We start from the raw sequence: 57,671 nt of genomic DNA on the forward strand, positions 1-57,671 counted from the left end.
ATCCAGGTATGTTGGTAGTGCAAAGGGTAAGGGCTAATGTAGATGCTTGCTCGAAGTTTTCTTAGGTGATATTTTTGCTTGTAATTGTATATTCACATTACACAAGTCAAATTCTATCAAATCAAAATTACACCTTGTAACTATTAGCTATTTTCAGCAAAATTCCGTAAGCGCATCAGTTGACGCCTCATTTGAGGCGAGGCTTTAAACTCAGAAACCTCCTGCGCCTTCACAGACGCTTGTAGTGTCTCCAAAAAGTCATCAGAACCCTCAGTTAGTGCGTCTAGTAGCACCTGTAAAAGTTGTTCGCGATCGCCCAATAGACTTTTTTCCTCAATCAAACGGAATTTGAGATGAATTTCGCACTCATAAACACCCACTTCGAGATTATTTATTTGGCGCGGTAATGCTTTGGAGTTCATAGTCTTGAAGATTCCTTTACTTGGTGTTCATGTAGTTGAGGTGCTAAAGATTCAGAAAAAAATTCTTTATATTTCTTGCGAATACAAAGAGGTGTTTCAATTAAGATTTTTTCCTCATCCATCAAATTTACATTCCATTTTTCACTCTCCTATTGTGTGCCATCTAGATTTTTACTGTCTAATTTCTAATGATCCTGTGCTAGTTATGGCATATGTGAGTCATAAACTATTATTCAGTTTTTAAGATTCCATACAATAAAGTTTCTGTAAGAACTTTCCAAACCTTGTTAAAAGTTTTTACATCAACTTTATCTAAACGTCAATAACCGTTTTTCTTTTTACGGTATACTAAGTATTATTACTTAAGTAAAAATGCTAGGTTTTGTTTTCGATTAAAGCTAGGTAACATAGTGGACAATTTAAGTTAAATTACTAAATGTTCGCTTTTTTATCCGTGAGCTTAAAAGGAGTTAATCAGTAAAATTATGAACTGTAAAAATTTTGTTCTGGAGTATCACACAGACTAAACCAGGATATTTTAGCCCAGAATTTTACAAAAAAGTACAGCAAGTTTTAAATATTACTAGCTATACTGAAAAAATATTGAAATTTCAGGTTTGAGCATCCGTCTCAATCATCTCATCAACTCCCACAAAACATCAATTTGATTTTTTGACTCTTGCTCATAATATTGCTTGAGCAATTCTTTTTCCGCTTCAGTGACCTGATAAGTGATCAATTTTTCAGGTCTTGCTACAATATAATACCGCTATTTGGGGTATTTTAAGGCATGGATATAAGATTAAGAAACTGATTTTAACGCTTAATGACTAAGAAATAACTGATGTGGAAAATCAGAGTTAGTACAAGTAAAAATTAACGATTCTCAGTACCAAAAAGCTAAAGTTAATACAAAAACATCCCGCTTTTTGAAGTTGCACCTTTTTTTGTCTGCTTCTCACTGTTCTGCTGACAAATTTCCTGCAAGGTTAGGAAAATGTTAGAGTATAATTATTCTAATGTGTGTGGTGTGACAAAATCAAACCGCATCTGCTCGCTCGGCTCTAGCCACAGAATCCGCTTCAAACCCTAGAATTTTAGTAGTAGCAGTAACCTACCGAGACAGTATGCTGGTTAAAGCTCACAAAATATCTTCCACAGGGAACTAAAGCTGCGCTAAAAGCTCGTAAGTTGAGAGAATGAAGCTCAGGCACAGCAGTTAAAATGATTGCAGTGTAATTAACCAAAATCTTACACATTTTTATGGATAACCCGATGCTGCTCAAGTCCACAACCCGTCATATTCGCATTTTTGCGGCGGAAATGGACAAGGATGAACTAGTTCCTAGTAATCATGTATTGACGTTAGATATTGACCCAGACAACGAATTCAACTGGAATGAAGATACTCTGCAAAAAGTTTATCGCAAGTTTGATGAACTGGTAGAGGCTTCTAGTGGTGTAGATCTCACAGATTATAACTTACGCCGAATTGGGTCAGACCTAGAGCATTATCTGCGATCGCTCCTACAAAAAGGCGAAATTAGCTACAATCTCTCTAGCCGTGTGACTAACTACAGCATGGGATTACCCCAAGTTGCAGCCAACGCAAATCAATAAGGTTATGAGTTATTGGTGAGTTATAAATTTTGTAACTCACCAATAAATAATGTTAAATAAATTGCCAATCGCTGATCGGTTCGACAAATATGGAAAATGACGCGGCAACGCTCTACTGCCCAAATGAATATTGTCAAGCTGTTAACCCCCTGACCTACAAGTTTTGCCAGAGATGTTCCACACCTTTACCTAAGCGTTACCTCCGGGCAGTGGGAGATAGTTTGAACTTGGGTATTCCTGGAGAAATTTTAGCCGATCGCTATTTAGTTATTAGTCAATCAATAATTTTTGATCTCAAGCCTGGTTTATTACCCCAAATACCTGAATTAGATAATTTACAGCAGATTCAAGCTTATCTCAAGCTAATTCCTTACCGCTTACACATCCCGCAAATATATGGGATGCTCTCTATTAACGAGGGGCAATCTCTATTACTCCTAGAACAACCACCCCTATTAGCTGATAGTACAGCCTCTCAAATCAATCTGTGCAGCAAGTTAACAACGGCTTGGGGTGATGCCTCATCAATACGGCAAATGAATTGGCTATGGCAGTTAGCTCATTTGTGGCAACCCCTTTTGACCGAAGGAGTAGCCTCTAGCTTATTAGACCCCAATTTATTACGAGTTGAAGGGTCTTTAGTGAGGTTACTAGAATTACATTTTGATTCACAAACAGCACCAACATTATCGCAATTAGGAGAATTTTGGCAACAACTGCTCAAAGAAGCCAAGCCAGCCATAGCTGAATTTGTCAAGCAAATTAGCAATTCTCTCATTCACGGCGAAATTAACACATCTGAGCTATTAATTAAAGTTTTAGATCAAGGATTGGCAGGATTAGGGCAAACCTCATCGGGACGGAATTCACCCACCCAAACCACCATTAAAATCGTCACGCGAACAGACACAGGCCCTAGTCGTCAACGGAACGAAGATGCTTGTTACCCTTCTAGTGGTGTAGTTGTGAGTAAGCCGCCTCAACAAACTGCCTTAGCTATCGTCTGTGATGGTATTGGTGGGCATGAAGGCGGCAACATAGCATCAAGTTTAGCCATTGAAACCATTCAGCAGCAGGTCAAAGAACTAACTTCTGTTCCTTATGAAAACATAGATCCCTTACTGCTGTTAAATGATTTGGAACAGGCTGTAGCGCTTGTTAATGATAAAATCAGTCAACGCAATGATACTGAACATCGCCAAGGAAGACAACGGATGGGAACGACCTTGGTAATGGCCTTACCCATTGCCTACGAAATGTACATTACCCATATCGGTGATAGTCGTGCCTACTGGATTACACGCCACGGTTGTTATCAAGTTACCCTGGATGATGATGTGGCTTCCCGCGAGGTACGTTTAGGTTATGCTATTTATCGTGAAGCATTACAACATAGTGGTTCTGGTTCTTTAGTTCAAGCTTTAGGGATGAGTAAAAGCGCCTCATTGCATCCAACATCCCAAAGGTTTATCATTGATGAAGATGCAGTCTTTCTCCTCACATCCGATGGATTAAGTGATTTTGACCGAGTGGAAGAGTATTGGGAAACAGAAATTTTACCAATTATTTCTGGTGATACAAATATAGAAAATGCTGCCCAGCGACTGATAGAAATCGCTAATACAAAAAATGGACATGATAATGTCACGATCGCTTTAGTACATTCTCAAGTCAAATACTCCGAACCAGAGGTGGCTCTCAAAGCAGATATTGTTACTACTATTTCAGCCAGCAAAACGGTAGATTTGACACCAAAAACAACAAACAGCACAATTTTAGGCAATTCCCATCAGCAAACTCAGGTAATTCCCGAAACTAAGCCGGTGCGTGCTTCTCAACTACCACTCCAATTACTAATTCTTTTAGGGGTACTTTTAGCAGCAGGTTCATTGGGATATTGGCTCAAAATCCAACGGCAGCTACCTTCTAGAATTACAGATCCCCTAATTCCATTTGCTAGTCCACAACCAACAATAACTGAAACACCTACACCAGAAACCTTGGAGAAACAGGAAGATTTTTCGCCCGCACCAGTTGGTCAACCGCCCGCGCCTTAGTGCTTGGAGGTAGCAGGAAAGAAAGCTTTTATGATTAGATATAGAAGGCTTTTTAACTGGATAGATATTTCCGCCACACTGCATTAGTGATTATCATCACCGTCATGGGATATGATAATGCAGGTAATAAACAAAATCAAAAATTCACTAGGTACAAATTTCTTCCTGCTGGACAAAAAAGTTTATTGTCAATTATTTGTTCTTAGAGTTTAGTTTCCACAAATCCATGTCCTGCCTGAATCTGGCGATCGCCCGTCTGGTAAATACTGGCACTGATAACTTCGCTATTTGGGTGGTTAAGGCTCCCTATCCCAGTGGTTATGTTTTGCGTGACTGTGTTTTCGCTACTGAACTTAGTCAAATTTGGCAAGAATGGCAACAAATGTTTGCTGGTCATAGCCCCATAGATATTGGTTCATTATCGACATCTCCAGGAGTAAATACATTACCAATTAATTCGAGTTCACCCCTGGTTGGTCAAACAACAAGTCCTTACAGTAGTCGTTTGATGCAATATTTGGGCATAAGTTTATGGAGTTGGGTATTCGATGGGGCAATTCTAGGTAGTTTAGAACGTAGTCGCGGGATGGCTATGGGTCAAAATAAACGTTTGCGCTTTCGCTTAGAAATTCGTGACCCTGATCTCATTGCTCTACCTTGGGAAATTATGCAGCGCGAACCCGGACAGTCAGCAATATCTCTTTCCCAAGATATTTTATTTAGTCGCACTACCAGTGAAGTTGAACCCTTACCAAATTTGCGAGCTGATCCAGCTTTAAATGTCTTATTGGTTTTAGGACATGATGACAATCTAGAATTGGAAAAAGAAGCTGCTATTCTGGAGAAAATATTGTCAGAATGTAGTCCATCTGGTAAAAATTCTGTATCAGCCTGTATGGTGAAGACACTCTTGCAACCCACTCCACAACAGTTAATTCAAGAGTTGGAAACCAAAGCTTATAATGTGTTTTTTTTCGCTGGCCACGGTCTGCCTGCTCCAGATGGTGGTTTATTATTTTTGGGGACAGATATGACCCTAAATGGTATAGAATTAGCCCAAGTACTAACCCGCACAGGTGTAAAACTTGGGGTGTTTAATGCTTGCTGGGGAGCGCAACCAGCGACAATTAATCAACAAGCGATACCAGCTAGTAGTTTAGCAGAAGTACTCATCCGTCATGGTGTACCTGCGGTCCTGGCAATGCGGGATGAAATTGCAGACCAAGAAAGTCACAGTTTTATTCAAGCTTTTGCAGAAGCATTGCGATCGCGGAAACCAATTGATGAGGCAGTAGCCGCAGCTAGGCAAGAACTGTTAACAATCTATAAGTTCAATCAACCTGCTTGGACATTACCAGTTCTCTACCTACATCCAGATTTTCATGGTGATCTGATTAAAGGTATTGATGAAGGAGTTACAGAATTACCCGATACCGCTATTTCTGGACTAGGTTCTCCAATACCCACAGCTTCTTTGCGATCGCTCTCCCCAGAAGGTAAAACTTGGTTACTGCGTTCTGGTGTCACTCGTATTGGTCGCACAAAGGACAATGATATTATCATTCCCGAACTCTATGTTTCTAAACGCCATGCCGAAATCTTATGCCGAAGTATTTTCACTGGGACTAAATCAGTTCAAACTTACTATCTGCAAGATTTCTCTACCTATGGTACAACTTGGTGTTTAGGTCAAAATGGTTGGCAACAAATTCTCCGCGAGGAAGTGCCTCTAAGATCGGGAATGCATTTAAAGTTTGGTAGCGCTAAAGCTGAAACATGGGAGTTTCTGATTGAAGAACCCTAAGGGAGAAATAACCACCGACAAATTTTTGGACTTTAACAATTTACTCTGAACACAAGACAAGTCTAATTATTTTTTGCGGAAATCTGATCCTTCCAGTTGTAGCTGTCAACAAGGCTAATTAATTATGAGGTGAAACATGATTAATAAAATTAACGGTTTACATACTTGTCACGATTTAAAATCTTCAGTAGATCTAGAGTTATTAGAAATACTACTACAACCTGAAGATGCTGCTTATCCCTGGAATCCCGATGATCAGGAATCAGAAGCGTATTTTAACAAACTAGAGCAGCAGCTTGGGTGGCAGGATTTACTAGAAGAAGACCTGGCTACACAAACGCAAGATTTTTATCACAATCTCGATGCAATTTGGTCTCAAGTTTATCATTCTAAAACTGATCATGATGAACAGCCAGCTAAAGGTCTACAAGCATCCTTGCATAGTGCTTTTGCTGCCTCTGTTCCTTCCAGTTGGCTAAATGCGATCGCTCAAAAAGCAGCGGAGATTATTAGTTTAGAACAATCAGCTAGTGAAAAACTAGTAGAATGTGTTCAAGCTTTACTACCAACTTGGGGAACAGATGATCTATTAGTTTTAGCCCGTCCTTTTGCATACTCTATGCGAAGTAGCGAACAACAACATTTGACATCTGTAATCAATAATATTGAAAATCGAGAGTGGACTAGTTTATCAGAAATAGAACAGGCCAAAGTTAGTTTAGCGATCGCAGACTATGCTCTCAAACAACTTTCTAGCTGAAAAACCTAATTTTAATTTTATGCCCTCATTCACGGGCTGATATTGAATTAGGATGGTAATTACCTTTTAATTTTTTGTGGCGCTGTGCTTCTGTGTCTCAAATTCACTTGCTGAATTTTAGTTTTTTAGCCATAACTGCGTCAGCATAAACCACATATAGACTAATTAGGAAAATTAAACCATCTATCCTTAGACATAAAAAATCTAGGGAATAGGTGATAGGTGATAGGAGGCAGGAAGCAGAAGAAAGATATTACTCCCTAGTCCCTAGTCCCTAGTCCCCAGTCCCTGATAAGTATTTTATTTGGGTTCGAGAAAGCGAGTAGCGAAATTTTGCGATCGCGTTGGTGATAAAACCCGTGCTTTGAGAATTGCCGCCATCAAAAAAGCGTAAGATAAAACACCCACAATCACCAACAGCAAGGCATTAATAGAACCCGTAGCATTCCACAAAGCATGAAGTGCAGAGGCACTCAAATAACCAACCGAGAGAATCTGCCAACCCATCATCGGCTTGAGGACAGCTAACCCGATAAAATACCCCAAATAACCGCTGTAAGCCATGTGTCCAGCTACAGAGCCTAAAATGCGTGGAATCAGCAACTGTAAACCTACCAGCTGACCAGCACCCACCCCTGCTTGTTGAGTGACATTTTGCGTAATTACAGGTACATATTGACCAAGAGTTTCTAGCAAAGTAAAACCCACAGCCGAAGCAGTTCCCAGCAAAATACCATCTAGAGGTTCCCAGACCCCTATCCGTTCTCGCCAAGGTGATGGCAAGGAATTACCGATAAAATATGCACCTAATACTGGTAATGCCTTGAGAAATTCTTCCATCAAACCAGCGCCAAAAAACATCCGCACCAGTAATTCTGTGAAGGTAATCGAGTCTTGAGACGAGGGTAAACTACCAGGAAGAATAACGCGAAAGACAAAGATAAAAAAATCTAATAAAGGACTGAGCAAAATCAGTGCTGTACTCAATGCCATAGCGATGAGTACCCACCAAGGCTTAGGTTTACCACATAGTTGATAAACAAAGTAGTAAGCAGCAGAGGCGATATACGACCCGACAATCACTTGATTTGCTTGGGGATTGCCGACAGTCCCAAACATCAACACAACAAAGATAACTGTTAATATTCCCGGTACAAGGTAAGCTTTGCGAGTTAGATCTTTACCAGTGGAAATAATGGGAAACAGTTGTGTGAAGCTTACCGAATCGTGCTGTGATTGCCGTTGCCGATTATTTCCCGATGCAATTACTGTCCCTTGGTTAGCTGTCATTAGTGTTACTTGAGGGACGAATTCATACTCAAAAATGAATTGCGGCCCATCAGCACCCAGAGAAATGCGATCGCCTTGGTGCAATTCCTGAGAACCTTGCAACCGTTGTCCATTTAAAAAAGTGCCATTAGCGCTATTTAAATCGCAAATTACCCAACTGAATCTGCTATCTGGAGATAAAGATAAGGGACGAACCACTGCATGACGACGAGATACCATCCGGTACATCATGGCATCCAAGACAACTTGGCAGCTGGGGTCGCGTCCAATGACCATCTCTTGACTAGGAAGCAGCGAGTAGCGAGATTCTGAACCAGAAGCTACGACCTTACTAGACACTAGCCGCAGAAATGCATTATGTCTTGCGTTTTTGCCTGTCATCGAGTTAGTGAGTGTGTCTAAACAAATTCTATGGCTTACGCCACGCTATCAAATGTATTGGTAGTAGACTTAACTTTAGCCATATTAACAGCAGCACCATTGATAAATACACTATAGCCTCACCAACCGTTGCTTTGCTCCAATTAAAAATACAAAATGCCGAATTTAAACCCCAGAAACCAACAAATGTCGATTCACGGTTATTTTATAACTAAAAACTGACCACTAAGCACTGACTAAATCAGATTAAATTCTGTCATGGCTCTGGAAAAGTTTCTGTTTTCATGTCCTGAACGGCTAAGTTTAATCAGAGCAAAACGTTGTAAGGGTGTTAACCCCAACCACTGTTGTAAGGTGATAGTAATGCCTATTTCTTGTGCTTTATCCTGAATACTAAGTGGTACAGTTGTAGCATCTATCCAAGGGGGAAGAGGGTCAATTGGTAATCGGGTAGCTGGTATACCTGTATGGTCTAAAACAAATTTTTGTAGATACTCTTGATAAAACTGAATTTCGGTTTCTGTGGCACAGGGTAATTGAACTAAAGTAGCACGTTCTGATAAAGTCATTTGATTCCAATCAGACAATTTGAGTTTGATACCACAGGTATCTAACTTGTAACGTACCAGCATCGGTATACAACGGAGAGCATCAACAAAATCTGCTTCAAATTCAAAAAAATCGGTTTTCATATAAACTTTAAAATTTCCGATATCATCTAGGAATGAACTAATTTCTATGATTAGGTCTACTAGAACGAATTATGAAATAACTAATTGAAAGGGCAAGTACAGCAGTTCCTAAGCCAATAATATCAATTCCTGAGACCTTTTCTAAGTCTAAAATAATAATTTTTCGGGCGACAGCAATCAAAGAAGTCACAATTACTAATTCTACGTGCAAGACGTGTTTTTGTATATAAGCTGTGATATTTTCTAAAATTTCCAAGGCAATTAAAACATTTAAAAATAAACCAAATACCTTAAATAAAATGGTATTAAAGTTACCATAAGTTACATTGAATAACTCTTTAAACAGAAAGAAACTCAAATCTCCAATAGCGGCAAAAATTACCACCATCATCAAAATAGAGAGAATCTTAGAAACCACCACCACGATGTTTTCAATGAGGTACATGAAGTTATCATCGCAGGTCAAAGATTTAATTTGCTTAAATAATTTCTTCATTAGGTAGTGTCCCATGCTTCAATCAACAGTTAGAAATCCTCATGAAGGCAATTGCCTTTTTGGTAATAGGACTTAAGCCGATTTAACTGCCTAAAGTCAAGAAAAAACAAGCACTCAGGTGTTTATTTCTCCAAGTCAAGAATCAAAAAAAATAATCGTAACTATAAATTATTGACTCTAGTACCAATCAGTTGATGAGGAATTCACTTAGAAGCTTACCATTGTGAAGACTGAAGTTGATAATTTTGAACAGTATTTTCTACAGGAATTGGGACTAGCTGCACAGCACAAGCTTTTAATTCTGGTTGCAGAGAATCAGGACAAGATTCTGAATGGGTGAGATTGTTTGCTTCAGCATCATCAGCCCATAGCTTACCCCAGTGCATGGGGATAAAGACAGTACCAGGAGAAATAGCTTTTGTAACTTTAGCGGGAAACTTAGTTTTACCACGACGCGATCGCACTTCTAACCACTGATGATCAATAATTCCCAGCGTCGCAGCATCACGGGGATGAATCTCAATAAACGGTTCCGGGTGCATTTGGCGAATTTTCTCAATTCTACCCGTCCGCGTTTGTGTATGCCAATGTCCGTAAAGTCGTCCTGTAGTTAATATAAAAGGATAATTAGGATCAGGTGGTTCAGCAAGTCCTTTTGAGTAGTATGCCCCAAATCTAGCGCGTCCATCAGGAGTATGAAAGAGTAAATCTGTATAAAGACGTTTTGTGTTCTGAGTTTCGACTTGAGAATCATTTACTTCTTCCAGTTCAAAACTCATAACTCCTGTGTCTGAATCAATAAATATTGGTTTTGCTTTCTTTTCTGGGTGAGGCCATTGAGTGGGTCCATGTGCTTCTAATTCTTGATGACTCAAACCAGACATATCACAAGGACGCTGACGAGTTAATTGTACAAACTCAGCATAAACTTCCGCAGAATTATTAAAAGCAAACTTATCCTCAAAACCCAAACGTCGTCCCACTTCTGCAAAAATTTCCCAATCTGGTTTTGCTTCCCTTGGTGGTTCACGAAAAGCTGAACACAACGTCACTCTTCTTTCAGAATTAGTCATAATCCCAGTTTTTTCACCCCACTGTGCCGCCGGTAATAAAACATGAGCATAAGCCGATGTTTCTGTAGGGTAATAAGCATCTTGATAGATAGTAAAAGGCGATTTTAACAACGCTTTTTTAGTGCGTTCTAAATCTGGCATACTCACAGCAGGATTAGTTGCAGCTATCCACAATAAACCCACATTTCCAGATTCCAACCCAGTAATCATATCCCAAGCAGTTAAACCAGAAATAGGTGAAATTTTACCCCTTTCTAAACCCCAAAAATCCTCAACTTCTGCCCGATGTTTGTCATTTTTTACCAACCGATAGCCCGGCAACAAATGTGCCAAACCTCCCGCTTCTCTTCCTCCCATTGCGTTAGGTTGACCAGTCAAAGAAAAGGGACCAGCGCCAGGCTTACCGATTTGTCCCGTCATCAAATGTAAATTAATAATAGTTCTAACTTTAGCTGTACCTTCTGACGATTGATTGACACCCATCGACCATAAAGAAAGTACAGATTTGGATTTCCCCCAATATTTAGCAGCAGTTTCTAAATCTTCAATATTAATACCACATTGACGTGCTACCACATCAGGAGAATAGTGACTAATTACTTCTGCATAAGCTGGAAAATTGCTAGTACAATCATCCATAAAAGCTGTATCTATATAATTCCACTTCATTAATAAATGTGCGATACCATTTAATAGATCAATATCCGTTCCGGGACGAATAGCTAAATGTAAATCTGCGGCTTCTGCGGTGGGAGTGCGACGTGGATCAACAACTACCATTTTGACGTGACGATTTTTCTTATGATATTTTGCCAATCTATTAAAAACAATCGGGTGACATTCTGCTGTATTCGTCCCAATTAAAAAAGCACAATCAGTTAATTCCAAATCATCATAGCAACAAGGAGGCCCATCAGCACCAAAACTTTGAATGTACCCAGATACCGCACTAGACATACACAACCGGGAATTAGCATCGAAATTATTAGTACCTAAACAACCTTTGAGTAATTTTTGAGCAATATAATAATCTTCAGTTTGAAATTGTCCAGAACCATACATACAGATAGAATCTGTTTCATTCTGTAAGCGTAATGTTTGAATCCGTTTGGTAATAAGATTGAAAGCTTCGTCCCAACTAACACGGCGAAATTCTTGATCTAAAGAATTGCGCATCATTGGATAATGCAATCTATTTTTATTTAATGATTCTGTAATAGTTGCACCTTTGACACATACCATTCCTTGACTAGAAGGATGTGATTTATCACCTCTAACTCGCCAAGTTGGAGTTCCTTCACTATCTCGATTTGTAGCTTTTCCATGTTGGGCTGGTGGGGAAACTTCTAAACCACAACCAACACCGCAATAAGGACAAAGTGTTTTTGTGAATTCATTCATAATTTTAGTATTTTTTATTGCACGCAGAGACGCAGAGGCGCGGAGAGAATGAGGAGGATTTTTGATGTAGGAATATGTTTTCTTTCTATTCTTACCTTTGCGCCTCTGCGCCTCTGCGTGAGACAATTATTCTTCTGTGATTAAAATCGGTTGATGGTTAATTATTTCTGCTTCGCTTTCATTATCAGATGCAAATGAATCTTTTGGTTCTTTGAGGAAGAATGCACACATAAAGGCGCAAATCATTGCCGCTACACCCATTGTAGTAAATAGGGTTGATGGGTCGGTTAAGCTATAAATTGTGAGATAAACTACGCCACCAAAGTTGCCGTAAGCGCCGACGTTTCCTGCTATTTGTCCAGTTGCTTCTTTTTTAATTAATGGGACTATTCCGTAAGTTGCACCACAACCAGCTTGAGCAAAGTAAGCAGCGAACATTGTCACTGCAATTGCTAGGGGGATAGGCCAATCTTTGTTAATAAAATGTGCCATTAAATAACCAACAGCAATCCCCAATGAAACAATTGTCATTGTCCATTTACGAGAACCTAATTTATCAGAAATTAAACCACCACTAGGACGAGAAACTAGGTTTAAGAAGGGATAGGTTGCAGCAATCATTCCGGCTACTACGTGTTCTAAACCAAAGGTTTTTTCAAAGAAGGAAGGTAGCATGGAAACGACCGCAAGTTCTGAACCAAAGTTGGTAATATAGGTGAATTCTAGTAATGCTACTTGACCGAATTGATAGCGTTGATTTGCAGGGTAAGTTTTTTGCCCAGTTAGTAATTCTTGATTAACTTGATATGCTTGGTAAGTTTGGTAAGCGAATAATCCTGCTAATGCCAACCAAGCTATATACATTTGGCTGGTGGTGAAGAAGTGAATATTTTTTTGTTCTAAGCGCCAAGCTAATAAACCTAATGCAAAAATCAACCCGAAGTTAGAAACAATCAGCGCCCAAAAGCTTTTGATTGATGTTACTTCTAAAGAGCCATTTTTCTTGGGCTTTTTATAAACTTTACCAATGGGTGTATCTTGAACACTGTTGTAGTAAAATACGCCATAAATTGCGGTAACAATTCCTGTTAATGCGATTGTTAATCTCCAGTTAGAACCACTACCACCTAAAAAGCTAGTTGCAATTGCAATTGTTGGTAAAGCAAATTCTGCTCCAAATGCGCCAAAGTTACCCCAACCGCCATAAATACCTTGAGCAATTCCCATTTCTTTGGGAGGAAACCATTCGGCTACCATGCGGATACCAACAACAAATCCAGAACCGACTATTCCCATTAATAAGCGACTGATAACTAGTTGGTTAAAGTCTTGGGCTAATGCTGTTGCTAAACAGGGAACAACAGCAAACATCAATAACAGGGAATAGGTAATTCTGGGACCAAATTTATCCAGCAACATCCCAATAATAATTCGGGCTGGAATTGTTAAGGCTAAATTACAGATGCCTAATGTTTTAATTTGTTCAGGTAATAAATTTAATTCTTTCCCAATTGTGGTAGCGAAGGGGGCAAAGTTGAACCAACAAACAAAGGTTAAGAAAAATGCAAACCATGTTTGATGTAATATGCGATAGCGACCTTTTAATGAAAATAATCCTTTTAGCATTTGCTTCCCTTACAACGTAATTAAATCTCTGAAAAATTGGATATGAAAATCCACAGACAATTATGAAATTGCCGAAATTAATGATTTATCAAACGCAGATAAACGCGGATGATTTGATGTCTAGTTTTTGAGGTTAAACAATTGCTGGTTCTCGCAATTTTGCACCAAATTTGGTAATTAGTATTTCTCTCAATATGGGTTGTAAGTCTTCACAGGGAATACTTTTTTGCACACAAGTTCCTAAATGTGCGTCTTTTCCAACTGTTCCACCCATGTAAATGTCTACACCTTCGGACATTTTGCCATTTTTACGGACTTTTGTTCCCATTAAGCCAATATCTGCTACTTGGGGTTGTCCACAGGAGTTAGGGCATCCTGTCCAATGAATTCGCACGGGACGTGATAAGATTAGTTCAGATTCCAAAACCTTAATCATTGCTAAGGCGCGGTTTTTGGTTTCTATTAATGCAAAGTTGCAAAATTGTGCGCCGGTGCATGATACTAGCGATCGCATTAATAAACCAGGATTAACTGCAAATCTCTCTAATATCGGTTCTGTAAAAAATGTTGTTAAACCAGAATCGGGAATATTGGGAATAATGATATTCTGTTCGACTGTAAAGCGAATTTCTCCACTGCCATAAACTTCGGCTAATCGGGCAATTTCAAACATATCATCAGCATACAATCGCCCAACGGGAATATTTAAACCTGCGTAGTTAAATCCAGGTTGTTTTTGTTGATATATCCCTACGTGATCACGTTTTTCCCAGTCAATTTCATCTTTAGCTGCTGCGGGTAATAATGATTTACAAAAGCGCTTTTCTACTTCAGCGCGGAATTTTTCTATACCCCATTCATCAAGTAGCCACATTAAACGGGCTTTTTGTCTATTTGCGCGTAAGCCATGATTTCGGAAAATCTCAACAATGACTTTGCATAGTGATACAACCTCTGCGGGAGATACCCAAACATTTAGAGGAATAGCTGCTTCACAACGTTTTGCAGAAAATAAGCCGCCGACAAGGACGTTAAAACCAAATATTGGTAATTGATCTTGATTTTTTGAAAAAGCGGGAATAAAGGCTAAATCGTTAATTTCTGCGTGAACTGAATTATCTCTTCCGCCAGTAATCGCAATATTAAATTTACGGGGAAGATTGCTAAATTCTGGATTACCTTCACCGTTGTTAGTGAGCATATCTTGAATTTGCTGCACTAATTCTCTGGTATCATAAAACTCATCCGCATCCAAACCCGCGACGGGATCACCTGTAATATTGCGGACGTTATCCATCCCGGATTGAATGGTGGTTAAGCCAACTTTGTGAAATTTATTAAAGATATCTGGGATATCTTCAATATTGATCCCGCGTAATTGTATATTCTGTCTGGTGGTAATATCAGCGCTGCCATTTTCACCGTAACGCTGTACCACTTCTGCTAAAGCAGACATCTGATTGCTGGTGAGAATACCGTTAGGTAAACGCATTCGCATCATGAATTTACCGGGAGTCACTGGGCGGAAGAATACACCTAACCATTTTAGGCGATGGTTGAGGTCGTTTTCGTCCATTGCTTCCCAACCAATGTGGGCAAAATTTTCTATTTCGTCTTTAACTGCAAGTCCGTCTTTTTCGGCTTTGAATTTCTCAAATTTATTGAGTTTTTCGGTGGTAGTTGCTGTTTCTGTCATGGGCTGTTTTCTGGGGAACAGGATTGGATTAACTGTGTATCCGTGTTCTTATCGGTTCTGTACTTGCCACTTTGGGGAAATAACTGATAGTAGTTTCCTGGTTGGTGGTGTAACAGTTGCGATGTTGTTACGTTAGGGTGATTTTTCATCACAATTCGTATAGTAGGTTACGAAATTTGAGTGATTATGCAGAAAACGGATATAGCAATTGCTTTTTTTGGATAATACAAACAACATAAGGCATTAAAAAGAAATGCCCAATGTCATTCTGTTCACGTTCACGTAGTGTGCCGTAGGCATAGTGTGGCGTATGACTCCTAGGTCGTCACGCAAGCTATAGCCATACGCAACAAAGTGTAGTGAAGAATCCTCCGAGATGCTAGAGCCTCCGTCTCCCGTAAGGGATGCGTTTTGCTTTGCTACACTCAGCATGACAAAACAGGATCATTTATTTTGTGGCTTACTCTAAAGATGCTTCTTGGTTAAAAATGGGTCATTATCACCTCGACCATTTATTGTTTTTTTTGCGATTAAGAAAAATTCGCAGATTACGCACAAGTTAGAAGCAGTGAAATTTCAAGGTGTGCCAATTTATATTAGTTGCATTACTTGTTTTGAAATCAAAAGAGGTTTACTTGCTGTTAATTCCCCTAAGCAAACAGAAATTTTTAATAAAATTGAACAAGATTACCAAATTATTTTTCTAGATGATTTAGCGATTTTAGAAAAAGTGGCAGAAATTCATGCAAATCTCAGATTAAGAGGATTACCAATCCAAACAGAAGATATTTTAATTGCTGCAACTGCTATTATTAAAGGTTTTATTCTGGTTTCTAATGATAGTGATTTATTGAGAGTTGAAGAATTAAGTTTAGAGAACTGGTTACAGGAATAATGACAGTACCAAAGTTTAGAAGTAATAATATATATTAGTGGAAAATCAGATATTAATTACAACAACTATGAAACGTCGTGAGTTTATCAATTGGGTGGGTTTAGGTTTTTTAGCTAGTTCTTTACCTGTAGCACTTGCTGCTTGTTCTCCTGAAACGACCACTACAGCATCTTCCACATCTGATGCAGCTACTCAGAAATGGGAAAATGTGGGTACTGTGGCAGAATTAGACAAGAAGGGACAATTATTAGTATCAGATTCACCAGTGGGTGCAGTTTTAGTAGTGGGTACATCTAAAGCTGCCCAAAGTTTGATTGCTGTTAACCCTACCTGCACTCACAAAGGTTGTACAGTCGCATGGAAAACAGAGAAAAATCAATTTGTTTGTCCTTGTCATGATGCAGAATTTGCCCGTGATGGCAAAGTGCAGGAAGGCCCAGCCGAAAAACCACTAAAAACTTACCTAGCTAAGATTGAAAGCGGTTCTGTCTTTGTAAAAACAGCTTAATACAGCAGATCGCAGGTAAATAAAACACAAAATTTAAATCAAAAAATGGCTACTACCACGCTGTGCTATCAAGCATTAAGTCTGGTTTTACTCTTGGAGGGGTTTAGCAATGCTAAACCCAGATTTCTCAATTCTGTTCTTTAACTGCCGATTGATTTTAAAATTGGTATCAAAATCTACTAAACTGAGGAAGTGAAAGCCTCAAATGTAATCCAGGCTACTAAAAATGCGTTTAGAGCAGTTGCAAGCTTTTTTGGCGATCGCACAAACAGGCAGTTTTCAACAAGCAGCAAAAAAGTGTGGTGTGACTCAATCGACTGTCAGCAGACAAATTCAAGCACTAGAAGCAGATTTAGGTGTAGAACTATTTCATAGAACAACTCACGCTAAACTGACGCTAGGGGGTGAACGATTGTTACCTCGTGTCCGCAAAATTTGCCAAGAGTGGGAAACTGCAACGGCAGAATTAGCGGATTTAGTCGCGGGAAAACAGCCAGAATTATGTATTGCGGCTATTCATTCGGTGTGTGCATCTTATTTACCACCAGTTCTGCAAAAATTTTGCCATAATTATCCAGATGTACAGTTGCGTGTAACATCATTAGGAAGCGATCGCTCTCTCAAAGTTCTCAAAGACGGCCTGGTAGATTTGGCAATTGTCATGCATAATCGCTTTCTCATCACTGGTAGAGAAATGGCGGTAGAAGTACTATATGAAGAGCCAATTGAAGTTTTAACCGCAGCTAATCATCCCCTAGCCAAGTATGAATCTATCCCTTGGTCAGATTTAATTCAATATCCACAAGTGGTATTTAAAGATGGATATGGGATGCAACGTCTGATCCAAGATAGATTTGAGCGACTGGAAGCTACACTTATCGCGGCTTTGGAGGTAAACACTTTAGATGCTTTTCGCGGTGTAGTTCGTCAAGGAGAACTCATTGCTTTATTACCTCAGTCTGCATTAATGGAAGCAAAATGTGATCCTAGTCTGGCAGTTCGTCCTCTAGCCTGCAATACTAATTTAGCTGATAATTCGAGTTTGACCCGTCGGGTTGTGATGGTAACAACTCACGACCGTCTCCAGATTCCTCCTATTCAGCATTTTTGGCAATTAGTTAAGGATAATATTCCTCCGCAATTTGACCAAAAATTTTCGGCTTCATAAGAATATGGATTAAATGAACCGCGTTCGCGAAGCGTCTCGAAGAGAAGGCGCGAAGGGCGCGAAGGAAGAAGAAAAAGAAAAAGAAGAAGGAAGAGGTAATTTTCCTAATAGGGACTTCCAAATAAAAAATGCACAAAAATTTCTTGTGGTGCGGGCAAGATATGCCCGCAAATTATCAAGGACGGGCAGGATGCCCATCCCACAAGATTGAATAATTTATTTTCTGGTGTTCCCATAACTAATAACTAATGAGCAATATATTTAGAGAGTTATTAAAAAAAGTAGGTAGCGGAAGTCATACGTCTGAGAGTTTAACTCGTGCGGAAGCTGTTGCTGCTATGAAAATGATGTTGTTGGGTGAGGCAAAACCGGCGCAAATAGGCGCATTTTTGATTGCTCATCGCATTAAACGTCCCACTGGGGAAGAGTTAGCAGGGATGTTGGATGCTTATGATCAGTTGGGTCCAAAGTTGCAACCAATTGATGCTGCACGTCCGGTGATGGTTTTAGGTATACCCTATGATGGCAGAACTCGGACTGCACCAATTAATATTATTACGGCTTTGTTATTAGCTGCTGCTGGACAACCAGTGGTAATGCATGGGGGCGATCGCTTTCCGACAAAATATGGTTTACCTTTAATAGAGATATGGCAAGGTTTAGGAGTCGATTGGACTACTTTATCACTGGCTCAAACTCAGCAGGTTTTTGAGCAAACAGGAATTGGTTTTGTTTACACACCACAGCATTTTCCCCTCACTCAAAAGCTTTGGGAATATCGTGATCAACTTGGTAAGCGTCCTCCATTAGCGACTATGGAGTTAATTTGGTGTCCTTACGCTGGGGATGCTCATATTATTGCTGGGTTTGTTCATCCCCCTACAGAGGCTATGTTTCAGGTGGCTTTGGGGTTACGAGGGACAAGAAAATATACTTTTGTCAAAGGTTTGGAAGGTAGTTGTGACTTACCGCGCGATCGCACTGCTATTATCGGTTTATCTTCAACTAACTCACAAGAGTTAGAACGGTTACAACTCGCACCCCGTGATTATGGTTTTACTACCAAAAATGTCCCTCTTGGTACTACGGAGGAATTAATAACCGATTTTCAAGCTGTTTTGGCTGGTAAACCAGGTGAACTAATGCAAACTGCTTTATGGAATGGCGGTTTTTATCTTTGGTTGAGTGGTATTTGTCCAGATATGACTTCTGGTATTGCTAAGGCAGAGGAGTTATTTATTAGTGGTGCTGTAGCTAATCAACTTCTCCTACTGCCATTGTCTAATCAAAAAGTTTAATAATGGTCTAAAAGCTATTAGAAATCACATATTCAATGCTATTTGGCGGAATTTTGGCAAAGGCTTCTAATGGGTTTTGGATACCCTTGGCACTCAATCCCCTGAGTTTGTCGCTTGTAATTGTTGCACCTGTTCAAACGTTAAACCAGTTACTTTTGCCACAAATTCAATAGACATACCCTCTTTGAGCATATTGACAGCAACAAGCTGAACAGCTTCTTCTCGACCTTCTTCTCGACCTTCTTTCCGACCTTCTTCTCGACCTTCTTCTCGACCTTCTTCTACCAATAATTGATAAGTTACTGACTCACGCATAATATCTCTCCGCAGCAAACGCTGAATCACTTCTTTTTCTAATACTAACCCAGCTAAAATAAATGCAGATGCAGCCAGGTTACTTTGCATCTGTTTGTCAGGGATTTTATCTATGGCGGTTGCCACTTCCTGCAAAGTGTTGACTTTATTACCAGTATTGCTTAAAACTGCAAAAGGCAATAAACCGGGAGTTTGTAAGAATGTTTCTGTCGGTTGTTCCCATAAGCGAATTACTTGGAAACGATGGAACGTTTCTTCTAAAGTAAATGTAGTTTGCTGAACGAGTTCTGAATCAGTCTTTTGCAAGTAAACCACTACTTGACGCATTTGCTTGGTAGGAAAGCGACGATATACCCGCAAACGGTAATCTGTCATGCGAAAAGGAATGTTCTTGTCTGGTTGAGTCTGAAACTCAATATGCACGACCATTTCTTCTGATTGTCTAAGAATAAGAGCATCAGCGCGAATTGGTTCTAAGGATAGTTCTTTTGGACTTAATTCAGTTAGGATTATGGGTTCACCTAACAACCAAGTAGCGAAATCGCTAGAAAAGTTTTCTACAAGAAATTTACACAGATTGTCAAACATTAAACAACTTTATCAGAAATTTTGATACATAAGCAAGATTGCCATCTTCTGTAGCGATCAACTCTGCATTTACCTACACGTTTTCAATCCCTAATAGGGAGTAATAGAAATTGCAATAAGCAGAGTATTTAAGTGCCATCAGACAGCTAAAGCATGTTTCAATCCCTAATAGGGAGTAATAGAAATTGCAATACTGCAACTATTATAATATTAAATATCTGTAATCTATTAAGTTTCAATCCCTAATAGGGAGTAATAGAAATTGCAATTTCCTGATGAATATGGCCCGATGAGAATGTCGGTTTCAATCCCTAATAGGGAGTAATAGAAATTGCAATGACCAAGCCTACGACTTACTCAAGTCTTACGCAGCAGTTTCAATCCCTAATAGGGAGTAATAGAAATTGCAATCCCCGTTCCCCGTTCCCCGTTCTTTGCCTGCTCAGTTTCAATCCCTAATAGGGAGTAATAGAAATTGCAATGTCACTCCTACCAATAAAAGCCATGCTTACCAGAGTTTCAATCCCTAATAGGGAGTAATAGAAATTGCAATTTCCCCTTGACGCTGTTAGGAATCTTGAGAAAGTTTCAATCCCTAATAGGGAGTAATAGAAATTGCAATTCTTATCTTGTAAATGATGTTTTTTATGGGGTATTTGTTTCAATCCCTAATAGGGAGTAATAGAAATTGCAATCTGCCACACTTCCACCCCCAACCACTTCTATTGAAGGTTTCAATCCCTAATAGGGAGTAATAGAAATTGCAATCCCACAAAGGCAACGGTTAAAGCGTGGTTTTATAAAAATGTTTCAATCCCTAATAGGGAGTAATAGAAATTGCAATTTAGCTGATGATGTGACGATAGCCGAGAACACCAAAGAGTTTCAATCCCTAATAGGGAGTAATAGAAATTGCAATGCCAATCCTTCCATTCAGGAGGAGGGTTACCAGGGTTTCAATCCCTAATAGGGAGTAATAGAAATTGCAATCACGTACTCAAGACCTTCTTAAGCTTTGGTTTAAGGTTTCAATCCCTAATAGGGAGTAATAGAAATTGCAATTAGCTAATTTTGGAGGTCAAGGTACTCTTGCCGGAGTTTCAATCCCTAATAGGGAGTAATAGAAATTGCAATTCAAATTAGCCCTTATTAAGCCACCTACAGTATTTGTTTCAATCCCTAATAGGGAGTAATAGAAATTGCAATGCAAGAAGAAATTAAAAGCTAATTTAAGCGGCAATAAATTGTTTCAATCCCTAATAGGGAGTAATAGAAATTGCAATGTAATTAGGGATGCCGGGAAATGGGAAAGCAGCGAGTTTCAATCCCTAATAGGGAGTAATAGAAATTGCAATCATCAGTTAATTGTTTGAGACTAACCGCAATTATTGTTTCAATCCCTAATAGGGAGTAATAGAAATTGCAATATTGCGCCAAGACCGCTACACCCTGAGGAGAACTAAGGGGTTTCAATCCCTAATAGGGAGTAATAGAAATTGCAATATCCTCTAACCCATCTGATAACTCATCATCAAGGGGTTTCAATCCCTAATAGGGAGTAATAGAAATTGCAATCAAGCATCAGTTGAGGAATCAAAGCGATCGCAATCCATGTTTCAATCCCTAATAGGGAGTAATAGAAATTGCAATAGCATGAGTATTTGTAGAATCGGCTCTATTGCAAAGTTTCAATCCCTAATAGGGAGTAATAGAAATTGCAATCTTTTAAAAAAAGAAATACAATCAGCAAAGGAATATTTGCGTTTCAATCCCTAATAGGGAGTAATAGAAATTGCAATTGGTATCTGGGCGCATCATGAATATTCTGATAATGATGTTTCAATCCCTAATAGGGAGTAATAGAAATTGCAATGAGAAAAATAATGGAACATCCCAGGTTGGGAGCAGTTTCAATCCCTAATAGGGAGTAATAGAAATTGCAATCATTGCAGATATCTAAAAAGGTATCTGCTTTTTTATGCGTTTCAATCCCTAATAGGGAGTAATAGAAATTGCAATCAATACCTGCTAAAGCCACAGGCGCCAATGCGTTGTTTCAATCCCTAATAGGGAGTAATAGAAATTGCAATATCCGCAAAGATTCTAGTCAAAGATATTCATACAAGTTTCAATCCCTAATAGGGAGTAATAGAAATTGCAATGTCGTCTTTAAGGAAAAACAGGAGGAAGATTATGAGTTTCAATCCCTAATAGGGAGTAATAGAAATTGCAATTATTGTTAAATACTTCCGTCCATCTGCAACTTATGGTTTCAATCCCTAATAGGGAGTAATAGAAATTGCAATCCTTTAGTCAGTTCTCTCCTTTGTTCCAAGGAAAGAGGTGTTTCAATCCCTAATAGGGAGTAATAGAAATTGCAATAATTATGAAAGTCATTAATATCAACCGCAAGAAGCATGTTTCAATCCCTAATAGGGAGTAATAGAAATTGCAATAGCGGGAGGCTGAAAGCCTTTACATATATAGTTTTCAAGGTGCGGTTGCGCGGACAAAATCATCATAGTCCATTTCAGAAAATGTGTCAAGAGTGAAAATAGCTGAAACCCTTGCTGTGTAAGGTGCGCGGGTGGGTGAATCAAAAAAATCCATCAAAGCCTTGTATAGATGTGAATTCAGACATTTTTTGAGAACCCAGATTTTTTACACCCACCCCCTCGCGCATTAAGCGAAGAAAATCGTCGTATCCAGGGGTTGTTCACCACCGATTCGTTCCACCTTACCAAAACAGCAAGCACAAAGGAAATAAAAGCGAATGCTATCAGTATCCGGTTTAATTAGCTTATTGAGGCGCGATCGCAGTTTAGCATACTGGGTATCAGTTAACTGACATTCAAAAATACTATACTGCACCCATTGTCCATAAGACTTGAGAATATTATGGATTTTAGTCCGCCGTTTATCCTCAGAAATATCGTAAGAAACAACAACATTCATCAACTTATTCCCTGTTCCCTATTCCCTTCTTCCTTACTTCAAAACCAAAGGAGGATACTTATCAGTTTCACCCATTAAGTATTTAGCAAGTAATCTAGCTTGCCATTCAAAAGCTTCTCTATAAGTACATTTACGACCCATCACTGGATGCTTAAACTCCGATTGCTTTTTCTTTTCGTACTGTGTTAAAAAGATTTTGCGTCCTTCAGGAGTGAGAGAAACAGCACCGCTTAAAGGTTCAGAGATAAAATCGGCTGGTGTTAATAATTGCTTATTGAAAATAGATAAAACCACCGCGTCTACCACCAAAGGCCGAAACTCCTCCATTAAATCTAGAGGTAAAGAAGGTTTATTATAGCGATCGCAATGCAAGTATCCTAAATATGGATCAAAACCCACAATATTCACAGCACCTTGCACATCATGACGCAACAAAGAATAACCAAAACTCAATAAAGAGTTTACTGGATCAGTAGGTGGACGACGCACACGCTTAGTAAAAGTAAAATCCGGGTTACGAATCAACTGATTAAAACAACCAAAATAAGCAGCACTTCCCGCACCTTCCAACCCACGCAAAGACTTAATATTATGAGTTGAATCAATCGGAGAAATAGTTTGTTCAATGCGAGTAATATATTTAGACAAATCAACATCAGATTCCCGTTGACAACGCATCAAAACTTGACGGTAATTTTTCAACTTACCCCTAATAAAACCTTGCACAACATGAACAGATTGAAGAGACTCACCCGCAGCTTGCCATTGAGCCTTACGAACGAAAATATTCCCAGTCATCTCCGGTTCTAAACGTCCCAAATAATGACCCCTTTCATCAATAAAAGAAAGCGGAATATGACGACTCATTAACTCAAAAACAACAGCCGGCGAAACAGTCGCACGTCCCAACACAACCACATCTTTTAAATGAATAAACGGAATATCTTGAAGAACCTTCTTCTCAAACTTCACATGAATTCGTTCATCAACCTTACCAACAAAAGAATCATTTTGTGTAACGTAAAGAGTCCCCATAATTAATCCTCAACTTGTATTTATTTCTCGTTCCCAGACTCCGGCTGGGAATGCACTCAAGAGGCTCTGCCTCGCTTAAAAACTAATCAATTTGCCTCTTTATATCGCCCAACCTTCTCAACAGCCTGAGGCAAACATCGAGAATAAAGACTACAACCATCACAGCGTTTTGTTTTCACAGGTTTTGGCATAGCACCCGTAAACAACAACATTTGCACAGCTTCAATAGTTGCGATCGTACTAGCTCGTAATTCCGGCGTAATTTCTACTAATTTTCTTTGATGAGTTTGAGCATAATAGACATAACCAGAATTGATATTTTTACCCGTCATTTCCTCCAAACACAAAGCTTGAGCGCAAACTTGTAACTCATCATTATCCCATTCTCCCTTCTGTCCGCGTTTATATTCAATTGGGTAAAATTCACCATTTTCAAACTCAATTAAATCAGACTTACCAATAAGTTGATATTGATCAGACTTCAAATAAATTGCCCGTATCTGCCAAGTCTCATCACGATTTACTTCGCCCACAGTATGAACTCTTTCATGTAAACTTGTGCCTTCAATAGTGTATTGATTATCAATAAACTCACCAGCACAATGAATCCGCCAACAACGATGAGGACAATAGGAATATTGATTTAAAGATGCAATATTCACATAATCATCAGAGTTTAAATTTTGAACCAGCATAGAGTATTAAGGATGAGATTCTCAAAACAATAAAAAAAGAGTTATCTATAGGTTGGGTTAAGCGACAGCGCAACCCAACAAAAGAATTGATTGATAATGTGATGATGTTGGGTTTCCTCGCGTCAACCCAACCTACAATTTTCTTCTCACCATTCCCATACCCATAGTTGTTTTACGTCCTATGCCCGCATACAAAGCAAAATTAGCCAAAGCGTTAACTTGCTTAATTCCTATAGTTTCCACATTGCCAAGAATGCGATAACTAATTTCACCTAAACAACCAATAAACTTATTTTCATAATTGCTAATAACTTCAGTATTGATATTAAAAGCACTAGGATAAATGGCTTCCAGAGGAATATTATTTAACTCAATCCCACTATATTTATTCCACCGATTGAGAAGACTATTAAAAACAGACTCTCTTGTTGGTAAAAGATTATCAAATCCACCTTGACGAAAAGCTACAGGTGTGGAAAAGATGAAATTAAATGTACGTTCCTGCTCACTTGCTTGTTCATAAAGTTGGGTGTAACTACAAGCATTAGCCCAAGGTTGAGTAGATTGAGATGTCCCTTGAATGCTGGTAATATATAAATTAGCTGAACCCAAATGCCACGGTTGTTCTGGGTTAAGATTCAACCATAAAGGAGTGAGTTGACTAAATAAATTGTCATCTAATAAAGAAACACGCCACCAACAAGAAGTACCTGCGGAAATAGGGTTTTGATGAGCATATTGCAAAGTATAAGATTGATTTTTATGCCTGTGTTGTACCTGCAATGGTGACAGAGTAAAAGCTTTATCAGCATTTGATTCGTGTAGATAGTCACCTAATTTTCTATCAACAGAACTCACCAAGTTAAGGAATAAAGCATGATAATGTCTGCCGGTGAGGAAATTGGAGTAAATGGGAGACTGGGGGGTAAGATTGAGAATTAAACTATGAGGCATATTTTTTGCAGAGTGACACAATTTGTAAATAGATAATGCAATTTAAAAGAAATTAAGAGTATAAATTATATAAAGTAATAAAGGTTGCATAAAGAGTAAGACAGATGAAAGTTGATAATTATCGTGAAGCAACTGCACTCACTGAAAAATTGAAAGCCAGCTTACCAATTAAAGCCAAGGCGGCAAAAGAATTATTGAAAATGCTGAAGACAAGAGGAGACATAATAAATCCAGATAAAGAATTTGAAGTTGATTGGGTATCTTATTCTGGGGATGAAGGTGGTATTATGTGCCGACTGGTCAGTAAAAATGATAATCCCGAAGATGAAGATAAAGCACAATATGTAGTGTCTATTACCCATCTCAAAATAGATCCAGATCATCCCCATGCAGAAGAAATAGCAACTTATCAACGCGAGCGGAATCGCAAGTTAATGTTACAAAATCGTAGTAGCCTTTTGACTGAATTAATGCCTTTACGCTCTCCTCAAAAAAGGAAGAGCAGTAAAGGTTTTGGTAAATAATTAGCTCCGAAATCGGTATTGAATTTGTTTGGGAAGTTTTACTATTTTGACATCATCAAAATAGTAATATTCTCCTCGCATTTGCACATTTTGAATTAGGCTTACTGGAGGCATATTTACTACATCATAACTAATGACTTGATTGGTAAACATGACATCCAATGGATTTAAAGGATGAGTACAGGTGAATAAATCAGTTTTTGTTTTTGGTTGTGGTAATTTCTCAAGCTTTAATTCTGCTTTACTCATCCATTTACCTAAGCGAATCCATTTTGGTAGTTTGATTTCTTTTTGAGCAATTAGAAAAAACTCAAATTTACTTTCTGGTGCAATTTCCTTAGCTCGTCCAAAACTGGGAATGTTCTTTTGGGTTTTTTCCATTTCAACATGGTAGTTATTATTTGCATATTTCCATGTATTGAGAACAGCAGTATGATTCAAAGAACGAGCCGGAGTGATATAGATTCCTTGCTCATTTAAAGGGGTTAAATGCTGCTCATATTTTGGCACTTGTTCGGGGCAGAAATAGCGATAGGAATCTTCCTCAGCAACAGTTGTTGAATAGACAGGACTATCAACTAAACCGAGTGCGTAACATAGAGCGTAATTATGAATTATTGGCTCTGTTTCGTATAATCTGCCAATTTCACGAGTGGCAAAATAGAGACTGTCGTGTAGTTCTAATTGACAACGGTAGATAATTGTCATGGCTATTACTTAGTCTTAGCAGCAGTTTTCTTTTTGCTAATATGTTTATTGGCATATTCTTTCGCTTCTGTATCAGCTTTTTGCAAAATTGATTTAATTCCTGTTTCGTTATTTGTGAGGTTTTTAACTTCAGTAATTAGAGGTACAAAAGCATCTCCAATAAAGTCATTATGTACAATAAATTCATCAGCCATTAAATTCTCAATTGCGTTTTTTGCAGCAGCTATTACATCATCCTCATCTAAAGGATCAGGCGATTTGAGAGTATTATTAGCCTTCATATGGTCATATATTGCTTGAGTCCAACGCAGGTTACTGGTAATTTCTCCATCAGCAAAAATAACACCAATCAATTCATTTCTAATACGACCTGTGCGGGTTGTTTGTGCGCCATAGTGACGAGTTCTCAGGATGTTATTAAAAACGTAAAGAAAATTAGCTTCTGTTGGGTCTTTTAGCGTCACAATACTAGGAAAGAAAACCTGTGGTCTGATGTGGTCTTGTTGATTAATTCTACTAGTAACTTCACCCAGTTTAGAATCTTTCTCTCCCTTTGAAGCCATTGTACCGTTTTCAAAAGGAGCATTAAGAGTAAATGTTTCATGAGATTCATCAAATGCTGTAATTGAAAATGCAGTATCGACAACAACTTTTGATTTCTCCGAACCAGAATCACCAATAGCGAAACCGTAAATAATGCAATCAGGATTGTCCATTGCAAAAGATACGTTATATTCACATTCTTCTGCTGTCATGAATTCGTATTTGCGTAATAATTCTCTACCAACTAATCTTTCTGGTGTAGATTGTTTACGTTTGAACATGGAAAGACGGCTAATGGTGTTTTTCTCTTTTACTCCTGCTCTAACCCGTGCTTTATTGAGTTCGCTATCTGTTTGAAATAGAGGGTAAGATTCAGTAATGCGAATAGTGAGAAAGTGGGCATATTTACCCATCGGTTTGTAGGGAATTTCTGATTGAAATAATTTAGCATCAACAGTTTTTAAAAGTGCCATGATGGTTTTCCACAATGAGGTTAATTGAAGTAATAAATTTGTTGATATTCTCGTTCCCATACTCTGTATGGGAATGAATTCTTGAAGGCTCTGCCTTCTGTAAAATAAGTAGAGTCAGAGACTCTGTTAGGCATTCTCAGTCAGAGACTGGGAACGAGAACAGGCGTAGTTTGATTATTCATTTTCATCACCTTCCGATTTAGATTTTTCTGCATTTTCTTTATCATCTTCTAAGCGATAAAGAAACTCACAGGTGTCTCGAATTAGATTCAATTGACGGCCTGCTAAACGTGCGCGATCGCTCTTAAAACTTCCTTCAAATACATCCACTACAAAATAGTTAGCAAACTCTAAAACTGCTTGTCTTTCTTCCTCCCTTTTACTCATCATCCAGCGTCCTTCAGCAGTAGAAGAATGTACCCGATCCATCAGTTTAAAAACCTCTGCTGCTACGGCTGAAATTAAAGTTTCTCCATCAAACACACTTGAATCTGCTTTGAGAATAGTTTCCGCAGCAATATCAATGGGTTTTAAAACAGCATTAGCTTTAGGATTAAACTTTTTATTGGCTCGATAAAAACGGCGATAAAGTTCCGTTAATTTCTTTGGATGATTAAAAGTTGATGTTTCTCCCACAATTAATTTCTCCTGAGTAAAATCAAATTTTGTATAAGGGTCAAAACAAGGATAAAAATGATAGGTGTAAAGTTTGATTTTCTCAATTCTTGCTGTTTCAACTCCTTGGTTACGCACCCATTTATTGAGATAAGCAAAGACATACAGAGGACTTGTTTCAAAATCCTTTGCTAATTCCGTAAATTTCCCCCAGTTAGCATCATAACCAGTCTTACCTTGTCTAGCATTCACATCTAAATGAATAGCGTAAGCAGCAGTTAAAACATTTAAAGGTGCAGGATATTGAATACCGTACTCTTCCCAACCTTCTAAAATGTAATCAAGTCGAAATCTATCTCTTTTTACCAAAGTACGGAAAGCATGAGGCGCACTATCAAGAAAAACGGTTTCTTCAAATTCTGCACCATCATTAAATGGGGGAATAGGAGACTCAGAAACGACAGTTTTCACATCTAAAATCATGGGGAAAGCAAAAGCTAACCAACTCGGCATTACCCAAGATTCTGTATCAGTACTATCTCTTCCAGGAGGTAAAGCCATGAAGTAAAATGTTAAAGGTTGATCTTCTGGATAGGAAAGTTTAAAGGTGCGATATTTTTCACTATCTAAATTTTCATCAATTAAGAAACTATCCACACTTTGATAATTTTCTTTACCCAAATCAACCTGTAAATCTTTACTGATGAAATGATTACGGATGCTAGTATCGAAACGAGTTTGAGCAAGGTTGGTGTAAGCTTTTTGTAAAAACTTATTAGTTTCGGGGGTGAAGTAATAAGTTGGATAAAAGTAGAGATAGCGATATTTACCATCTTCAAATCTTTTACCTACAGCTTGAGTTTGATTCATCAGAATCTGTCTCAACATCATTTCTACACCAGCAATACTGGAAATGTTGCGTTTAGCGTTAGAACCTCCTAACATTTGTTTATTTGTATAAACTTGGGGAGTAAATAAAACGGCTGATTCCATTTGCTCGGTTACAGTGTATGCCGAATGAGAAATTGAGCAAATTAATTGTTTACCTCTCCCTGGTTTTTTTGCAGCATTATAATTACTCAACTCATTGATGAAATTATCAACTTCAGTTGTGACAGATGTTTCTGTATTGGTAGTGGGTAACATCACAACTCTGGATACCCACAGTCTTAAATCATCCCAACCATCAGGTAATTGATATTGTGCAAGAATTGGTGAAATTAAATCTGTCAAGTAATAAATTACCTGTTGACAATTTTCTCGGACATCTTCAATACCTGGATGTTTTTCCAGATATTTAGCCGCTAGATAATACCATTCATAAGGTACACCTCCTGTATTACCTTTTAATTTTTGTTCTTTCAGACTTTCATTAATGCGTTGAATTTCTCTAACTTGGGGAAGATATTCTGTTAAATTCCAAAATTCAGCAACTTTGTGAGTTAAATCAAAACTGGGGAGTTCTGGAAGTTTTTTATCTTTTTTTCTGGAAATTTCAATTCTCTCAACTGTTTCTTCCCAAATTTTGCGAGTAATTAAATCTCCAAATTCGGCAATTTGATCAATACGGATGCTATCATCAAATTGAAAATTATAATCAGCAGATAAAACATTTTGTTTTTGAAACTTAACTAAATTCTCACTGCGACTTTTAGCAACAGAAGGTTTATTAGTATTGAGAATGCGTAAGGTAGCATCTAACGCAACTTGCATTAAACCTGGAGACTCAAAAAATAGGTTGTAATATTCAGCATATTTCATCCCTTTTCCATCTCTACCAAATCCCGTTTGTCTCAGTTTTAATTGACCTGCACAAAGAGATTTAATTTTATTAACTACCAAATCTGGTAAAGTTTCAGGTGAAATAGGAGGAGCATCACGCAACCCTAGATAAATTACCCCTGTAGGTAGATATAACAAGGGTTGATAATATCTATTTTCTTCGGTATTTAAGTTAGTGTGAGCTTCAATTACAGCATTATTAACAACGTTGGTTAAAACACCTCTATTTTCGGCGATGTGATGATAGGTGAATTTTAATTTACCATCACTAAGACTGTGAAGAATTCCATTTAATGTCTGATTTTCCGCGTCTTGAGGATGTTTGATAATTGAAGAAAGTAAATCAGCTAAACGAGTTAAATCACATAAACTGCGAATAGTGCGATCTTTAAGAACAGGATTTAAACCAAATTCTGAAAAATTCCAGTTAGTATCCCAGCGACTTTGTGCATTGTAAGCCATACACAACAAATCATCAATATATTCTTGATAAAATTCGGGATTTTCTGGATTAATAAATTTATCAAGTCCTAATTGTCGAACTTTTTCATCAATTATTTTTTTATGTTCATCTAAAGGTAAATTGCGACAGTTTTCAGGTGCATCTGGAAATTTTTCAAAGTCATGTAAAATAAAGCCAGCAATTACTAAACGTCGTTCTTTATCTTTTACTAATCGCTTAACTGTGGTATCCAGTTTTTCTAATCTTTGCTCAATTAAATTAGCTGGGAATAAACCATTGAGTAAATGAGTATTTAAAGATTGGTCAGCAGCATTATCACGTCTAACTTTTGTTTTACCTTCTGCTTCTCGTTTTTCATCAATTTCATCAAAAAATTTACCACCTTTCGCAGTAACACCAATAGCTATTTTTAGCAAATTGGGCAATACATATTCGCTAAAATCTGCCATGACTTGATCATGAGGATTTTCAGCTTGTATTGCTTCTCTTAATAATTTGAGTGTGAGTAATTGTCCTTTAGTTTCAATAGTCCTGTCATTATCTCCATCAAAACCAAAATCACCCGACAACCAATCATCATCTGAGGTTTCAGAATTAGAATTATCTTCTATTTCTAAGAGTAATAATTGTTGATGTTCATCTTTTTTATTTTTTTTAGCCATTATCTTATGTCCATGACATGAAATAGTTTATTGATTGGAAGTAAAATTCTTATTCAAATCCTTCTAGCAATTTAGCAACTTGTGCTGGATCAGGAAGTTGATTTTTTAGCTCTTGTGGTACTGTAGAAACTATTTGATAAGTTGATACACCAATGGGTTTATTAGAATCTTTCAGTGCGTATTCAACAATAGTTCTCTGTTTGGATTTACAAAGAATTATGCCAATAGAAGGATTTTCATCTGGTAACTTTACCGTGTCATCTAAAACAGATAGATAAAATTGCATTTTGCCTACATATTCAGGCAAAAATTTTCCAATTTTTAATTCTATTGCCACCAAACACTTTAAACGGCGGTGATATAATAGAATATCTATAAAATATTCTTCATCATCAACTTCTAAGCGATATTGACTACCAATAAAAGCAAATAAACCACCCATTTCTTGTAAGAATGGTTCAACTCTTGTCAAAATCGCTTGTTCTAGCTGTCTTTCGCTGTGTTCATCTGCTAATTCCAGAAAATCAAAAGTATATTCATCTTTAACAGCTAGTTTTAATTGGTTACGTATCTCTGTTGGAACTGTTTTATCAAAGTTAGTTTGATTGAGCAGAGTTTTTTGATATGTTTGATTTTCAATTTGGTGAATTAAAACGTTTTTTGTCCAGCCAAACTTCCGAGTCATTCTGATATAAAATTCTCGTTCTAAATCATCTTTGCACTTTTCTAAAATGACTATATTGTGAGTCCATCCAATTTCTGCCACCAATGGTGGCAGAATTTCTTGAGAGTGGTAAGTTAGGTAAAAGTCTCGCATTCTCCAAATATTGCGAGTAGAAAAACCACTAATACCTGGAAACTCTGCTTGTAAGTCTTTTGCTAACTGTTCTACGACTGATTTACCCCAATTAACATTCTGTTGTCGGGTAACAATCATCTTGCCAATATCCCAGTAAAGGTTAATCATTTCCCGATTAACTGCTTTGAGAGCATCGTATTGGGCTGCACGAATTCGTTGTTGTACTTCCATAAGTAGATGTCTGTAATCATCAGAAATCTGATTACTCATAACTGCAATATTTTAATTAGCTGCGTAGACTAAACAGGCTTGCACATCTTCCCTTTCTAACCAGGGATATGCTTCTAACAAAGTTTCGATAGTATCACCTGCTGCTAACATTCCTAAAATATGCTCAACAGCTAGACGACGACCACGAACTATTGGTTTACCGTCAAAGATTTGGGGGTCAAATGTAATTCTTTCTAATAATTTTTGTTCGGTCATAGTTTAGGTATTTAGTTTTTTATTTTGGTAAGTTAGCGTAACTCACTTTACTGATTGAAATTAAGGAGTTTGGTAAACCAAGAAATTTATATTTCCAAACTCCTTAACACATTACGCAGCTAATTCCATCAAATCTAGATGAGTGAAGTAGATTTTCTGTGGAAATAAATTTAGTTCAAGTTGCTTATAGGGAATTGGTTGCTGAATTTCTTCTACCAATTCCAGTACATCCTCAGTTACAGTAGATTGTTTTGAGGTATAAGCTTGCAAGTCAAAGAGTTCCATCTGTTGATGGTTTTCCATATAACTCTCCAATTAAATTGTTTACTTGGAGGCTTCTGACTAGAAATAAGAAAACACTGTGGGTCAGAGGAATAAAATATTGTCCAACCAGTCTCCGTTCCTGCACTCAAGCGTTGAAGCCACACTAGCTGATGATAGCATAGTTTTATAGAGATCAGTATCAGAAGACCCTTTAAATTTCTTACGCCTGATCTTACAGAAATTAATGTACAATCTGAATTGACAAAACTTATGGGCAACGAGTAACCCCTATTAGGGATTGAAACTTCCGCTACTGTTCTCAGGCGTTTATGCCTTACTGCCCATACTAGCAAGCCGGAAAATAAATCAATAAAAGCTTGCTTGACTCCATAATCCCTATTAGGGATTGAAACTATATTTACTGTTGAACGTTTTCCTGTTATTTTTTCCAAAATTGACGGTAGACGCGAAAACCTCAAGCAATCCATAGCTCGTCTCCTTTGCTTTTAAAGGTATAAGCAAGCGTATCCAGCAGTAGCGCCGATTGACCAAAAGCTATAGAATAGGGCTGAGTTGCTTCATGAATACTGTACTTGTCACTGATGGGATAAAGTTGAAAGTGCATGGGTAGCCTTAAGCGCATCCGCACTTCCGCAACTGGACGACGAATTACATAACAAACTAAACCCTCTTTTTTCAGCTTTTTATCAATTTGACCTATCCAAGCATTATCCGGTTGCCATACTCCCACCCCTGTTAAAACCTGAACTTTCCAAGCATCAGCGATGGGTTGCAAGTCCCCAGAATAGGTAAATTTCCAGTTCAACCGTTCCTCACGGTAGAAACGTAACTTGATAAATGCTAGACAATGGACAAATCTACCTTTTGCTATGGGTTGTCCGGTACTTTGCGCGGTTTCTTTTAATGTCCGCATAAATCCCGCTTCTGTCCACATTTCAATTTCTAAATTGCTTAAAATTCCTGGTAAATCGTAGGTTTTAAATCTCTCATTTTCGTTATTTTCTGTTAAATCATATAACCCACATTGCAAAGGACTAGAACCGCGAAAACTCGCTGCATCTTCAGCAATGGGATTTCCTGATTTACCTGATATTTCTTTCCAGTCTTTAGCCCATCCTTTAATATGTCCAGCTTGTGAATTTAATCTAGTTTCAAATACTTGTTCACAGGCTTTTTGAAACTTTTCTCGACTTTGATCATATTGTTGTTTAATAGTGCGATCGCTCAATTTACAACATAACCAAAATGACTGCACAGCACCCCATCGGCGATAATAACCATGAAAATCATTGATTTTCCGATATTGCTCTTTGATGATTTGTTGTAAAAATGGACGATCATAAATATTATCAACTTGTAATGGTGGCAAATCTGTTTGAAATAAACGCTCAACTAAGAAGTTAGGAACTAAAGCATACGCTGTGAAATTGTTAAACTTAATTTCTTGACCATTCTTTTCATATCCGTCATGTCTTCCTAATCTTCCTAACCGTTGAATAAAATTACCAGAATCCGATGATTCAAAAATTAGAAAATTAATTTTAAAATCAACTCCTACATCAATTGTACTTGTACCTAAAACTAAATCAGCCGATAAACTTAACTCTTTCTCTCCTTTACTTGATAAACCTGTATTTTCTCCCACTGTCAAATTATAGGGTTTTAAAAGTTCTTGAAAAAATGGAGTGAGTCGCTTAACTGCTGCTATTGAATTGAGAATAATTGCACCTTTACTTCCTGGATATTCTTGAAACTGAGATACAATTAAATTGCTATTGGCTTTTAACCAAGTTTCCGAAGCTTTAAAACTCGGTTTTAAAGGCATAAAATTGAGTGCAATTCCTCGCGCTACCTGTCGCCAATCTTGGTTTTTCAGTTGCGCTTCTTGTTCGATATTATCAGGAAATTGATATTTATTCTCTTCCAGAGGGTTTATTTCTCGACACCGAAATCCTGCTGTTTCTAATCTGCTGATTAAATCTTTATCTGGTGTAGCTGAAAGAAAGAGAAATTTTTTCCTGCGGTTTGTACAATGAATTAACAGCATGGTGTTAATTACGCTGGCAATTTGGGGAGCAGCAAAAACATGAAATTCGTCAAAAATAAATAAATCGAAGTCTTTATCAATTTTATTCCATAATTTGTCAGGACTATCACCAGTAATTAAATAATTACTGCGATGTAAATAATGAAAAATATCAGGGTTCGTTAATAATGCTTCTCTTTGGCTAGAGAGAGTTAAAAGTGCAGCACCTTTTTTTAATCCTTCATTTTCTGCATATATTTCTAAATCAGCCCCACTCAACCTAACTACACGGGGTTGATTTTCTGGTTTAAATATATCAGTATATCCCTGAATTTGTGCTTCTTGATCGCGTGCTAATTCATTGGTTGGATAAAGTCCAATAGCCGAAAATTCACCTTGAAGAACTTCTAAATAAGCAGCTAAACTTTTACCATCACCAGTCATCGCAGTGTTGAAAACTACGTCAATGTTTGGATCGCGTAATGCTTTTAAAGTCTCTAATTGATGCCAAGATAAACACCAATTTTCAGGCAATTTTACCCCGTCAGGTTTGGGGACTGTTTGCGAATAAACAGGTTTGAGTTTAATGCTGTAATTTTCTGACATACCCTTAATAACTCACTTCAATTTCTGCAACTAATGGTTGCAGTTTTGCATATCTCAAGAAACTAACTATGTTTGATCTGGTTTGTAAGTACCAGATTAGCAATTACAACTATTTATTGGGCTTTTTTTATCCAGAAATCTCTAATACAGATACAATAACTGTAAATTCCACTATATGTCAAGACTGTAATTACAATTATTCGATGTCAAGGAAAAAAGAGACAATTACACTGTCAATTCCCTCTGGTACAAAAGAACAACTGGAAGAAATCGCCCGCAAATTACGTATCTTCTGGGGTAAGTCCCCCAGTGTGTCTGGATTGCTGGTAGCGATCGCACAACAAGAGTTTGAAGTCGGTGAACCTTTCACCCTCAATTCAGCCCAAGTAGCCGCACTCCAGCAAGCCATAGGACTATTGAAGGACTCTGGTTTTATTGAACAAGCGCAAACTACCTCTAGTTTGTTACTAGAACGAGGCAAACTTGAGCCTCCCATACGTCAATCGCTACTCCAGCAAGTTAGCCAACCTACAGAAGCATGGCGCATTCTTACAGACCAATTCCGCCAAAATCAACAACCATTTCATTTACTCTATGCAAATCCTCAAGTGGGAGACCTATCTTTTACAGTGCGTTACTCTGAAATCGCTTTTGAAGAGAAGCGTTTTTACTTAAATATTTGGTGCGACGAAACTGAAGATATCGCCAATACTGGCTTTCCAGAACTCATCCACAATCGCTGTTTGCGTCTGGATCTAATCAAAGGTGTTGTTCCAATCAACGGACAATGGCGGGATCAAGGGCTAGATTACCTAAAAGTGTACTTACACTTTTACGGGGGTCTGATTAAAGCTTATGAAGCAAAACCTAACGATATCAGCAACGAAGTTATTGGAGAGGTGCGTCAAGTCGTCAGAAAAGTATCAAATCCCTTCTGGTTAATTCGGGAAGTCTTGCGTTATGGGGAAGACTGCGAGATCGTCTCGCCGGAAAATGTGCGATCGCTCATCAAAGCCAAACTCATCAGCCTATCTCAACATTATGACTTGAACCTTCATTCCTAAAATCCCTCAAAAAACAATTCAGGAGTTATATAGCGTTCCTCATCACATGAGGTACATCATAGCCCCCTCCCCGCAAGCGATGAGGGGGTTGGGGGTGGGGTTTTTGTACCTCACTCAACCGATCACCGCTATAATCTGTCGCAGCGCGGAAGCAAGCCACAGAATCAAACGTCAAGTTAACTCCTGAATTTATTTCTAAATTTCATCCAAATCCATTTAGAAACACATAAATAAAAGTACTTAAATATCACTATTTAAGCTGATTCTACCGTTTTAGGTAATTTAAAATTACTGATTTACAGGCAATACCATACCTTCAGAAGCTAATAACACATTGGGAAAAGCAACTTTAAGTTGGTTTTGAATTTGGTCAAGAAAAACATCATCATCATCTGGGTGATGGTGTGAAATCACCAAGCGTTTGACACCAGCACTTTGTGCTAAATCCACCGGAGTTTTCCAGAGTAATTCAGCATATTCATGGTTTTTATCCGTTGGTGGAGTGTAGGTAGCATTAGTAACTAGTAAATCAACACCGTCAATAATTTGTAGAATTTGTTTTTGTTCTTCTAAATCCAGACTTTGATGTAAATCTGTCGCGTAAGCAACACTATAGTCCCCCCAACTTATACGATAACCAATTGACCTCTGATTTTTATTGATTAATGCCGTTGTAATTGTTACCTCACCTAACTCTACCGGATTACCAGGAGTCAAATTATAAAAAAGTAACTCCGACTGCATTACCTGCAACGGGTAAGGAAAGTGAGGTTGGAGCATCTGATCACATAAACATTGTTTAATGGATGCACCATTTGAAGCAGCAGTACCGTAAATATGAAAGCTATTGTCGGTAATAAATGCAGGAGCAAAAAAAGGAAATCCTTGGATACGATTTGACTGGCAGTTGGTAAAAAATAAATGCGCTTCTAGTGGTTTTTGCTCTTGTTGCCAACTTTTACCTAGTACGCGTAAACCAGTACCTCCATCAAAAACCAAGCGTTGTCCTGCTACATATATCTCTACACAAGCAGTATTACTACCATATCGGCAGGTATGACTGTTTGGGGTAGGAATTAAACCGCGTACCCCCCAGAATTTAACCCAAAACTCCCCAGCAAGGTTATTTAGCATAGGAGTTACTTTTTGATCGACATAGGTTTGAGAATCAGATAGCTCAAAATTTGGCATTTTTCTTGAAATTAGAGCTTACTGAGCAGATCATCGTAGTTTCTTACTTCTAGCATCCTGTTTATTTCATCCACAATGACGACCGTAGGAGAGTAGTTTTTTAACTCTTCTAAAGTAAACTGCCCGTAAGTCATTATAATCAAACGATCACCAATAATGCCTAGACGTGAGGCCGCTCCATTTAACTCAATTGTTCCTGAGTTAGCGGGGGCAGGAATAGCATAAGTAATAAAACGCTTACCATTAGCATTATTTACTACTTGTACTTGCTCATAAGGTAAAATACCAGCTTGATCTAAAAGAATTTCATCTATGCTGATACTACCCACATAGTGAAGATTTGCCCCCGTGAGGGTACAGTTATGAATCTTAGCCAAAAGGAGAGTGCGCTGCATTTCGTTTTGGGTTTTTCCGTAACAACCGCGAGTAGTTTAAGTCTCTTTAGTTGATTTATGAGTGGTTGTTGAAATTGTAACATCAGTAATTTGTGAGTCAGCGCAGTTGAGTTAGTTTCTCCGCTTAAAGCTACTGCCAAACCCCTAAGGATCTAGCGGGTTTACTCATATAGCTGGCTTCTCCACCAGGGTGCGACTGACGAATCTGAAGGGTAATTGGTAATAAGTAAACAGCAGGTTATAGGTAACACAGAACAGTATCTATTCCTCGTTTCCCTTTTACTGTTACCCATTACCCATTACCCATTACCCCACCATCTATTTTTTAGCAGCTTTGATGAACTTCTCTACTAAGGGTGCAACCCTGTCTACATCTTGCCAACCGAGAATTTCTGTCACCTTTTTTTCCAAATTTTTATAACTACGGAAAAATTCGGCAATTTCGTCCAGACGGTGGGGCGCTATATCTTTCAAAGATTTTACATGGGCGTAGCGTGGATCTTTGTCGGGAACACAAAGAATTTTTTCGTCGCGATCGCCACCATCAATCATTTCTAAATAACCAATCGGTCTTGCCGGAATGACGCAACCAGGAAAGGTCGGTTCATCCATTATGACCATACCATCTAGCGGATCGCCATCATCAGCTAGGGTGTTGGGTATAAAACCATAGTCGTAAGGATATTGTACGGAAGAAGAAAGTACCCGGTCTAGGGCAAAAGCTTGCAAATCCTTATCAAATTCGTATTTATTTTTACTCCCGCCAGCAATTTCAATCAGAACATTGATCACACCCGGTTTCGGTTGGGCAGGAATAAGAGATAAATCCACAACAAAACTCCTTCGCTAACAGTGAATCAAGGTAGCACGCAGTTCGGCTCCCCGTATCAGATTTTAGGGCAATAGTGGATCTCTTCCCAAGCTATTCATCATAAACCCCAGTTTATAGTCCTTTTGTACTATTTAAATAGGGAGAGGACTTACGCAAGATGTGGCTGAAAACCTGATTATTAAGTAGGGGTAATTCATAAATTACCCCTAATTTCGTAATGTTTTGCGTAAGTCCTGCCATAAAAAACGCTGCCAATTTCTAGCAACGCTTTTTTCAGTCATTATTTGAGATTTCGCTGGGACTTATTTACCTTTGGGGGTAATTTTGGTCAATACCAGCTAATTTCTCGCTGGTGGTATTTTTTGTTTATGTTTATTCTTTACCTCTGGCCAGATGATAGGTTAGCTGTTGCTGATTATTTTGAACATCAGGTGAAGAATAGTGTGAAATTATAAACACGGGTAGGATAAGGGTAATGAGAGCGATCGCAGTTCCCACAATGTCTGCCAAACGTTGGGAATATGTGTCGTGAGAATTGGCAGACGGGCTATTTGAATTCATACAAAATTGTGGTTCTTCATATCACTGTAGTTTTGCTCTCCAAAAAGAGAGTCTCAATACTATCTTAGCTATTTTTCTTCGGTAAAATCTGTAGCTTTAAAGAATTTCATCCAGTTTCAAAAGTGGCACACTCTGTTTTTATACATGGCTATTTTGTTACAAATCAAATATCAAAGATTTGATGCTTTATTTGGTGACTAATTCTTTCATAAAGGGACTTCCTTCATGTCAGGATTACTTGACTTAGTGATCGTAATCACAGCATTATTAATTACCCTGTGCATTTCAATTGAGATTTGAGAATCTAGGGAGATTACTCGAATACTCTATCAGTCTAACACCTCAAAATGCTTGTATTTAGGTTAATTGAGCCGATTTTTTGGGGTTTGATACACCAAAGATTTAGCTAAACCCACTTACAGCATATTTGGTATTTTAGATCGCTCAGATGTAGATACAATCAAAGCTACCAGCATTCCGGAAAATCACTGCCATGATTTTTTTACAAAATATTTCTACGCTGAAAATAAAATTACTGTGATAAAAATTTTCTACCAATATTCAGTAATTTTAACTAAAAATATGAACAACTAAAAATTTTATATCGTAGTACTTATGACTAATTTTTTATCAATCTATATATCAGTAGATTAAATAAGTTAGCCCCCTTTATTCCCAAAGAAGGAGGCTAAGGAGGTTAGTTTTAGTTAATGCTTTGAAAGGTTAAGAAAACACCAAAAAATAAATTACCCCTAAATAGCTCAACCTTTGCCATAAGCACTCATCGGTTCTTTGATAAATCGGATATAAAGATGTCTAAATGTGGACTTAATCACACGAGGCATGGCAAAATCAATGGGCATTAATTTTTCTGGTAATTGCCAATCTGCGATTTGCAGTAAATCTGGTGATAAATTAGGAAACTCAATATCGCTTAATTCCGGGCAAATTCCTAATCTTTGGGAAGCGGCAACGGTGGGAACTTGTTCAGGTGAAACTTTGAGAATTTCTAACATTGCTCTATCTAAAGCAAACACATTCTCTGATGCTGCTAAAACTTCTAAATTACGAGGTTCTCCGCCACTTGGACCATTGCCTTCATGACCGATAATACCATCTAAAATAGTTAAAGTGGGATTAATAGCCCTAGCGGTTTCTACCAACATTTCTCCAAATCTTTCAGCATCTTTTCCTGCTTCCATGTGCCACCAGGCTTTCATTTTCCCAGGAACACAACCAAAGAGATTTTTGACTCCTAAAGTTAATGTCAATTGCATATGAGATTTAACTTTGGGTAAGTTAATAATCACATCTGCTTCCATTGCTTCTTTAGAAAGTAGCAGGTGGTTAAAATTGTCGTTGACTGTTTGATAACGTTTACCGTGAAACTCCACAATTGGTAAATTTAATGATTCTAAAATTGGTAATAAACCATTAGCGATAGCGACACCTTTAGCACTACCAAAAGCAGGACTATCTCCTAAAAATGGCTTACCACCAACGGCAATTACCATTTCGGCAACGGCGCGAACTAATTCCGGGCGTGTGGTACACTCTTTAGTAGGACGGGAGCCGGTGAGTAGATTAGGTTTGAGTAAAACGCGATCGCCCTTTTTGACAAAAGCAGCCATTCCCCCATAGGGTTCTAGCAGGGTTTCCAAGGATTCTTTTAAAGCGTCTTGTTCGTAAGATTTAGCCCGAATCAGGCTGACAGACGGTTTTTGTGTTTGCATGGGTAATAATTGCGTTATACTATAACAATATAAACAAGATTTATTAAGTAAGCAGGGTATGAATTATTTTTTGTGGGGATGATTGCCAGAAACTATAAGAATTAAACATTTTTTGAGGGTTTAGCAATGCTAAACCCCTACATCTTTATAAAGGAACAATCGCACTCATTTGGTCTAAATCTAAGACAGTGGCTAATTCTGCTTCTGTCATTAAGCCTTTTTCTAAAACTATTTGACGCAGAGATTTACCTGTTTCCAAAGATTCTTTAGCTACAGCAGCAGCATTTAAATAACCGATGTGAGGATTTAAGGCGGTGACTAATGCTAAACTACCTTCGGCGTAAGCTAAACATCTTTCTTTGTTAGCGGTAATACCTTGAATACAGCTTGAAGTGAGAGAAGAAATGGTATTACCTAAAATTTCGATGCTGTGAATTAGATTATAAGCAATGAGGGGCATCATCACATTTAATTCTAATTGTCCAGCTTGGGCAGCGAGTGCGATCGCACTATCATATCCCATCACCTGAAAACAGACCATTGAAGTCATCTCTGCCATCACCGGGTTATATTTCCCCGGCATAATCGAAGAACCAGGTTGGACTGGAGGCAGTTGAATTTCCTTAAACCCTGTTTTTGGGCCAGAATCCATTAAACGCAAGTCATGGGAGATTTTAACCAAGTCCTGAGCTAAATTCCGCAATGCCCCGGAAACATTCACAAACGCACCCATACTTTGCATAGCAGCCATTAAATGAGGTGCAGGTTCTAGGGGAAATTCTAATAATTGCGAGAGAACTTCTACCACCCGTTGCCGATATTCAGGATGAGTATTCATACCTGTTCCCGCAGCACTACCACCTAAGCCCAACACCATCAAATCCCCAGAAGCAATATAAAGACGGTTTTGGTGTTCTGAAAGAATATAAGCCCAAGCGCGGAAATTTTCACCCAACCGCACAGGTACAGCGTCTTGCAGGTGTGTTCTCCCAGATTTGACGATATCTTGAAATTCGATCGCTTTTGCTTCTAAAACCGAAATTGCCTGTTCTAAAGCTGGGTGTAGAGTTTGGGTAAGTGCCAATAAACCACCAATGCGAATAGCTGTAGGGATAACATCATTGGTAGACTGGCCATAGTTCACATGATCATTAGGACTAACCCGTTTGTAATTGCCTTTTTCGTCCCCAAGAATTTCTAAAGCGCGATTTGCCAGAACTTCGTTAACATTCATGTGGTGAGAAGTTCCCGCACCGGCTTGGTAGATATCAACTACAAACTGATCTCGTAACTTACCTGCAAGGATTTCATCAACAGCTTTGATAATAACTTCACTTATATCTGCGGGAATACAACCCAGTTCACCATTGACAATTGCGGTAGCTTTTTTAATATATAAACAAGCATCAACGTAAGTGGGCAAAGGCTTTAAACAGCTAATAGGGAAGTTTTCGATAGCGCGTTGGGTTTGGATACCATAGTAAACATGATTAGGAATTGTGCGATCGCCCATCGAGTCCCGTTCAATGCGAAAATCTGTATTGTCAGTCATAGTCTGGTTTGAATAATCTCAAAATAGAGATCATCCCATGCAAGTACACTAAAAGCCTAGTCTAGAAATTATATATTTCGCGTTCAGATGTTGTCGTAGACTCCAAACCAACCCAGACATCGCTGATATTGTCGGATAGTTCATCCCTCTACGCCCATTCCCAAACTACAATAAGAAGATATATGTCAGTATTTTGATTAATTTGCTCTATGTCAGTTTTAGCAGCGATCGCAGTTTTGGCTATTTTGATTTTGGTACATGAGTTTGGACACTTTATAGCTGCCCGTTCTCAAGGCATTTACGTTAACCGCTTTTCCTTGGGTTTTGGTCCGATTCTTTTAAAGTACCAAGGATCACAAACGGAATATACTATCCGCGCTTTCCCTCTAGGTGGCTTTGTCGGCTTCCCTGATGACGATCCTGATAGCCAAATTCCACCCAACGACCCAAATCTGCTGCGGAACCGTCCAGTTTTAGACCGAGCAATCGTCATTAGTGCTGGAGTAATAGCAAATCTCATATTTGCCTATTTAATGCTGGCTCTGCAATTGGGTATCGTTGGCATACCACAAGAATTTAAGTATCAACCAGGTGTAATTGTCAAACCAGTCAATGAGCAATCCGTTGCTTACCAAGCCGGTCTAAGAGAAGGAGACATTATACTGGCAGTTAATGGTCAGGAACTCACAGCTGATAGCAGTTCAACCTTGTTGCTCACCAAAGAAATTCAAACCCATCCAAATCAGCAAATTGATCTGAAAGTTCAGCAACAAAACCAACAAATCCCCCTGAAATTAACTCCTCAACAGGGTGCTGACGGTAAAGGCTTAGTGGGTATTGAACTAGGCCCCAATGGAAAAGCAGTTTATCGTCGTCCTCAAAATCCTGGGGAGATATTCACCGTTGCAGCTAATCGGTTTCAACAGTTATTTGTGGGTACACTCAAAGGCTTTGGACAATTAGCTACCAACTTTCAACAAACCGTTGGGCAAGTTTCCGGCCCAGTGAATATTGTCAAAATTGGCGCAAAATTAGCTGCTGACAATCTTGCTAATTTGTTTTCTTTTGCGGCAATTATCAGCATTAACTTAGCAGTTATCAATATTTTACCTCTACCAGCCTTAGACGGTGGACAACTGGCTTTTCTGCTCATTGAAGGTTTACGCGGTAAGCCTTTACCTATGAAGATTCAAGAAGGTGTGATGCAAACTGGTTTAGTGTTACTCTTAGGATTAGGTATTTTCCTAATCGTTAAAGAAACAACTCAGTTAACATCCCAGTTAGATTGGGTACAAAAATTGTTCCAGTAACTGTGATTCCAGAAATTTTCAACCTCTCGTATATCTCGTTCCCAGTCTCCGGCTGGGAATGCCATGACTGAGGCTCTGCCTCAACTATCATAAAATTGTTCCAGTAACTGTGATTTCAGCAATTCTCAACCTCTTGTATATCTCGTTCCCAGTCTCCGGCTGGGAATGTCATGACTGAGGCTCTGCCTCAACTATCCTATCAGGCAGATTCTAGAATAAGAGAACGAGAAAAACTAGAAAATAAATCCAAAATCGTAAATCTAAAATCTAAAATTACTTGACTCGTAAATCATTATCAAAAAAGCAACGCGCTTTAGAAATTCTCTCTCGTCTCCAGCATCTTTATCCAGATGCTACTTGCTCTTTAGACTATTCAACTCCTGTACAATTATTAGTAGCAACTATTCTCTCCGCTCAATGTACAGATGAACGAGTCAATAAAGTTACACCAGCATTATTTGGAAGATTTCCTGATGCTGAAAATCTAGCCAAAGCTGATTTATTAGAGTTAGAAGAATTAGTGCGTTCGACTGGATTTTATCACAATAAAGCCAAGAATATTCAAGGCGCTTGTCGGATGATTGTGAATGATTTTAATTCTATTGTTCCTAATCAAATGGAACAACTTTTAAAACTTCCAGGAGTAGCACGGAAAACTGCAAATGTGGTCTTAGCTCATGCTTATGGTATCAATGCTGGAGTGACAGTAGATACTCACGTTAAGCGGTTAAGTCAGCGTTTGGGATTGACTACAAATACTGAACCTGTTGGTATTGAGAAAGATTTAATGAAGTTATTACCCCAACCAGATTGGGAAAATTGGTCAATTCGCTTAATTTATCATGGACGGGCTGTGTGTAAGGCGCGTTCTCCTGGTTGTAATGTTTGTGAGTTGGCTGATTTATGTGCAAGAAAGTTGTAAATCACTCAGCACAGTCGAAACGCCATGCTAACGGTACTCGGTACTCAAAACAATTTCCCTATAATTGTCATGGACATTGTATGATGGGGAATGGTGTCTTTAACTAGATTAGGGAATTCATGGCAAAAAAGAGCATGATTGAGCGCGAGAAAAAACGCGCCAAGATGGTGGAAAAATATGCTGACAAACGGGAAGCACTATTAGACGAGTTCAAAAGTGCGGAATCTCCCCTAGATAAGCTGGAAATCCACCGCAAAATTCAACAACTACCTCGTAACAGTGCGCCTAACCGTCGCCGTAATCGTTGCTGGGTTACAGGTCGTCCTAGAGCTGTATACCGTGATTTTGGACTGTCTCGGAACGTACTGCGGGAATGGGCGCACCAAGGACTTTTACCTGGCGTTGTTAAGTCTAGCTGGTAATCAATGGTCAGTAGTCATTAGTCATTTACTCTAAACCAATGACCAATGACCAATGACCAAGATAATTATTGACCACAACAACGATCAATTCCCAGGCTTTCTAAGAGTAGATCGCTAACGGCGTTGGCGATCGCAAATTCTCCATAAAAGCTTTTGGAAAAATCGAATGCCTGCATCTCTGTAACAATAGCAATTACCAGAGATCCTAAGTCGTTTTCTCCTTCCATACGTTGTCGCACAAAAATCTGTGCTGCGCGTTGAGCAATCTTTTGATTAATTAATTCAGGAAGAAATTCTGCATCTAGCCACCGCAGCAGTCGCTTTTGCAACCATTCACCTTCTAACTGAGGATTCTCAGACGGTGGTAAAGTAATGGACGAAATTGGCTCAGTCATCTTTGTATATATTAAATAGATTTTGTTTACCAAGGTAATCTCAGAAGAACTTAGAATCTTGCTGATAATAGCAAGGTGCTTTCGTCTGGGGCTTTTTTTGATTATTTGCTGAACTATGCAATATGATGTCGCCGCTATTATTCGAGGTTATTCTCAAGGTTATTTTCTCATGGCTGATGAGAGCAATGGACTGGGATGGTATGGAAGTAAGGAAAGAACTTTAATCCCTTTGGATGAGAAATTTCGCTACCCCAAGTCCTTACAGCGTGTTCTCAACCAAAACAGGTTTACAGTAGCTATTAACCGCGACTTTCTCGGTGTGGTTGCTGGTTGTGCTAACCGTGAAACAACTTGGATTTCTCCAGAATTACAAAAGATTTACTGGTTACTTTACCAGACAGGTTATGCTTATAGTTTTGAAACTTGGCAAGGTGATCAACTAGCGGGGGGAATTTTAGGAATTGTGATTGGTGGTGTTTTCATTGGTGAATCAATGTTCTACCGCATTCCTGAAGGTTCTAAAGTAGCAATGGTGAAATTGGTAGAAAGATTGCGCCAAAGGAAATTTATGCTGTTTGACGCGCAAATGATGAATCCCCATTTAGCCAGATTTGGCGCTTATCCTATCAATAATAAAGAATATGAGACTTTACTTCAGCAGGCTTTGCAACTTCCCTGTTCCCTGGAGTGAGTATGGTGAGGATGGGGAAATGGTCAAATATTGTTCCCTGTTCCCTGCCTCTACGAAAAATATGGCTTACGCCTCCCGTAAGGGATACATAAATCAAATCGGATCACTATATCTGTTATAGATAATGCGATCGCTGGTTGGTGGGGTTTGCAAAAATATACTCACATCCAACTAGCAGCAAACCTCCAATTGCTAAATCGTTCATCTGCCACTTGCCAAGCATTATTTTGGTTGGTGATATTCCTCTTTATGATTTTAAGACATCTGTCTTCAGTAGGGTAAAACTCCTAATTTGTATATGATAACTTTGCTAAGAATACTGATTAATTGCAATTGGAGTTAATGATGACATACACGCAAACTCACGATCCAACTATTCGTGAACATATTCAAGCTTGGCAAAAATTGGATGTAGATCAACAGCTTGCTTTGTTTTGGTTTATCTATAAAGAAATGGGGGGTTCGATTACTCCTGCGGCTCCTGGTGCTAGTACTGTCTCCCCAGAAATAGCTGAAGGTTTATTTAATCAAGTTAAGGAATTATCTCACGAACAACAATTACAAGTTCAGCGTGATTTGATTAATAAAGCCGATAACCTAATTTCTCGTGAATATGGCTCTTTGAGTGATACCACCAAGCTACTATTTTGGTATCGATTATCTCAAGGCATGGAAAATGGCACTATCATTCCTATGCCTAATGATTATGAACTTACTTCCGCATCAGAAGCGTTGTTTGGCAAAATTAAAGGATTAGCCTTTGAGCAGCAGATCACTCTTTTCCGTGATTATGTTTCGCCAATGGGTACTGAAGCCAAACCAGGTGCTGAAATTTAGCACTTTTGAACTTTTTAGCAAGAGAGGCAGTTCTAGAGTACGGGCAGTATTCCTGCTGGCTCCTGCACTGAATAATATCAGGTGATACCATTTTACATAAACCCTGATATATACAGGACTTACTCACTGTACAAATTCATCAAAATAGGTCGTTTTAGGCTTTGATTACTCATGACTTTGATAGTCAATCAATTTTGGATTTACGTTAGCGAAGCGTACGCAGCGCAGCGAGTATTTTGGATTTTGGATTGACTCCACCCTAAAGTGTGTAGCTTGAGGATTTTAGATTGGCTATTTTGGATTAATTCCGTCCTGAAGGGGCAGGGCTTGTACCGAAAATTCCCAATCCAAAATCTAAAATCCAAAATCTAAAATTTTTTGGTCAATAGATGCCCTCTGTATGGGTAAAGCTCATTCCTAAACCCCTGCGACAGATCCGGTTTTTTCCATAAAATATATTCGGTATTTTCTGTCAATGCGTAAGTCCTATTATCTTTCCTCTGCCTTCAATCACCTGCTGACGAGATTTTCTGTGACTAGGGTAAGGCTAACCCATGCACCTTTATCGTCATAGCTACGAATTAAGCGTTGGCGTAAATTTGGTTTAATCAGCCACCCTACCTCTAAAAATAAAGGTTGACGTAATTGCACTTGTAAGGGAGAAGTTGCAGAAACGCCATCAGGTAAGAGTAAAACTTGTACCTGCTTTTGGGGATTTTGATCAAAGATGATTATTGAATCTTTGATAGTAGCGGTGGAGGTGATTGTGCGACCATTAAAACTGGTATTTTGAATTAATTTTCCTGCGGAATCCAATTGTAGTTGTAGGGTTGTAGAGTAGGTATTGGGCTTTTGCAAATCTGGATAAATAGTTACCGCTTCACCTTGCCATTCTCCCAATAAGTCATCTATTCGTAAGATTGCGGTTTCTAGTGGTGGTTGAGTTCCCCCTAGATATTCACGAATCAAGGTTATTTTATCTAACTGGCCATTTTTATCAAATAATTGCACCAGACGTAAACGTCGATTTTCATAAATTAAACCGAGTTCAGCCCCAAATTCTGTAAATGGCGCTAGTTGAATCGAACCTTGGGAAAAAGCGCCATTTTCAAAAAACAAAGTACTCCGCGCCACCGAACTGTATTTTAAAATTAAATCTTCTTGTCCTTGACGACTAACAACCTGGCGAATAGTCTGGTTATTGTTTAACCCTGTCAAGGAAACTACACTAGGGATATCTGCTAATAGTTCCCCTTGAGGTGAATAACGAGCAAATGAACCTTGCCATTCACCGAGATTTTTCAGCAAGCATTCCCATTGTGATGTCATAAAATAAGTCCTATAATTTAACCAGATCAGAGGCAATATTACGAATTACGAATTACGTTAGCGCAGCGGGGCGTAGCCCATTACGAATTATTTCAACTCTTAGCAAACCTGCGGACAGCAAATAAGCTACCCATTAAGCCAACTGTTGCACCGAATCCTAAGAGAATCAAAGGTAATAATAAGGTTTGAGAAACAGTTAGTTGTAAACCGTTGCTAATAAATTGAATAAATTCAGGTTGATTGGCTAGTAAGCGATTAATAAATTGTTGAGTTAGAGAAATAAAACTCCAAGCGATCGCACCACCAACTAAACCAAAGGAAATTCCCTGTAAAATAAATGGTAGGTAAATCCAAGCCGAAGTTGCACCTACTAGTTGCATAATTTCAATTTCTCGTCGTCGTGCCATGACAATCAAGCCTATTGTGGTTGTTGTCACAGCGATCGCAGTCGAAGTCAAAATTATAGTAATTGTTAAAGTAATCCAATTTAGCCCCTGATGCAACTGGGCAATGCGTTTTACAGCTTCGTCTACATACTGCACCACATCAACTCCCCGCAACTTAGCTAACTGTGTCGCTAAACTCGGCACAACTAGCGGATTTAAAGCTTTTACCTTCATTTCATCAACTAGCGGATTATCTCCTAATTGCTGGGTAGCACCATCAATATCAGCAATTCCCAAGTCCTTAACTAACTTCGTCCAAGCTTGTTCTTTGGTAATTACTTGCACCGTCGCTACTTCCGGCATTTGCACTATTAATGGTTCAATATTAACCGCTTGAATACCCGATTCTAGATAAACCGATAATTCCAACTGACTACCGAACTGATTGAGAAGTCTTTCTACTTGCCAAGAGGTTTGCAGACTTAAGCCGAATAGAAATAGCAACACTGTCACAGTACTCACTGCTGCCCAATTCATCCATCCCCCCCGCAGCAACCCCAGGAAAGTTTCTTTCAGCAGATAGTCTAGTTTGGTGAAAAATTTAAACATCAAAAATTGGTAATTGGTAATTGGTGAATAATTATTCTCTGTCAACTGTCAACTGTCAACTGTCACCTATTTCCTGTCACCTAACGATAGAATTGAGTAGTAAGACATTCACCATTAAGCCACGAGAATCATGCCCTCTGATATAGCTGTAGAGAAGAAAAAGTTAAAAAATCCACCTTTGAAGCTTCATTATTTAGGCGATCGCGTCTTGCGTCAACCCGCAAAGCGTGTGACAAAAATAGATGATGAACTTCGCCAACTGGTGCGGGAAATGCTGCAAACTATGTACAGCGAAGATGGCATCGGTTTGGCAGCCCCCCAAGTGGGAATTAATAAACAACTCATTGTAATTGACTGCGAACCAGACAAACCAGAAGCACCTCCACTGATATTGATTAATCCCGTTATTAAGCAGGTTAGCAGTGAACTCTGCGTAGCTCAAGAAGGTTGTTTGAGCATCCCTAAAGTTTATTTAGACGTGAAACGCCCCCAAGTGGTAGAAATCACCTATAAAGACGAATATGGTCGTCCCAAAACATTAAAAGCCGATGATTTACTAGGACGGTGCATTTTACACGAGATGGATCATCTTAACGGTGTGGTATTTGTAGATCGTGTAGAAAATTCCTTGACTTTGGCACAGGAGCTATCTAAAAATGGCTTCTCGTATCAAACAGTGAAACCAGTAGTATAGGGTGATCTAGAGCGTGTATTTAACTCCAAAAAGCGGTTTATTTTTAGGTGGTTCTTGTTTTACTGCGATCGCAGCAGTCGGTTCTGTATTTGAACTCAGTTCTGGACAACCAGATTTAGGTGTCCCAACCACAGCCATTATCCTAGCTTTGAGCATTCCCCTCACCGTATTATTTTTTATTGCCGCAGTCAGGGATGCGCGGGCTAACAACTCCAACTAAATAGTTAGGCAAACACAAACAGTTGTTATACTTGTGATAACGCAAAAACCAAGCAAATAAAGTCAAGGCTTGAGATTCAGTACAAAACTTTTCAGATTAGCCCACCTATTTCCAGGCGGTTGAGAAATCCGAAAACCTTAATAGTGCTGAAAATAATGAAATAGATTAGCGAAGCTGCTCATAATTTCAACAGTACAATTACGGTAACTAGTGGGTATCCACAATACCAGCATGAAGCAGAAAGAAATCCTAACAATGTTACACTTTGTTTGGTTTTGTGCAATTGCTGTAGAACGGCTAACATTAAATAAGCATCAGGTACATAAAAAAGGTAAGAGGATGAAAGAAAAATGTAAACTTCACCCTTTTACCTTTTATTTTTTGCCTTTGTACTAATTAATTTAAAGCAGATAGCAGATAAATGACATACATAATCTAAATTCAACGCCAGACACAAGGTAGGCACATATTGCAATACGCCCCTACTCCTGATTCCTGAATTATGCTGTAAATAGATTGAAAATTTTGCGATCGCTTCCCGATTTCCCCAATAGAAGAATGCTACCGACTTCTACCCATCTACTCAGACTCTCTCAAGGACATCTCAACCTACTCGCAGCGTGTCCCCGTAAATTCCAGCATACCTATTTAGAACAGCTTACCGCACCCACTGACCCCCAACAAGAAGAATATCAAACCTTAGGTAGTCGTTTTCACTTGCTCATGCAGCAGCAAGAAATGGGTTTAGCAATTAATAGCTTTCTCCAAACAGACGCTCAACTGCAAAAATGGATGACATCTTTTGCCAAGGTTGCACCAGAAATATTAACACCTGATATTGATAACCAAACTTTCCACGACAGTGAACACTATCGGATTTTGCAAATTCAAGATTACCTACTTACAGTTATCTATGATTTATTAATTGCAGATCCTCAAAAAGCACAAATTCTCGACTGGAAAACCTATCCCCAACCACCAAATAAAAGCTATTTAGCTAAAAATTGGCAAACACGTCTTTATATGTATGTTCTAGCAGAAACTAGTGAATATTTACCCGAAAATATATCCATGACTTATTGGTTTGTTCAAACTCAGGGTAAACCTAAAAGTATTCAGTTTAACTACGACACTCAACAACACCAACAAACACAACAAGAATTAAATCAACTATTGAATAATTTAACTAATTGGTTAGAACAATATCACCAAAATCAGCCATTTCCCCAAAAACCAGCATCTAAAAAATCTTGTGAAACTTGTCAATATGCTTTCCTTTGTTACAATCAAACAAATAATCAATTAGCAATAACATCTCAAAACTTACCAAATATTGATCATATCCAAGAAGTATCACTTTGAAAAAATTGGAAAATAAAGTTTTTTTAATGAACTATACCTTACCTTAATATAGAGAATTTTAACTGTAGGGGCGGGGTCTCCACGCCCTCTTTCCTTCCCCCTCTTTCTTGTCCTCTCGATGGTATTGCATCCAACTTTAAATTTTCATTAAAATTATTATTAAATTACAACTTCAGCAATAAATATGAAAGCCTTTGATGAAACTGACACAATTTATGTCCGTGAATTAGGAATTGATGATATTGCTCCAGTTTATCACTTAGGTGAAGAACAGTTTACCAGTGATTTATATCCTTATTTATACCGCACTTGGGATGAATGGGAAGTAATTGGACTTTATAACACAGATCCAGAATATTGCCTCATTGCAGAAACAGATAGCGAACTAGCAGGATTTATTTTAGGAACAATTATTAGTAAATCATCTTGGACATATGGCTATATTCTGTGGTTATGTGTAAATCCCAAATTTCAACGTCAGGGTGTAGCAGATAAATTAGTTGATAAAGTTGTAGCACGAATGATTGAAGATGGAGCGCGGTTTATGTTGGTAGATACAGATCCTACGAATATACCAGCAGTGAAATTTTTCAACCGTAAAGGCTTTGGTAACATCCGCCAGCATATATTCTTATCCATGAATTTGAGTAAACACCCATATTATGGCAGACTGATAGATTATGAACATCAAAAAGCAGAAAGAGCAGGTTATAGGCGCACACGTCCTACTATTCGTTCTCGTAAATCAGAAGGAATTCCTGGTGAAGTAGCTATCAATCCTTTGGTTAATGAATCACCAACAGATTTAATTATCAATGATGAATGAATTTTGATTTTTAATTTTTTAATTAATTAAATGCAGTGGATTTTAGCAGCAACTGAACAACCTCCTGAGTGGTTCATTCAAGCAGTGAAACACTACACACCTCTATCAAGTGGAATTTTTGCCGCCCAATTACTTTGGCAAAGGGGTATAAAAAATGAATTACAATTAGCCGCATTTGTTAATTTTAAAAATTATCAACCAGCTAGTCCCTTTGAATTTGGAACAGAAATGCATTTGGCAGTAAAACGCCTCAAAAATGCAGGAGGAAAAGGTGAAAAAGTCGCTATTTGGGGAGACTTTGACGCAGACGGTATTACCTCAACTTCTGTATTGTGGGATGGTTTAGGACAATTTTTTATTCACAATCAGCAATTAACTTATTACATTCCTAATCGCTTAAAAGAATCTCACGGACTGAATCAACCAGGAATTGATAATTTAGCTGAACAAGGTTGCAAATTAATCGTTACTTGTGATACTGGTAGCACAAATATTGATGAAATTATTTATGCTCAACAATTAGGTATAGATGTCATTGTTACAGACCATCATACTTTACCCCCCGAACGTCCTCCAGTCAGTGCAATTATCAACCCTCGTTATTTACCAAAAGAACATCCATTGTTTCATCTTTCTGGGGTTGCAGTAGCTTATAAATTGGTGGAAGCACTGTATGAAACTTTGCCTGATATTCCACAAAATCCATTAACTGAGTTATTAGATTTAGTTGCAGTGGGATTAATTGCCGATTTAGTGCAATTAAGTGGTGATTGTCGTTATTTAGCCCAGTTAGGGATTCAACAACTCCAAGCAGATTATAAAAAACCAGTTACGGAAAGAAGACGGCCAGGAGTAGGGCGATTATTGGAATTATGTCAGAAAAATGGCGATCGCCCCACAGATATTTCTTTCGGTCTTGGTCCCCGTATTAACGCCGTTAGTCGCATTTATGGTGATGCTAGTTTCTGCGTAGAATTACTAACAAGTCGGGATATTAAACGTTGTCAGCAACTAGCAGAAGAAACAGAATTAGCTAACAGCCGGCGCAAGTCATTACAAAAAGATGTACAGAATCAAGTCTTTAAAAAACTCTCTCAATTAGATTTATCAACTACTAGTGTAATTGTTTTAGAAGACGCTCAATGGCCTAGTGGGGTTTTAGGTTTAGTTGCAGGTCAAGTTGCCCAAGAAACTGGTCGTCCCACGATTTTATTAAGTACAGAAAGTGGAGAATCCCAGCCAATTTTAGCACGAGGTTCGGCACGTTCTATTAATTCAGTTGATTTATATCAATTAGTTAAAGAACAAGCACATTTATTGCATCGTTTTGGGGGACATCCCTTTGCGGCAGGTTTGAGTTTGTTAGTTGAAAATATTCCTTTATTTACAGATGCAATTAACCAAAAATTGCGACAATCTTTAGGAGGAATGAATCTCGCACCCACAGTAACAGCAGATTTAGAAGTGAAAGTTGCAGATTTAGGAAAAGAATTATTTTTAGAACTCAAAGTTTTAGAACCATGCGGAATGGGAAATCCAATTCCCAAGCTATTAATTAAAAATTGTTGGTTTGAAAATTCTTGGCATCGCAATCAGCAAGATTTACAAGGCAAAAAAATACAGTATATTAAAACAGAGTTTGATATTCGGGATGATTCTACTCATAACCCTTTTCCTGGTATTTGGTGGGGACACTATAAAGATGAATTACCTCTAGGTAGATGTGATTGTATTGCTGAAATAGACTTTAATAGTTTTAAAGATAAAAATCGCTATGAAATTAGATTAGTTGCTGTCCGTCCCAGTGTTGAAGCAGAAGTAAAAATTCACACCTCAGCGATGATTCTAGACTGGCGAAATCAGGACTATTCAGAGAAAAACTCAGTCCTGATGATTTCAAATATTCCAACGAGTTGGGATGATTTACGCGCATGGTTTAGAAAGTCACTTTATAATCAGCAACAACTAGCCTTAGCTTGGTCGAAACCTCAAAACTCTGAACCCAAAGACATTTGGCTCACTTTAGTAGGAATTGCTAAATACTTCAGTCGCACAAATCAACTTGTGACTCGCATCCAACTTTTAGAGAAACTGGGTATCAGCGATAAAAGTTTACATTTAGGTTTTAAAGCTTTAAAATACTTAGGATTTACAGTTCAACGACAAGACCGTTCTTTGCAAATTACCTGGAACTCAACAATTAGCAACGAAGCCAGTGCTGATACTGTGATTAACCAATTTTTAGCTGCCGTTAGAGAAGAACAATTTCAACAAGAATATTTTGCCAACGTACCTTTATCTATTATTCAAGCAATGATTGCCTTTGACAGTTTCCCTTAATAATATCTGCGCTAAAAATGGCACTTTGTTTTTAAAAGGATGCTGAAACCACTTTCTTTATTGTCTAATTACCTGTAATTTTTTATCAAAAATACTTTGTATACTATTCCATAAGTTATAAATCTGATTTGTAAGTTTACAACTTGGGAATAATTTAATTTTAAAATAAATTGAATATAAAAAGTCATATGGGTCTATAGAACCTATACATTAAGTTGAGGCTATAATCATGCTAGATAAAAACATCCAATCTAATTTGCTTGAAGAGCTATCCACAGAGCAGGAAGAACTTATAGCTGGGGGAAAATCCGGGTATAGCAGCGACAGAGATGTGGCCTGGTTTCCAGTACCAGTACCAGTACCAGTACCACCCCCACCCCTACCCCTACCATATCCATATCCCCATAATAGATAGTTGATGAACTAGGTAGTCTGCTCTAAAAAACTTACTCAAAACCAAATAAATCCCGACAAACCAGACATTAAATAGTTTTGGTATTCTTTTCGGTACCTTCCACGGTTGGGAATCCGATGCCATTCATAGGCAATTCACCAGAGCAGTGTCTATAAAGAGGTGAACTCAACCTCCACAATTCACTGCCTCCGCAAGCTACAGACGACACAAAAAGAGTTTGAAAACTCTTAATTAAATCCTAATTTTTAATGTTAACTGCGGTATTTTCATCTCTACGTTGAATATGTCCGCAGTTTTAATATTTATATACTCTATTCGCAAAGGAGTCAAATCTACTTTGCTTTTCAGTAGAAGGATCTGTAATTAGTTTTGTATAAGTAATAAAACAATACTTTTTCAAGTATTTCAAAAGTTAGAAGTTTAATTCGTAAGTTTACAACTAGGGAATCATTTAATTTTTCAATAAATTGAATATAAAAAAGTCATATAGGTTTATAAAACCTATGAATAAATTGAGGCTACAGTCATTGAGGCTATAATCATGTTAGATCAAATCATTCAATCTGATTTGCTTGAGGAATTATCCACAGAGCAAGAAGAACTTATATCTGGGGGACAATTACGCTCTAACGGCGGAGATGTCGCTTTTATCCCACCCCCACCCCCACCTCCACCTCCACCCCTACCCATACCCCTACCCATACCCATACCCCCTAGAGGTGGACGCGGAGGTAGACACGGATCTCGTAGATAGTTGGTGAACTAGGTTGCCCGCTCTGAAGAATTTACCTAAAACCAGATAAATCCCAACCAACCAAACAAACATTAAATAGTTTTGGTGTTGTCTTCAGTACTTTCCACTGTCGGGAATCAGATACTATTCACAGGCAATTCACCACAGCAGTTGCTACAACAGAGAAATCCCATTCAGAGGGAACAGGAAAAACTCATGTTTAAAAACATGAGATTGAAATAATGACACTGTTTTTTTTCGTGCCACTCTCCTTCAAAAAACATCTTTTTTTTGACTGAGCTTTAAACTCAGAACAAAAGTTTTTTGTTTTTTATCTGTTCCCTGTTCCCTTTTTTTTGTAACACACTGCATATGCAAGCTAAGATGCTAATGAACAAGAGTTTTAAAACTCTTAAATCTTCATTTTTAATGTTAACTGCGTCATTTTCACTTCGTATTTTGAACATGACCGCAGTTTTCACATTTATATACTTTATTAAACAGGGGGTTATTTTTTTGTTGCTGTTCACAACTATAACATAAACAAAATTTCCATCAAATTCATTAAGTGAGAGGAATAACCCGTATTTCTCACAAACAATGTAATCTCAATTTGTATAACCCCTATAGAGAATCGGTTTCAGGCATTTTTTACAAGGTTGATTTTTGATGCAGTATGAAACTCCAGAATCCAGATTTTATAAGGGTTTGAGAATTTTGGTGAGAAATCCGGGAATAATTAGACAAGCGAAAGATAGCAAGAGCGCAATATTAGTATTATTCTCTATTTTGCTTTTTAATAAAAAGTATTTCAAAGGTTAGAAATTCAATTCGTAAGTTTACAACTTGGGAATAATTTAATTTTTCAATAAATTGAATATAAAAAAGTCATATAGGCTTATAAAACCTATGGATAAATTGAGGCTACAGTCATTGAGGCTATGATCATGTTAAATCAAATCATTCAATCTGATTTGCTTGAGGAGTTATCCACAGAGCAGGAAGAACTTATATGTGGGGGACAATTCGGTTTTCCACCACCTTTCCCACCACCATGTCCACCTCCTCCATTGCCACCTTTTCCAGGCTGCGTACCTCTACCTTTACCCCTTCCCATACCCCCTGGAGGTGGACAGGGAGGTGGAAGCGGA

General features: G+C 38.2%; 53 protein-coding genes and 1 CRISPR repeat array (1 of these 54 running past the window's edge). Of the genes, 24 read left to right on the forward strand and 29 right to left on the reverse strand.

The window, feature by feature from the left end; all coding sequences use genetic code 11:
• Positions 1-143: 143 nt before the first annotated feature.
• Positions 144-422: an Npun_R1517 family heterocyst differentiation transcriptional regulator gene (locus ACSQ6I_RS06465; protein ID WP_323311182.1), complete on the reverse strand. Its 279-nt coding sequence runs from the start codon at positions 420-422 to the stop codon at positions 144-146.
• A gap of 1,263 nt (positions 423-1,685) precedes the next feature.
• Between ACSQ6I_RS06465 and ACSQ6I_RS06470 the strand changes: the two genes are divergently transcribed.
• From ACSQ6I_RS06470 to ACSQ6I_RS06485, 4 genes are all read left to right on the forward strand, one after another.
• Positions 1,686-2,042 (forward strand): NAD(P)H-quinone oxidoreductase subunit M, encoded by a 357-nt coding sequence (locus ACSQ6I_RS06470; protein WP_438889550.1) that lies wholly within the window; start codon positions 1,686-1,688, stop codon positions 2,040-2,042.
• Positions 2,043-2,131: 89 nt separating this feature from the next.
• Positions 2,132-4,099 (forward strand): protein phosphatase 2C domain-containing protein, encoded by a 1,968-nt coding sequence (locus ACSQ6I_RS06475; protein ID WP_438889551.1) that lies wholly within the window; start codon positions 2,132-2,134, stop codon positions 4,097-4,099.
• Positions 4,100-4,325: 226 nt separating this feature from the next.
• Positions 4,326-5,903 (forward strand): CHAT domain-containing protein, encoded by a 1,578-nt coding sequence (locus tag ACSQ6I_RS06480; protein WP_438889552.1) that lies wholly within the window; start codon positions 4,326-4,328, stop codon positions 5,901-5,903.
• Positions 5,904-6,039: 136 nt separating this feature from the next.
• Complete coding sequence (locus ACSQ6I_RS06485) at positions 6,040-6,663, forward strand: hypothetical protein (protein ID WP_438889553.1); 624 nt, start codon at positions 6,040-6,042, stop codon at positions 6,661-6,663.
• Positions 6,664-6,963: 300 nt separating this feature from the next.
• On the opposite strand, the gene ACSQ6I_RS06490 is transcribed toward ACSQ6I_RS06485, so the two are convergent.
• The 6 genes from ACSQ6I_RS06490 to ACSQ6I_RS06515 form a co-directional block, all read right to left on the reverse strand.
• Positions 6,964-8,334, reverse strand: coding sequence for a PrsW family glutamic-type intramembrane protease (locus ACSQ6I_RS06490; RefSeq protein ID WP_438889554.1), 1,371 nt, complete (start codon positions 8,332-8,334; stop codon positions 6,964-6,966).
• Between the two features lie 236 nt (positions 8,335-8,570).
• Positions 8,571-9,026 (reverse strand): nitrate reductase associated protein, encoded by a 456-nt coding sequence (locus ACSQ6I_RS06495; protein WP_438889555.1) that lies wholly within the window; start codon positions 9,024-9,026, stop codon positions 8,571-8,573.
• Between the two features lie 37 nt (positions 9,027-9,063).
• Positions 9,064-9,522: a phosphate-starvation-inducible PsiE family protein gene (locus ACSQ6I_RS06500; protein WP_438889663.1), complete on the reverse strand. Its 459-nt coding sequence runs from the start codon at positions 9,520-9,522 to the stop codon at positions 9,064-9,066.
• A gap of 215 nt (positions 9,523-9,737) precedes the next feature.
• A complete protein-coding gene (locus ACSQ6I_RS06505) occupies positions 9,738-11,996 on the reverse strand; it encodes a molybdopterin oxidoreductase family protein (RefSeq protein WP_438889556.1) in 2,259 nt (752 codons plus the stop codon).
• A 126-nt stretch (positions 11,997-12,122) separates the two neighbouring features.
• Positions 12,123-13,622, reverse strand: coding sequence for a NarK family nitrate/nitrite MFS transporter (locus ACSQ6I_RS06510; RefSeq protein ID WP_438889558.1), 1,500 nt, complete (start codon positions 13,620-13,622; stop codon positions 12,123-12,125).
• Positions 13,623-13,755: 133 nt separating this feature from the next.
• Positions 13,756-15,318: a ferredoxin--nitrite reductase gene (locus ACSQ6I_RS06515; RefSeq protein ID WP_438889559.1), complete on the reverse strand. Its 1,563-nt coding sequence runs from the start codon at positions 15,316-15,318 to the stop codon at positions 13,756-13,758.
• A gap of 583 nt (positions 15,319-15,901) precedes the next feature.
• Here ACSQ6I_RS06515 and ACSQ6I_RS06520 point away from each other — a divergent pair.
• The 5 genes from ACSQ6I_RS06520 to ACSQ6I_RS06540 all read left to right on the forward strand — a co-directional run bounded on the left by ACSQ6I_RS06520 (position 15,902) and on the right by ACSQ6I_RS06540 (position 19,187).
• The gene (locus ACSQ6I_RS06520) at positions 15,902-16,213 is read left to right on the forward strand and encodes a PIN domain-containing protein (protein WP_438889560.1); all 312 of its coding nucleotides are present in this window, start codon (positions 15,902-15,904) and stop codon (positions 16,211-16,213) included.
• A gap of 67 nt (positions 16,214-16,280) precedes the next feature.
• Entirely contained in the window at positions 16,281-16,721 is a 441-nt protein-coding gene (locus tag ACSQ6I_RS06525; protein ID WP_438889561.1) for a ubiquinol-cytochrome c reductase iron-sulfur subunit, read from the forward strand.
• 226 nt (positions 16,722-16,947) lie between these two features.
• The gene (locus tag ACSQ6I_RS06530; protein ID WP_438889562.1) at positions 16,948-17,889 is read left to right on the forward strand and encodes a LysR family transcriptional regulator; all 942 of its coding nucleotides are present in this window, start codon (positions 16,948-16,950) and stop codon (positions 17,887-17,889) included.
• Positions 17,890-17,902: 13 nt separating this feature from the next.
• Complete coding sequence (locus ACSQ6I_RS06535) at positions 17,903-18,100, forward strand: hypothetical protein (protein WP_438889563.1); 198 nt, start codon at positions 17,903-17,905, stop codon at positions 18,098-18,100.
• Between the two features lie 37 nt (positions 18,101-18,137).
• On the forward strand, positions 18,138-19,187 hold the full coding sequence (locus ACSQ6I_RS06540; RefSeq protein WP_438889564.1) for an anthranilate phosphoribosyltransferase family protein: 1,050 nt from the start codon (positions 18,138-18,140) through the stop codon (positions 19,185-19,187).
• A gap of 93 nt (positions 19,188-19,280) precedes the next feature.
• On the opposite strand, the gene ACSQ6I_RS06545 is transcribed toward ACSQ6I_RS06540, so the two are convergent.
• From ACSQ6I_RS06545 to cas6, 5 genes are all read right to left on the reverse strand, one after another.
• Entirely contained in the window at positions 19,281-20,090 is an 810-nt protein-coding gene (locus ACSQ6I_RS06545) for an Rpn family recombination-promoting nuclease/putative transposase (protein WP_438889565.1), read from the reverse strand.
• 80 nt (positions 20,091-20,170) lie between these two features.
• A CRISPR array of direct repeats spans positions 20,171-22,546; the repeat unit is 37 nt; unit sequence GTTTCAATCCCTAATAGGGAGTAATAGAAATTGCAAT.
• Positions 22,547-22,772: 226 nt separating this feature from the next.
• Positions 22,773-23,045, reverse strand: coding sequence for a CRISPR-associated endonuclease Cas2 (gene cas2, locus ACSQ6I_RS06550; RefSeq protein ID WP_071189814.1), 273 nt, complete (start codon positions 23,043-23,045; stop codon positions 22,773-22,775).
• A 33-nt stretch (positions 23,046-23,078) separates the two neighbouring features.
• Positions 23,079-24,080, reverse strand: coding sequence for a type I-D CRISPR-associated endonuclease Cas1d (gene cas1d, locus ACSQ6I_RS06555; protein ID WP_438889566.1), 1,002 nt, complete (start codon positions 24,078-24,080; stop codon positions 23,079-23,081).
• Positions 24,081-24,166: 86 nt separating this feature from the next.
• Positions 24,167-24,775 carry a CRISPR-associated protein Cas4 gene (gene cas4, locus ACSQ6I_RS06560; protein ID WP_438889567.1) on the reverse strand — a complete coding sequence of 203 codons (609 nt, stop codon included), beginning with the start codon at positions 24,773-24,775 and terminating at the stop codon, positions 24,167-24,169.
• 132 nt (positions 24,776-24,907) lie between these two features.
• Entirely contained in the window at positions 24,908-25,729 is an 822-nt protein-coding gene (gene cas6, locus ACSQ6I_RS06565; RefSeq protein WP_438889568.1) for a CRISPR-associated endoribonuclease Cas6, read from the reverse strand.
• A gap of 104 nt (positions 25,730-25,833) precedes the next feature.
• Between cas6 and ACSQ6I_RS06570 the strand changes: the two genes are divergently transcribed.
• Positions 25,834-26,253, forward strand: coding sequence for a hypothetical protein (locus ACSQ6I_RS06570; RefSeq protein ID WP_438889569.1), 420 nt, complete (start codon positions 25,834-25,836; stop codon positions 26,251-26,253).
• Here ACSQ6I_RS06570 and cas5d read toward each other — a convergent pair whose 3' ends face one another.
• The 7 genes from cas5d to cas3 all read right to left on the reverse strand — a co-directional run bounded on the left by cas5d (position 26,254) and on the right by cas3 (position 35,701).
• The gene (gene cas5d, locus ACSQ6I_RS06575; protein ID WP_438889570.1) at positions 26,254-26,961 is read right to left on the reverse strand and encodes a type I-D CRISPR-associated protein Cas5/Csc1; all 708 of its coding nucleotides are present in this window, start codon (positions 26,959-26,961) and stop codon (positions 26,254-26,256) included.
• A 5-nt stretch (positions 26,962-26,966) separates the two neighbouring features.
• On the reverse strand, positions 26,967-27,977 hold the full coding sequence (cas7d, locus tag ACSQ6I_RS06580; RefSeq protein WP_438889571.1) for a type I-D CRISPR-associated protein Cas7/Csc2: 1,011 nt from the start codon (positions 27,975-27,977) through the stop codon (positions 26,967-26,969).
• Positions 27,978-28,151: 174 nt separating this feature from the next.
• Entirely contained in the window at positions 28,152-31,499 is a 3,348-nt protein-coding gene (cas10d, locus tag ACSQ6I_RS06585; RefSeq protein ID WP_438889572.1) for a type I-D CRISPR-associated protein Cas10d/Csc3, read from the reverse strand.
• A 49-nt stretch (positions 31,500-31,548) separates the two neighbouring features.
• The gene (locus ACSQ6I_RS06590) at positions 31,549-32,568 is read right to left on the reverse strand and encodes a PDDEXK nuclease domain-containing protein (RefSeq protein ID WP_438889573.1); all 1,020 of its coding nucleotides are present in this window, start codon (positions 32,566-32,568) and stop codon (positions 31,549-31,551) included.
• Between the two features lie 12 nt (positions 32,569-32,580).
• The gene (locus tag ACSQ6I_RS06595; RefSeq protein WP_438889574.1) at positions 32,581-32,784 is read right to left on the reverse strand and encodes a DUF433 domain-containing protein; all 204 of its coding nucleotides are present in this window, start codon (positions 32,782-32,784) and stop codon (positions 32,581-32,583) included.
• A gap of 111 nt (positions 32,785-32,895) precedes the next feature.
• The gene (locus tag ACSQ6I_RS06600) at positions 32,896-33,087 is read right to left on the reverse strand and encodes a hypothetical protein (RefSeq protein ID WP_438889575.1); all 192 of its coding nucleotides are present in this window, start codon (positions 33,085-33,087) and stop codon (positions 32,896-32,898) included.
• A 436-nt stretch (positions 33,088-33,523) separates the two neighbouring features.
• Positions 33,524-35,701 (reverse strand): type I-D CRISPR-associated helicase Cas3', encoded by a 2,178-nt coding sequence (cas3, locus tag ACSQ6I_RS06605; RefSeq protein WP_438889576.1) that lies wholly within the window; start codon positions 35,699-35,701, stop codon positions 33,524-33,526.
• A 203-nt stretch (positions 35,702-35,904) separates the two neighbouring features.
• Between cas3 and ACSQ6I_RS06610 the strand changes: the two genes are divergently transcribed.
• Positions 35,905-36,765 carry a transcriptional regulator gene (locus tag ACSQ6I_RS06610; protein ID WP_438889577.1) on the forward strand — a complete coding sequence of 287 codons (861 nt, stop codon included), beginning with the start codon at positions 35,905-35,907 and terminating at the stop codon, positions 36,763-36,765.
• A 25-nt stretch (positions 36,766-36,790) separates the two neighbouring features.
• On the opposite strand, the gene ACSQ6I_RS06615 is transcribed toward ACSQ6I_RS06610, so the two are convergent.
• The 7 genes from ACSQ6I_RS06615 to ACSQ6I_RS06645 all read right to left on the reverse strand — a co-directional run bounded on the left by ACSQ6I_RS06615 (position 36,791) and on the right by ACSQ6I_RS06645 (position 43,029).
• Positions 36,791-36,940: a hypothetical protein gene (locus tag ACSQ6I_RS06615; RefSeq protein WP_438889578.1), complete on the reverse strand. Its 150-nt coding sequence runs from the start codon at positions 36,938-36,940 to the stop codon at positions 36,791-36,793.
• Between the two features lie 113 nt (positions 36,941-37,053).
• Positions 37,054-37,956 carry an MBL fold metallo-hydrolase gene (locus ACSQ6I_RS06620; protein WP_438889579.1) on the reverse strand — a complete coding sequence of 301 codons (903 nt, stop codon included), beginning with the start codon at positions 37,954-37,956 and terminating at the stop codon, positions 37,054-37,056.
• A gap of 11 nt (positions 37,957-37,967) precedes the next feature.
• Positions 37,968-38,351: an aspartate 1-decarboxylase gene (panD, locus tag ACSQ6I_RS06625; RefSeq protein WP_015213674.1), complete on the reverse strand. Its 384-nt coding sequence runs from the start codon at positions 38,349-38,351 to the stop codon at positions 37,968-37,970.
• A 318-nt stretch (positions 38,352-38,669) separates the two neighbouring features.
• On the reverse strand, positions 38,670-39,182 hold the full coding sequence (locus ACSQ6I_RS06630; RefSeq protein ID WP_015213675.1) for an inorganic diphosphatase: 513 nt from the start codon (positions 39,180-39,182) through the stop codon (positions 38,670-38,672).
• A gap of 373 nt (positions 39,183-39,555) precedes the next feature.
• On the reverse strand, positions 39,556-39,744 hold the full coding sequence (locus ACSQ6I_RS06635; RefSeq protein WP_438889580.1) for a hypothetical protein: 189 nt from the start codon (positions 39,742-39,744) through the stop codon (positions 39,556-39,558).
• 761 nt (positions 39,745-40,505) lie between these two features.
• Positions 40,506-41,477 (reverse strand): DUF362 domain-containing protein, encoded by a 972-nt coding sequence (locus tag ACSQ6I_RS06640; protein ID WP_438889582.1) that lies wholly within the window; start codon positions 41,475-41,477, stop codon positions 40,506-40,508.
• A gap of 145 nt (positions 41,478-41,622) precedes the next feature.
• A complete protein-coding gene (locus tag ACSQ6I_RS06645) occupies positions 41,623-43,029 on the reverse strand; it encodes an aspartate ammonia-lyase (RefSeq protein ID WP_438889583.1) in 1,407 nt (468 codons plus the stop codon).
• 209 nt (positions 43,030-43,238) lie between these two features.
• Between ACSQ6I_RS06645 and rseP the strand changes: the two genes are divergently transcribed.
• The 3 genes from rseP to rpsN all read left to right on the forward strand — a co-directional run bounded on the left by rseP (position 43,239) and on the right by rpsN (position 45,683).
• Positions 43,239-44,339, forward strand: a complete 1,101-nt coding sequence (gene rseP, locus ACSQ6I_RS06650) for an RIP metalloprotease RseP (RefSeq protein WP_438889584.1) — start codon at positions 43,239-43,241, stop codon at positions 44,337-44,339.
• A 277-nt stretch (positions 44,340-44,616) separates the two neighbouring features.
• Positions 44,617-45,261: an endonuclease III gene (gene nth, locus ACSQ6I_RS06655; protein ID WP_015213684.1), complete on the forward strand. Its 645-nt coding sequence runs from the start codon at positions 44,617-44,619 to the stop codon at positions 45,259-45,261.
• A gap of 119 nt (positions 45,262-45,380) precedes the next feature.
• The gene (gene rpsN, locus ACSQ6I_RS06660) at positions 45,381-45,683 is read left to right on the forward strand and encodes a 30S ribosomal protein S14 (protein WP_438889585.1); all 303 of its coding nucleotides are present in this window, start codon (positions 45,381-45,383) and stop codon (positions 45,681-45,683) included.
• Between the two features lie 65 nt (positions 45,684-45,748).
• Here the strand turns inward: rpsN and ACSQ6I_RS06665 are convergent, their stop codons facing one another.
• Complete coding sequence (locus ACSQ6I_RS06665) at positions 45,749-46,078, reverse strand: hypothetical protein (RefSeq protein ID WP_438889586.1); 330 nt, start codon at positions 46,076-46,078, stop codon at positions 45,749-45,751.
• A 115-nt stretch (positions 46,079-46,193) separates the two neighbouring features.
• Here ACSQ6I_RS06665 and aat point away from each other — a divergent pair, with 115 nt between their 5' ends.
• Entirely contained in the window at positions 46,194-46,769 is a 576-nt protein-coding gene (aat, locus tag ACSQ6I_RS06670) for a leucyl/phenylalanyl-tRNA--protein transferase (RefSeq protein ID WP_438889587.1), read from the forward strand.
• A gap of 345 nt (positions 46,770-47,114) precedes the next feature.
• Entirely contained in the window at positions 47,115-47,606 is a 492-nt protein-coding gene (locus ACSQ6I_RS06675; RefSeq protein WP_438889664.1) for an orange carotenoid protein N-terminal domain-containing protein, read from the forward strand.
• A 510-nt stretch (positions 47,607-48,116) separates the two neighbouring features.
• On the opposite strand, the gene ACSQ6I_RS06680 is transcribed toward ACSQ6I_RS06675, so the two are convergent.
• Both ACSQ6I_RS06680 and ACSQ6I_RS06685 read right to left on the reverse strand, forming a co-directional pair.
• Positions 48,117-48,935 carry a DUF3598 family protein gene (locus ACSQ6I_RS06680; protein ID WP_438889588.1) on the reverse strand — a complete coding sequence of 273 codons (819 nt, stop codon included), beginning with the start codon at positions 48,933-48,935 and terminating at the stop codon, positions 48,117-48,119.
• A 92-nt stretch (positions 48,936-49,027) separates the two neighbouring features.
• A complete protein-coding gene (locus ACSQ6I_RS06685; protein ID WP_438889665.1) occupies positions 49,028-49,930 on the reverse strand; it encodes a cell division protein FtsX in 903 nt (300 codons plus the stop codon).
• Between the two features lie 130 nt (positions 49,931-50,060).
• Here ACSQ6I_RS06685 and def point away from each other — a divergent pair, with 130 nt between their 5' ends.
• The 8 genes from def to ACSQ6I_RS06725 form a co-directional block, all read left to right on the forward strand.
• Entirely contained in the window at positions 50,061-50,624 is a 564-nt protein-coding gene (def, locus tag ACSQ6I_RS06690; protein WP_438889589.1) for a peptide deformylase, read from the forward strand.
• A gap of 13 nt (positions 50,625-50,637) precedes the next feature.
• Entirely contained in the window at positions 50,638-50,844 is a 207-nt protein-coding gene (locus ACSQ6I_RS06695) for a hypothetical protein (RefSeq protein WP_015213691.1), read from the forward strand.
• 558 nt (positions 50,845-51,402) lie between these two features.
• Positions 51,403-52,206, forward strand: coding sequence for a PD-(D/E)XK nuclease family protein (locus ACSQ6I_RS06700; RefSeq protein ID WP_438889590.1), 804 nt, complete (start codon positions 51,403-51,405; stop codon positions 52,204-52,206).
• 184 nt (positions 52,207-52,390) lie between these two features.
• Complete coding sequence (locus tag ACSQ6I_RS06705; RefSeq protein WP_438889591.1) at positions 52,391-53,032, forward strand: GNAT family N-acetyltransferase; 642 nt, start codon at positions 52,391-52,393, stop codon at positions 53,030-53,032.
• 30 nt (positions 53,033-53,062) lie between these two features.
• The gene (gene recJ / locus ACSQ6I_RS06710) at positions 53,063-55,372 is read left to right on the forward strand and encodes a single-stranded-DNA-specific exonuclease RecJ (RefSeq protein ID WP_438889592.1); all 2,310 of its coding nucleotides are present in this window, start codon (positions 53,063-53,065) and stop codon (positions 55,370-55,372) included.
• A 229-nt stretch (positions 55,373-55,601) separates the two neighbouring features.
• Complete coding sequence (locus ACSQ6I_RS06715) at positions 55,602-55,787, forward strand: hypothetical protein (RefSeq protein WP_438889593.1); 186 nt, start codon at positions 55,602-55,604, stop codon at positions 55,785-55,787.
• 541 nt (positions 55,788-56,328) lie between these two features.
• Positions 56,329-56,541: a hypothetical protein gene (locus ACSQ6I_RS06720; protein ID WP_438889594.1), complete on the forward strand. Its 213-nt coding sequence runs from the start codon at positions 56,329-56,331 to the stop codon at positions 56,539-56,541.
• A 926-nt stretch (positions 56,542-57,467) separates the two neighbouring features.
• On the forward strand, positions 57,468-57,671 hold the 5' portion of the coding sequence (locus ACSQ6I_RS06725) for a hypothetical protein (protein ID WP_438889595.1). 81 nt of this gene lie beyond the right edge of the window; only the first 204 of its 285 coding nucleotides appear in the window; the start codon lies at positions 57,468-57,470; its stop codon lies beyond the right edge, outside the window.

Origin of the sequence: Anabaena sp. WFMT (assembly GCF_051781005.1) — a bacterium.
Taxonomy (GTDB): Bacteria; Cyanobacteriota; Cyanobacteriia; order Cyanobacteriales; family Nostocaceae; genus Anabaena.

What these genes read in the sequence shown, in the direction of transcription:
- ACSQ6I_RS06545 (WP_438889565.1), bottom strand. Translation starts at nt 20,090, where the DNA reads ATGTTTGACAATCTGTGTAAATTTCTTGTAGAAAACTTTTCTAGCGAT.
- ACSQ6I_RS06540 (WP_438889564.1), top strand. Translation starts at nt 18,138, where the DNA reads ATGAGCAATATATTTAGAGAGTTATTAAAAAAAGTAGGTAGCGGAAGT.
- cas2 (WP_071189814.1), bottom strand. Translation starts at nt 23,045, where the DNA reads ATGAATGTTGTTGTTTCTTACGATATTTCTGAGGATAAACGGCGGACT.
- aat (WP_438889587.1), top strand. Translation starts at nt 46,194, where the DNA reads ATGCAATATGATGTCGCCGCTATTATTCGAGGTTATTCTCAAGGTTAT.
- ACSQ6I_RS06500 (WP_438889663.1), bottom strand. Translation starts at nt 9,522, where the DNA reads ATGAAGAAATTATTTAAGCAAATTAAATCTTTGACCTGCGATGATAAC.
- ACSQ6I_RS06525 (WP_438889561.1), top strand. Translation starts at nt 16,281, where the DNA reads ATGAAACGTCGTGAGTTTATCAATTGGGTGGGTTTAGGTTTTTTAGCT.
- ACSQ6I_RS06680 (WP_438889588.1), bottom strand. Translation starts at nt 48,935, where the DNA reads ATGACATCACAATGGGAATGCTTGCTGAAAAATCTCGGTGAATGGCAA.
- cas6 (WP_438889568.1), bottom strand. Translation starts at nt 25,729, where the DNA reads ATGCCTCATAGTTTAATTCTCAATCTTACCCCCCAGTCTCCCATTTAC.
- ACSQ6I_RS06475 (WP_438889551.1), top strand. Translation starts at nt 2,132, where the DNA reads ATGGAAAATGACGCGGCAACGCTCTACTGCCCAAATGAATATTGTCAA.
- ACSQ6I_RS06620 (WP_438889579.1), bottom strand. Translation starts at nt 37,956, where the DNA reads ATGCCAAATTTTGAGCTATCTGATTCTCAAACCTATGTCGATCAAAAA.
- ACSQ6I_RS06595 (WP_438889574.1), bottom strand. Translation starts at nt 32,784, where the DNA reads ATGACCGAACAAAAATTATTAGAAAGAATTACATTTGACCCCCAAATC.
- rseP (WP_438889584.1), top strand. Translation starts at nt 43,239, where the DNA reads ATGTCAGTTTTAGCAGCGATCGCAGTTTTGGCTATTTTGATTTTGGTA.
- ACSQ6I_RS06705 (WP_438889591.1), top strand. Translation starts at nt 52,391, where the DNA reads ATGAAAGCCTTTGATGAAACTGACACAATTTATGTCCGTGAATTAGGA.
- ACSQ6I_RS06530 (WP_438889562.1), top strand. Translation starts at nt 16,948, where the DNA reads ATGCGTTTAGAGCAGTTGCAAGCTTTTTTGGCGATCGCACAAACAGGC.
- panD (WP_015213674.1), bottom strand. Translation starts at nt 38,351, where the DNA reads ATGCAGCGCACTCTCCTTTTGGCTAAGATTCATAACTGTACCCTCACG.
- ACSQ6I_RS06635 (WP_438889580.1), bottom strand. Translation starts at nt 39,744, where the DNA reads ATGAATTCAAATAGCCCGTCTGCCAATTCTCACGACACATATTCCCAA.
- ACSQ6I_RS06610 (WP_438889577.1), top strand. Translation starts at nt 35,905, where the DNA reads ATGTCAAGGAAAAAAGAGACAATTACACTGTCAATTCCCTCTGGTACA.
- def (WP_438889589.1), top strand. Translation starts at nt 50,061, where the DNA reads ATGCCCTCTGATATAGCTGTAGAGAAGAAAAAGTTAAAAAATCCACCT.
- ACSQ6I_RS06480 (WP_438889552.1), top strand. Translation starts at nt 4,326, where the DNA reads ATGTCCTGCCTGAATCTGGCGATCGCCCGTCTGGTAAATACTGGCACT.
- cas10d (WP_438889572.1), bottom strand. Translation starts at nt 31,499, where the DNA reads ATGGCTAAAAAAAATAAAAAAGATGAACATCAACAATTATTACTCTTA.
- cas5d (WP_438889570.1), bottom strand. Translation starts at nt 26,961, where the DNA reads ATGACAATTATCTACCGTTGTCAATTAGAACTACACGACAGTCTCTAT.
- ACSQ6I_RS06640 (WP_438889582.1), bottom strand. Translation starts at nt 41,477, where the DNA reads ATGCAAACACAAAAACCGTCTGTCAGCCTGATTCGGGCTAAATCTTAC.
- ACSQ6I_RS06470 (WP_438889550.1), top strand. Translation starts at nt 1,686, where the DNA reads ATGGATAACCCGATGCTGCTCAAGTCCACAACCCGTCATATTCGCATT.
- ACSQ6I_RS06685 (WP_438889665.1), bottom strand. Translation starts at nt 49,930, where the DNA reads ATGTTTAAATTTTTCACCAAACTAGACTATCTGCTGAAAGAAACTTTC.
- ACSQ6I_RS06535 (WP_438889563.1), top strand. Translation starts at nt 17,903, where the DNA reads ATGAACCGCGTTCGCGAAGCGTCTCGAAGAGAAGGCGCGAAGGGCGCG.
- ACSQ6I_RS06495 (WP_438889555.1), bottom strand. Translation starts at nt 9,026, where the DNA reads ATGAAAACCGATTTTTTTGAATTTGAAGCAGATTTTGTTGATGCTCTC.
- ACSQ6I_RS06570 (WP_438889569.1), top strand. Translation starts at nt 25,834, where the DNA reads ATGAAAGTTGATAATTATCGTGAAGCAACTGCACTCACTGAAAAATTG.
- ACSQ6I_RS06485 (WP_438889553.1), top strand. Translation starts at nt 6,040, where the DNA reads ATGATTAATAAAATTAACGGTTTACATACTTGTCACGATTTAAAATCT.
- cas7d (WP_438889571.1), bottom strand. Translation starts at nt 27,977, where the DNA reads ATGGCACTTTTAAAAACTGTTGATGCTAAATTATTTCAATCAGAAATT.
- ACSQ6I_RS06515 (WP_438889559.1), bottom strand. Translation starts at nt 15,318, where the DNA reads ATGACAGAAACAGCAACTACCACCGAAAAACTCAATAAATTTGAGAAA.
- cas3 (WP_438889576.1), bottom strand. Translation starts at nt 35,701, where the DNA reads ATGTCAGAAAATTACAGCATTAAACTCAAACCTGTTTATTCGCAAACA.
- cas1d (WP_438889566.1), bottom strand. Translation starts at nt 24,080, where the DNA reads ATGGGGACTCTTTACGTTACACAAAATGATTCTTTTGTTGGTAAGGTT.
- cas4 (WP_438889567.1), bottom strand. Translation starts at nt 24,775, where the DNA reads ATGCTGGTTCAAAATTTAAACTCTGATGATTATGTGAATATTGCATCT.
- ACSQ6I_RS06700 (WP_438889590.1), top strand. Translation starts at nt 51,403, where the DNA reads ATGCTACCGACTTCTACCCATCTACTCAGACTCTCTCAAGGACATCTC.
- ACSQ6I_RS06665 (WP_438889586.1), bottom strand. Translation starts at nt 46,078, where the DNA reads ATGACTGAGCCAATTTCGTCCATTACTTTACCACCGTCTGAGAATCCT.
- ACSQ6I_RS06505 (WP_438889556.1), bottom strand. Translation starts at nt 11,996, where the DNA reads ATGAATGAATTCACAAAAACACTTTGTCCTTATTGCGGTGTTGGTTGT.
- ACSQ6I_RS06465 (WP_323311182.1), bottom strand. Translation starts at nt 422, where the DNA reads ATGAACTCCAAAGCATTACCGCGCCAAATAAATAATCTCGAAGTGGGT.
- ACSQ6I_RS06715 (WP_438889593.1), top strand. Translation starts at nt 55,602, where the DNA reads ATGCTAGATAAAAACATCCAATCTAATTTGCTTGAAGAGCTATCCACA.
- ACSQ6I_RS06645 (WP_438889583.1), bottom strand. Translation starts at nt 43,029, where the DNA reads ATGACTGACAATACAGATTTTCGCATTGAACGGGACTCGATGGGCGAT.
- ACSQ6I_RS06590 (WP_438889573.1), bottom strand. Translation starts at nt 32,568, where the DNA reads ATGAGTAATCAGATTTCTGATGATTACAGACATCTACTTATGGAAGTA.
- ACSQ6I_RS06720 (WP_438889594.1), top strand. Translation starts at nt 56,329, where the DNA reads ATGTTAGATCAAATCATTCAATCTGATTTGCTTGAGGAATTATCCACA.
- ACSQ6I_RS06510 (WP_438889558.1), bottom strand. Translation starts at nt 13,622, where the DNA reads ATGCTAAAAGGATTATTTTCATTAAAAGGTCGCTATCGCATATTACAT.
- ACSQ6I_RS06490 (WP_438889554.1), bottom strand. Translation starts at nt 8,334, where the DNA reads ATGACAGGCAAAAACGCAAGACATAATGCATTTCTGCGGCTAGTGTCT.
- ACSQ6I_RS06675 (WP_438889664.1), top strand. Translation starts at nt 47,115, where the DNA reads ATGACATACACGCAAACTCACGATCCAACTATTCGTGAACATATTCAA.
- rpsN (WP_438889585.1), top strand. Translation starts at nt 45,381, where the DNA reads ATGGCAAAAAAGAGCATGATTGAGCGCGAGAAAAAACGCGCCAAGATG.
- recJ (WP_438889592.1), top strand. Translation starts at nt 53,063, where the DNA reads ATGCAGTGGATTTTAGCAGCAACTGAACAACCTCCTGAGTGGTTCATT.
- ACSQ6I_RS06600 (WP_438889575.1), bottom strand. Translation starts at nt 33,087, where the DNA reads ATGGAAAACCATCAACAGATGGAACTCTTTGACTTGCAAGCTTATACC.